General features: G+C 73.1%; 47 protein-coding genes, 4 tRNA genes and 1 pseudogene (1 of these 52 only partly in view). 30 read left to right on the top strand and 22 right to left on the bottom strand.

The window, feature by feature from the left end; translation table 11 throughout:
- The 6 genes from ACIP82_RS12905 to ACIP82_RS12880 all read right to left on the bottom strand — a co-directional run.
- On the bottom strand, positions 1-852 hold the 5' portion of the coding sequence (locus ACIP82_RS12905) for a germacradienol/geosmin synthase (RefSeq protein ID WP_400653378.1). The gene continues 1659 nt to the left of window position 1, outside the view; 852 of the gene's 2511 nt are visible here — the first part of the coding sequence; it begins with the start codon at positions 850-852; its stop codon lies off the left edge, out of view.
- A 308-nt stretch (positions 853-1160) separates the two neighbouring features.
- Positions 1161-2504 (bottom strand): hypothetical protein, encoded by a 1344-nt coding sequence (locus tag ACIP82_RS12900; protein WP_400653376.1) that lies wholly within the window; start codon positions 2502-2504, stop codon positions 1161-1163.
- The gene (locus tag ACIP82_RS12895; RefSeq protein ID WP_400653374.1) at positions 2501-4474 is read right to left on the bottom strand and encodes a hypothetical protein; all 1974 of its coding nucleotides are present in this window, start codon (positions 4472-4474) and stop codon (positions 2501-2503) included. The genes ACIP82_RS12900 and ACIP82_RS12895 overlap by 4 nt, the downstream gene beginning before the upstream one ends.
- Positions 4471-5244, bottom strand: a complete 774-nt coding sequence (locus ACIP82_RS12890; RefSeq protein WP_400653372.1) for a TIR domain-containing protein — start codon at positions 5242-5244, stop codon at positions 4471-4473. Before ACIP82_RS12890 ends, ACIP82_RS12895 begins: the two co-directional genes overlap by 4 nt.
- Positions 5245-5398: 154 nt before the next feature.
- Positions 5399-6751 (bottom strand): helix-turn-helix domain-containing protein, encoded by a 1353-nt coding sequence (locus ACIP82_RS12885; RefSeq protein ID WP_400653371.1) that lies wholly within the window; start codon positions 6749-6751, stop codon positions 5399-5401.
- 506 nt (positions 6752-7257) lie between these two features.
- Complete coding sequence (locus ACIP82_RS12880; RefSeq protein WP_363603956.1) at positions 7258-7452, bottom strand: hypothetical protein; 195 nt, start codon at positions 7450-7452, stop codon at positions 7258-7260.
- A 635-nt stretch (positions 7453-8087) separates the two neighbouring features.
- Between ACIP82_RS12880 and ACIP82_RS12875 the strand changes: the two genes are divergently transcribed.
- The 3 genes from ACIP82_RS12875 to ACIP82_RS12865 all read left to right on the top strand — a co-directional run bounded on the left by ACIP82_RS12875 (position 8088) and on the right by ACIP82_RS12865 (position 9995).
- Positions 8088-9035, top strand: coding sequence for a helix-turn-helix transcriptional regulator (locus ACIP82_RS12875; RefSeq protein WP_363603955.1), 948 nt, complete (start codon positions 8088-8090; stop codon positions 9033-9035).
- The gene (locus ACIP82_RS12870) at positions 8998-9132 is read left to right on the top strand and encodes a DUF397 domain-containing protein (protein ID WP_363603953.1); all 135 of its coding nucleotides are present in this window, start codon (positions 8998-9000) and stop codon (positions 9130-9132) included. The genes ACIP82_RS12875 and ACIP82_RS12870 overlap by 38 nt, the downstream gene beginning before the upstream one ends.
- A 266-nt stretch (positions 9133-9398) precedes the next feature.
- Positions 9399-9995: an HhH-GPD-type base excision DNA repair protein gene (locus ACIP82_RS12865; protein WP_363603952.1), complete on the top strand. Its 597-nt coding sequence runs from the start codon at positions 9399-9401 to the stop codon at positions 9993-9995.
- A gap of 71 nt (positions 9996-10066) precedes the next feature.
- Here ACIP82_RS12865 and ACIP82_RS12860 read toward each other — a convergent pair whose 3' ends face one another.
- Together ACIP82_RS12860 and ACIP82_RS12855 are read right to left on the bottom strand one after the other, a co-directional pair.
- A complete protein-coding gene (locus ACIP82_RS12860; RefSeq protein WP_363603951.1) occupies positions 10067-10279 on the bottom strand; it encodes a KTSC domain-containing protein in 213 nt (70 codons plus the stop codon).
- Positions 10280-10345: 66 nt separating this feature from the next.
- Positions 10346-11896 carry an MFS transporter gene (locus ACIP82_RS12855; protein ID WP_400653558.1) on the bottom strand — a complete coding sequence of 517 codons (1551 nt, stop codon included), beginning with the start codon at positions 11894-11896 and terminating at the stop codon, positions 10346-10348.
- 93 nt (positions 11897-11989) lie between these two features.
- Here ACIP82_RS12855 and ACIP82_RS12850 point away from each other — a divergent pair, with 93 nt between their 5' ends.
- Positions 11990-13015, top strand: a complete 1026-nt coding sequence (locus tag ACIP82_RS12850) for a helix-turn-helix transcriptional regulator (protein WP_400653368.1) — start codon at positions 11990-11992, stop codon at positions 13013-13015.
- Here ACIP82_RS12850 and ACIP82_RS12845 read toward each other — a convergent pair.
- A complete protein-coding gene (locus tag ACIP82_RS12845; protein WP_363603948.1) occupies positions 12993-13511 on the bottom strand; it encodes a YbhB/YbcL family Raf kinase inhibitor-like protein in 519 nt (172 codons plus the stop codon). The two genes, ACIP82_RS12850 and ACIP82_RS12845, sit on opposite strands and share 23 nt — an antisense overlap.
- 142 nt (positions 13512-13653) lie before the next feature.
- On the opposite strand from ACIP82_RS12845, the gene ACIP82_RS12840 reads away from it, so the two are divergent.
- From ACIP82_RS12840 to ACIP82_RS12830, 3 genes are all read left to right on the top strand, one after another.
- Complete coding sequence (locus tag ACIP82_RS12840) at positions 13654-14391, top strand: rhomboid family intramembrane serine protease (protein WP_363603947.1); 738 nt, start codon at positions 13654-13656, stop codon at positions 14389-14391.
- A 159-nt stretch (positions 14392-14550) separates the two neighbouring features.
- On the top strand, positions 14551-15717 hold the full coding sequence (locus ACIP82_RS12835; protein WP_400653365.1) for a hypothetical protein: 1167 nt from the start codon (positions 14551-14553) through the stop codon (positions 15715-15717).
- A gap of 91 nt (positions 15718-15808) precedes the next feature.
- Entirely contained in the window at positions 15809-16816 is a 1008-nt protein-coding gene (locus ACIP82_RS12830) for a hypothetical protein (protein WP_400653363.1), read from the top strand.
- 63 nt (positions 16817-16879) lie between these two features.
- Here the strand turns inward: ACIP82_RS12830 and ACIP82_RS12825 are convergent, their stop codons facing one another.
- Positions 16880-18496, bottom strand: coding sequence for a helicase HerA-like domain-containing protein (locus ACIP82_RS12825; protein WP_400653361.1), 1617 nt, complete (start codon positions 18494-18496; stop codon positions 16880-16882).
- 146 nt (positions 18497-18642) lie between these two features.
- Here ACIP82_RS12825 and ACIP82_RS12820 point away from each other — a divergent pair, with 146 nt between their 5' ends.
- Positions 18643-18939 (top strand): type II toxin-antitoxin system VapB family antitoxin, encoded by a 297-nt coding sequence (locus ACIP82_RS12820; protein ID WP_030061387.1) that lies wholly within the window; start codon positions 18643-18645, stop codon positions 18937-18939.
- Positions 18940-19202: 263 nt separating this feature from the next.
- Positions 19203-19874, top strand: coding sequence for a LytR C-terminal domain-containing protein (locus ACIP82_RS12815; RefSeq protein WP_363603939.1), 672 nt, complete (start codon positions 19203-19205; stop codon positions 19872-19874).
- Positions 19875-19965: 91 nt separating this feature from the next.
- Here ACIP82_RS12815 and upp read toward each other — a convergent pair whose 3' ends face one another.
- On the bottom strand, positions 19966-20601 hold the full coding sequence (gene upp / locus ACIP82_RS12810; protein ID WP_363603938.1) for a uracil phosphoribosyltransferase: 636 nt from the start codon (positions 20599-20601) through the stop codon (positions 19966-19968).
- A 184-nt stretch (positions 20602-20785) separates the two neighbouring features.
- Here upp and ACIP82_RS12805 point away from each other — a divergent pair, with 184 nt between their 5' ends.
- From ACIP82_RS12805 to ACIP82_RS12770, 8 genes are all read left to right on the top strand, one after another.
- Positions 20786-21022 carry a hypothetical protein gene (locus ACIP82_RS12805; RefSeq protein ID WP_363603936.1) on the top strand — a complete coding sequence of 79 codons (237 nt, stop codon included), beginning with the start codon at positions 20786-20788 and terminating at the stop codon, positions 21020-21022.
- A gap of 210 nt (positions 21023-21232) precedes the next feature.
- Complete coding sequence (locus ACIP82_RS12800) at positions 21233-21778, top strand: hypothetical protein (protein WP_400653357.1); 546 nt, start codon at positions 21233-21235, stop codon at positions 21776-21778.
- Between the two features lie 39 nt (positions 21779-21817).
- Complete coding sequence (locus ACIP82_RS12795; protein WP_400653355.1) at positions 21818-22411, top strand: nucleoside deaminase; 594 nt, start codon at positions 21818-21820, stop codon at positions 22409-22411.
- Positions 22412-22494: 83 nt separating this feature from the next.
- Positions 22495-22584 (top strand) — tRNA-Ser (locus ACIP82_RS12790).
- Positions 22585-23068: 484 nt separating this feature from the next.
- Entirely contained in the window at positions 23069-23233 is a 165-nt protein-coding gene (locus tag ACIP82_RS12785; protein WP_363603933.1) for a hypothetical protein, read from the top strand.
- A 79-nt stretch (positions 23234-23312) separates the two neighbouring features.
- Positions 23313-23606: a Dabb family protein gene (locus ACIP82_RS12780; protein WP_363603932.1), complete on the top strand. Its 294-nt coding sequence runs from the start codon at positions 23313-23315 to the stop codon at positions 23604-23606.
- 266 nt (positions 23607-23872) lie between these two features.
- On the top strand, positions 23873-24835 hold the full coding sequence (locus tag ACIP82_RS12775) for an RNA polymerase sigma factor SigF (protein WP_400653353.1): 963 nt from the start codon (positions 23873-23875) through the stop codon (positions 24833-24835).
- Between the two features lie 189 nt (positions 24836-25024).
- Positions 25025-25957, top strand: a complete 933-nt coding sequence (locus ACIP82_RS12770) for an RNA polymerase sigma factor SigF (RefSeq protein ID WP_400653351.1) — start codon at positions 25025-25027, stop codon at positions 25955-25957.
- A gap of 39 nt (positions 25958-25996) precedes the next feature.
- Here ACIP82_RS12770 and ACIP82_RS12765 read toward each other — a convergent pair whose 3' ends face one another.
- Positions 25997-26947 (bottom strand): tyrosine-protein phosphatase, encoded by a 951-nt coding sequence (locus ACIP82_RS12765; protein ID WP_363603929.1) that lies wholly within the window; start codon positions 26945-26947, stop codon positions 25997-25999.
- Between the two features lie 412 nt (positions 26948-27359).
- Between ACIP82_RS12765 and ACIP82_RS12760 the strand changes: the two genes are divergently transcribed.
- From ACIP82_RS12760 to ACIP82_RS12725, 8 genes and pseudogenes are all read left to right on the top strand, one after another.
- A complete protein-coding gene (locus ACIP82_RS12760; protein WP_400653348.1) occupies positions 27360-29720 on the top strand; it encodes a hypothetical protein in 2361 nt (786 codons plus the stop codon).
- A gap of 107 nt (positions 29721-29827) precedes the next feature.
- Complete coding sequence (gene pelF / locus ACIP82_RS12755; RefSeq protein ID WP_400653346.1) at positions 29828-31354, top strand: GT4 family glycosyltransferase PelF; 1527 nt, start codon at positions 29828-29830, stop codon at positions 31352-31354.
- Between the two features lie 150 nt (positions 31355-31504).
- Positions 31505-33031 carry a hypothetical protein gene (locus ACIP82_RS12750; RefSeq protein WP_363603923.1) on the top strand — a complete coding sequence of 509 codons (1527 nt, stop codon included), beginning with the start codon at positions 31505-31507 and terminating at the stop codon, positions 33029-33031.
- A gap of 139 nt (positions 33032-33170) precedes the next feature.
- Entirely contained in the window at positions 33171-34163 is a 993-nt protein-coding gene (locus tag ACIP82_RS12745) for an SDR family NAD(P)-dependent oxidoreductase (RefSeq protein WP_363603922.1), read from the top strand.
- 77 nt (positions 34164-34240) lie between these two features.
- A pseudogene (locus ACIP82_RS12740) lies at positions 34241-34948 on the top strand (NDP-sugar synthase); the annotation flags it as partial.
- A 134-nt stretch (positions 34949-35082) separates the two neighbouring features.
- A complete protein-coding gene (locus ACIP82_RS12735) occupies positions 35083-36000 on the top strand; it encodes an NAD(P)-dependent oxidoreductase (RefSeq protein ID WP_363603920.1) in 918 nt (305 codons plus the stop codon).
- Complete coding sequence (locus tag ACIP82_RS12730) at positions 35997-36692, top strand: spherulation-specific family 4 protein (protein ID WP_363603918.1); 696 nt, start codon at positions 35997-35999, stop codon at positions 36690-36692. The genes ACIP82_RS12735 and ACIP82_RS12730 overlap by 4 nt, the downstream gene beginning before the upstream one ends.
- 23 nt (positions 36693-36715) lie before the next feature.
- Positions 36716-37756, top strand: coding sequence for an endo alpha-1,4 polygalactosaminidase (locus ACIP82_RS12725; protein ID WP_400653342.1), 1041 nt, complete (start codon positions 36716-36718; stop codon positions 37754-37756).
- Between the two features lie 45 nt (positions 37757-37801).
- On the opposite strand, the gene ACIP82_RS12720 is transcribed toward ACIP82_RS12725, so the two are convergent.
- Positions 37802-38005, bottom strand: a complete 204-nt coding sequence (locus tag ACIP82_RS12720; RefSeq protein ID WP_400653340.1) for a hypothetical protein — start codon at positions 38003-38005, stop codon at positions 37802-37804.
- A 151-nt stretch (positions 38006-38156) separates the two neighbouring features.
- Here ACIP82_RS12720 and ACIP82_RS12715 point away from each other — a divergent pair, with 151 nt between their 5' ends.
- From ACIP82_RS12715 to ACIP82_RS12705, 3 genes are all read left to right on the top strand, one after another.
- Complete coding sequence (locus tag ACIP82_RS12715) at positions 38157-39122, top strand: aldo/keto reductase (RefSeq protein ID WP_400653338.1); 966 nt, start codon at positions 38157-38159, stop codon at positions 39120-39122.
- A 129-nt stretch (positions 39123-39251) separates the two neighbouring features.
- Positions 39252-39698, top strand: coding sequence for a type VII secretion target (locus ACIP82_RS12710; RefSeq protein WP_363603912.1), 447 nt, complete (start codon positions 39252-39254; stop codon positions 39696-39698).
- 11 nt (positions 39699-39709) lie between these two features.
- The gene (locus ACIP82_RS12705) at positions 39710-41917 is read left to right on the top strand and encodes a hypothetical protein (RefSeq protein ID WP_400653336.1); all 2208 of its coding nucleotides are present in this window, start codon (positions 39710-39712) and stop codon (positions 41915-41917) included.
- Positions 41918-41986: 69 nt separating this feature from the next.
- Here ACIP82_RS12705 and ACIP82_RS12700 read toward each other — a convergent pair whose 3' ends face one another.
- The 6 genes from ACIP82_RS12700 to ACIP82_RS12675 form a co-directional block, all read right to left on the bottom strand.
- The gene (locus ACIP82_RS12700; RefSeq protein WP_400653334.1) at positions 41987-42952 is read right to left on the bottom strand and encodes a C40 family peptidase; all 966 of its coding nucleotides are present in this window, start codon (positions 42950-42952) and stop codon (positions 41987-41989) included.
- Positions 42949-44208 carry an SPFH domain-containing protein gene (locus ACIP82_RS12695; RefSeq protein WP_400653332.1) on the bottom strand — a complete coding sequence of 420 codons (1260 nt, stop codon included), beginning with the start codon at positions 44206-44208 and terminating at the stop codon, positions 42949-42951. Before ACIP82_RS12695 ends, ACIP82_RS12700 begins: the two co-directional genes overlap by 4 nt.
- A gap of 184 nt (positions 44209-44392) precedes the next feature.
- Positions 44393-47443 (bottom strand): Ig-like domain-containing protein, encoded by a 3051-nt coding sequence (locus tag ACIP82_RS12690; RefSeq protein ID WP_400653330.1) that lies wholly within the window; start codon positions 47441-47443, stop codon positions 44393-44395.
- A 342-nt stretch (positions 47444-47785) separates the two neighbouring features.
- Positions 47786-47861, bottom strand: a tRNA-Arg gene (locus ACIP82_RS12685).
- A gap of 31 nt (positions 47862-47892) precedes the next feature.
- Positions 47893-47968 (bottom strand) — tRNA-Arg (locus ACIP82_RS12680).
- A gap of 144 nt (positions 47969-48112) precedes the next feature.
- Positions 48113-48203: transfer RNA gene (locus ACIP82_RS12675), tRNA-Ser, on the bottom strand.
- 176 nt (positions 48204-48379) lie between these two features.
- On the opposite strand from ACIP82_RS12675, the gene ACIP82_RS12670 reads away from it, so the two are divergent.
- Entirely contained in the window at positions 48380-52081 is a 3702-nt protein-coding gene (locus ACIP82_RS12670; protein WP_400653329.1) for a PAS domain-containing protein, read from the top strand.
- A 62-nt stretch (positions 52082-52143) separates the two neighbouring features.
- On the opposite strand, the gene ACIP82_RS12665 is transcribed toward ACIP82_RS12670, so the two are convergent.
- From ACIP82_RS12665 to ACIP82_RS12655, 3 genes are all read right to left on the bottom strand, one after another.
- On the bottom strand, positions 52144-53805 hold the full coding sequence (locus tag ACIP82_RS12665) for a long-chain fatty acid--CoA ligase (RefSeq protein ID WP_400653327.1): 1662 nt from the start codon (positions 53803-53805) through the stop codon (positions 52144-52146).
- A 182-nt stretch (positions 53806-53987) separates the two neighbouring features.
- The gene (locus tag ACIP82_RS12660) at positions 53988-54359 is read right to left on the bottom strand and encodes a DUF4259 domain-containing protein (protein ID WP_400653325.1); all 372 of its coding nucleotides are present in this window, start codon (positions 54357-54359) and stop codon (positions 53988-53990) included.
- A gap of 381 nt (positions 54360-54740) precedes the next feature.
- Positions 54741-55586 carry a DUF1906 domain-containing protein gene (locus ACIP82_RS12655; protein WP_400653324.1) on the bottom strand — a complete coding sequence of 282 codons (846 nt, stop codon included), beginning with the start codon at positions 55584-55586 and terminating at the stop codon, positions 54741-54743.
- A 185-nt stretch (positions 55587-55771) separates the two neighbouring features.
- On the opposite strand from ACIP82_RS12655, the gene ACIP82_RS12650 reads away from it, so the two are divergent.
- Positions 55772-56836: an EamA family transporter gene (locus ACIP82_RS12650; RefSeq protein ID WP_363603896.1), complete on the top strand. Its 1065-nt coding sequence runs from the start codon at positions 55772-55774 to the stop codon at positions 56834-56836.
- The last annotated feature ends 398 nt before the right edge of the window (positions 56837-57234 follow it).

Raw genomic sequence — 57234 nt, 5'->3', positions numbered from 1 at the left:
TTCGGTGAACACGGTGTTCTCGAACTGCTGCAGCCGCGAGGTGAGCAGGTCGTTGACGGCGTCCGCGGCCTCCTGCGTCGAGCAGCCCAGGAAGGTCTCCAGCACGAGGACGCCGTTGCTCAGCTCGCCCTCCTCCTCGACCTCCCGCTGGTAGGAGAAGAGGTCGTTGCGCAGGTGGACACCGTCCGAGAAGGCGTCCATCAGCACTCGCAGCGGCCGCGAGCCGGAGACCGTCTTCGGCACCTCCGCGTTCGCCGCGTACTCGATCAGCCCCGCTGACCAGGGCGCGCCGCCGACCTTGCGACGCATCTCGATGTACTCGACGGGGTTGGCGATCCGGCCCGCGTTGATGTTGGCGAGCTCCCAGAGCGACTCGTTGAGCAGGTTCCGGGTGCTCTCCGCGAACCGGACCCGCCAGTCCTCACCCATCGCGGGCACGGTCCGCCGCCACAGGTCGGCCAGGCCGGCCTCGACCGGGTTGGTGGGCTCGGGCACGGGGGTGGCCGGGTCGGCCGGCATGAACAGCGGCAGGCGGTCCAGGTATGCCTTGCCGCCCTCGCGGTCGTTGGTGCGCTTGAAGATCTCCAGGAAGTGGTCGTCGAAGAAGAACACCCACACGTACCAGTCGGTGACCAGCGACAGTGCCTCGGCCGAGGCGTCCGGGTGGGTGTAGGCGCAGAGCAGGCCGTAGTCGTGGGCGTCGAGGTCCGCCCGTGTCCAGATACCCGACCCTTCCAGCATCCCCATCTCCCGTGCCCACTCGCTGGAATGGGTGCGCGCCTCCTCCAGATGGGAGTTCAGGCGCGCCGGATGCGGCACGTAGAAGGAGGGCAGTTCGAACGGCTGAGTCACCGGGCGAGCCTTTCTGGACGTGTCGAGGAGGCCGACCGGCGCGACGAAGCCGGTACGTCCAGCCACGCTTCCGCCCATAAGTCCGCCACCCGGTCGGCTCAGCATTACCCCTGAGCAACGATCTTCACCGGACAACGGGAACAGTCATATGAGATCAACCCTTTTGATCGAACTCCTGCTCCAATTACTGGCCTTCTCTGGTTCACCTGTACGGATATCCGGCCCGGCACCGCGCAGGCGCCACCGGCCGGGGCACCACGGGAGGGGCGGGCGCCACCGCCCGCCCCGCCCGTGGTGCCTCCCCCGGCTCAGCCCTCCCCGCCGCGCTCCGCCCGGCCGGCCGGATCCGCCCGACCCGCCCCCGGCGAGGTGCCGTCGGCCGAGTCCCTCGTGAACACCTCCCAGGCCGCGGGCCGCTGTTCCTCCTCCCCTCCCACGTCCTCGGCAGCCGGCCGCACCGGCCCGGGCACAAACCACGACCCCGTCCAGGAGCCCGCCCCGGAGCCCGAACCCGTCCCCGGCTCCGGCCCCGGCTGCTCCGGCTCCGCCGCACCCCCCGCCGCACCCCCCGCCGGCCCGTCCCCCGGATCCCCCAGGCCCGCCCGGATCAGCGCGGCCTCCTCCGGCCGCCCGATCGCCTCGGTGAACAGCGCCACCCGGTGGGCGTAGACGGTCCGTTCGCCGTCCTCCTCCTTGAGCTTCACATCGTCCATCAGGTCGTTCAGCGGCCCCACCACCGACGGCCCCCGCCGCCCCCCGCCGTCCACGTCCGGATGGTGCAGCGCCGCCCCGGCTCCCGGCGCCGCCCCGTCGAGGAACGGCACCGGCTGCCGGACCGGCCGGACCACCAGGTGCTCGTACAACTCGTCCACCGCCTGGTTGTTGGCGACCGCCGACAACTGCGCCAACGGGCCGATCAGGTCCACCGCCCGCGTCACCTCCTCGTCGTTCCGGGCCAGCCACCACACCACCGCGCTGCCGGGCGACTTGAGCACGTCGTCACCGAGGTAGGCCCGCTTGTTCCGCTCGTACCGCCGCTCGTGCTCCCAGACCTCCTCGGCCTTGCGCACCTCGGAGAGCTTGCCGAGCCGGTCCCGGTCCGCCTCCGGCAGGCCGAGCCCGACCCGCCCGGCCATCGCCACCACCAGCCCGGAGGCGTCCGGGCTCTGCGTGCCGAGCACCCCGTCCAGCCGGTGCCGGACGAGGTCCAGCCGCGCCGGGTGCTCGTACTCGGTGACGGCACGGGCGCGGGCCAGGACGGTCTCGACGGCGAGGCTGCCCGGGTTGGCGTGGACCAGTCCGCTCCCGTTGTGCAGCGGCCGCCACCAGACCGTCGCCGAGAAGACGAAGTCGTAGTCCGGCACCCCGCTGGGCAACGCGACCCCCTCCACCCGGGCTTCCTGGTACGGAAGTTCGGCCGGAGCTTCCGGCGGAACCACCGCCGAGGGATACGGCGGAGGCGAGGGGACCACCCCCTCCCCCTCCGGACCGCGCACGGTCAACTGCGTGACCAGCAGGGCGATCACGGCCGCCGCCACGACCCACACCCACACGGGCCAGCCCAGCCCCCGCCCGACACCAACGGGCACCAACCCGGCCGCGGCGGCCAGGGCGGCGGTGCGGGCCTTGTTCCTGGAGTGCGTGGAGTTCACGGTGTCCTCTCCTCGGTGCGGCGCGCCCCGGACGCGCCGATCGGCTCAATGCCCTGCGCGAGATCGATCTTCTGCCAGAACCGGGCCGCCACTTCGGCCCGGCTCGGCTGCCCCTCCGTCCGGTCCGGGGCGTTCGCCCAGTCGTACGCGACCAGGTAGAGCCGACTGAGCCGGTCGGCCCACCCGTCGGCCGCGTCGACCAGCACACCCATCAGCCGCTCCCGTTCCTGCGGCGCCACCGACCGCATCGCCGACAGCCACCGCTCGACCGTCGGCCCCCACCGCTGCGCGGGGGCCACCGCCAGCACGCCCCGCCAGCCCCGCACCATCGCGGCCGCGGGCACCCACGACAGCGACGGATCGGCCAGTTCCAGGAAGAGCCCCGCATCCGGTGAGTCCGGCCGCCCCGCCTCCAGCCCGTCCCACAACCGGGCCAGCAGCTTCGCGTACAGCCGCGGATCCCGCCGGACCAGCTCGAACAGGGCCTCCCGGGCGTCGGGGGGTCCGCTCTCGGCAGTCCCGCGTGCGAGATGGTGCAACCGGACGAGTGCCTGGTCAGGGTGGGTCGGCGCCATCACGTCCAGGCAGATCCGCGCGAGGACCCGGACCAGGTTCGGATGCAGGCCCGAGGTGACCGACCAGTCGTAGATCCTCGCCCGGAAGGCCGAGCCGAACCGCTCATGTGCCAGCCCCCGGGCGAGCACCTCCATCGCTTCGGGCATCAGCCTGGTCTCCGCCGCCCACTGGTCAGCCAGTGTGTAGAGAGGTCCCAACGTGGCGACCCGCAGCGACTGTTCGGTGAACCGGGCGACCAGATTCCGCCGGTCGTCCGGGCCCAGCAGCCCCTGTCCCCGGACCGCATCCCCCACCCAGTTCCGGAAGGATTCCCGCAGATCGGGGTAGTACGTCCAGAAGTGGGAGCGGACCGCCGCGTCGTAGGCCAGCGAGTCGAACCGGACCCGTCCGTCGCGGTCGACCTCGACTCGCAGGGCGTTCAGCCGTTCGGTCAGATCGGTACGGTCGAGCCGGGGCCGCTCGTCGGGTGGATGCCTCAACGTGACCAGCAGGTCGTCGGCTTGCCGGAACACCACGTCGGCGGGCGCCCCGTTCAGCATCGCCGCGGTCAGCAGCAACGCCCGCTGGCGGCCCTCGCCGAGTGCGGCCACCTGCTCGGCCACCTCCTTGCTGCGGTCGCTGAGCGCTTCGGCCGCCTGCTTGGCCCAGGACTCGAAGTCGCCACCCGCCCCTCCCCCCGAGCGGGCCTGCGCCACCAGGTCGGCCAGCCGCTGCAGTTCCCGCATCGCGGAGCGCTCCAGCAACTCCGCGAGCACCGAGGCCCGCAGATCCGCCGGCGGGATGCCGATGCCCGCGTGCACCAAGTGACGGGCCAGCACCACATCCCCGCGCGGGCGCTCGATCGTCGCCATCAGCTGCCGGAAGTCCGGTCGGAGCAACTGCTCATGCCCGTAGGGCAGTACGACCACCAGTCGGGCTCCGCGCCGCTCCACCGTGTCCCAGTACGCGGACAGCAGCGGCTGGGCGTCCAGATACTCCTGCTCGGAGGCCCCGGAGAGATCGAACAGTAGCCGGTCTCCGGACGCCAACTCCGTCATGTCGTCCCGCTTGTCGGTCAGGGAGACCTCGCGGAACCGGTCGTCATCCCCACCCAGCCGGTGCAGCAGCATGACGGCGGCGGTCCTCCGCCCGCTACCGGGAGGCCCGGACAGCAGGACGGTCGTACCGGCCTTCTCCAGCCGCTCGGCCGCGACTCCGTAGCCTGGTGGAGGGACGAATCTCTGACTCAGCCAGCGTCGTTGCTCCCGGGCCATGCGCCGTGGATCGCTGCCGGTGCGGACCAGCCGATCCGCACCGGCGATCAGGTAGTGGAAGTGGTTATGCTGATCGCCGGGCCCGGTGTGCGTCGGCCCCTGGGCCTCGCCGATCCAGGTCCCGTCACCACCATCGGTCACCGCTGGCCGTCCTCGCCGTGGCGGCGTCCGCCGAACTGATGCCTGATGTCGCCGCCCTGCTCGACGTAGCTTCCGCCGTCCCCGTTGAACTGCACGCCCCCGTGCTGCACCTTGTTGTGCTGGTCCCCCGTTCCCGTGTGCAGCGGACCGCTCGCGTTGTTGACGAAGGTCCCCAGGTCACGGCCGGCGTTGCCGACGCCCCCGTCGTAGTCCCTCGCCTGCACCACGCTGCCGTCCACCCGGCCGGTCCGGACGCGGCTTTCCGGCTCCACCATCGTCTGGGCGATCTGCCGCTCCGCCTCGGCGAGTTGGGGAAGCGCCTCGGCCAGGTCGTCGCCGATCCTGGCGAGGTCGGCCTCCGCGTTGCGGGTGTCCAGCCGGCGGTACTGGCAGTCGGCCAACTCGCCCAGCTCGGCCGGGAGGTCGCGCCGGTTGAGGCGCGTCGCCCGGCCGATCAGGACCGGCACGACCAGCGCACCGCTCTCGAACGCCTCCACGATCTCCCGCCTGGTCCAGTCCTCCGGGTCGTCCAGCGCCCGTCGCCCGTCCGCCGTACGGGCGTCCGCCCAGTGCGCGCCGATGACGGCGATCAGCACGCTGCTGCGGCGGACGGCGGTCAGCAGTTCCTGCGGGAAGCGGCGGCCGACCTTGATGGACTTGCTGGCGCGGAACACCCGCTCGCTGCCGAAGCGGCGCGACAGCTCGCGCTCGATGAGGGTGGCGCCGGTGTCCTCGTCGGTGGTGCGGTAGTTCACGAAGATGTCGGGCATGAGGGATCACCTCTCCAGTGAGTGACGGCAGGGTCGGGCCCGGGGTGTGTCGAGGCTTCGACCGGCCTGTGGGTGAAACACCTGCGGATGGAGCGCTACCGGCAGGACGGCTGCGGACGGCGCGACTCGGGCAAGGCGCCTACGGGTGGAGCGCCTACGGGTGCAATGCCTTCGCGAGCGCGGGCTGGAGGTCGAGCACGGCCCGGTTGGCCCGGAACCGTGCCAGCTCACGGGCCAGCCGCTCCACGTCGGTCCTGATGGTGGCCGACCGGAGCGCGGGAACGAGCGGCAGCAGCTCCGCCGCCAGCGTGCAGGCGTGCTCGGCCTCCCCGGTGGCCGCGTGCGCGAGGGCGCGCCGGAGGCCGTACCGGGAGCGGCTGCGAACGGCGTGCGGGGGGATCCGCGTGTACTCGTGGTCGAGTACCTCGGCGGCCTGCGCGGGGCGGCCGAGGTCGTAGAGACACCAGCCGGTGACCATGGCTGCCGGGTCGACGAGGTTGGTCGTGCCGAGGACGGGCGCGACGGGTCCGTCCTCCGCCGCCGCCCTGGCCAGCAGTTCGCGCGCCCGGTCGAGGCTGCGCAGGCTGGCCGTGTGGTCGCCGGCCAGGGCGTGGCCCTGGGCCTCCCGTTGGGCGGCGAGGCCCCTGATTCTGGGCGGCAGGTGTCCGCCCTGGGCCTGGGCGACGAGTTGGACGGTCTGGTCGGCGTCGCCCGCGTAGAAGGTGACCAGCGCCCGGCGGACCAGCGCGTACGAGGCGAGGTCCCGGTCGCCACCGGCTTCGGCGAGTTCGACCGCGCGGGCGGTCCACCAGAGCGCGGACGGGTTGTCACCGCTCTCCTGGGCCATCCAGCCCGCGTACTCGGCGTACCGGGCGGCCAGTCCCAGCAGCCTCGGCCGGCTCGACGCGTCGGCCTGGACGGCGAGTTCGCGCAGGGTGTGCGTCTGCACGGTGAGGAGCGGCAGCAGCATGCCGGGGTCGGTGGTCTGGCCGAGCCTGCGCATCTGGTCGAACTGCGCGCGGAAGATTCCCACCGGGGAGCTGTCCCCCGACGGCTCCGCCCCCGCACCGGCCCCGACTCCGGCACCAGTACCACCGAGCACCGCAGCCGCCGCAGGCCCCGCCGCCCCGGCCGCAGTGGCAACCCCCGCTCCCAGCAGCGACGTTGCCCCCGCCGTCAGCAGTTGGCGCCGTCCGAGCCCCCCGGGCCAGCGGACGCCGTCGCGGCCGACCCGAAGCAGCCAGGCTTCGTCGTCGGTCGCGGCGCCGTCCACCCCCGTCCCGCGCTCGGGGGATTCGGACGGCACCAGTCTTTCCAGCTCGCCGCCGGCGGCGAGCTGGGCGTCACAACGGCGGGCCAGGTCGAACGGCGGCGTCTTGTGACCGCGTTCGATCTTGCTGAGATGGCCCTTGCTGTAACTGAGCAACTCCGCGAGCCGGGTGAGCGTCAGTCCGGCGGCGAGCCGCCGTCTGCGCAGTTCCGGACCGAACTCATTGGATGCGTGCATGCCAACCCCCTCTCTGGAACCGTCCGCCCGTGGTTCTGCGTCCTGGGCCGGAAGCGGTCTCCCCTCGCTTCCGCATGAATCTTGGCATGCGACTGAGGGGGGTGGACCGGGAATGGCGGCGTTTCCCGTTTCCTCTTTTCCAGGTGCCGATTTAGGGGCGTCTCGGCCTGAGGACAAAGGGAGTTAGCGACAAGTCCATTGAGAGGAGAGCCCAAAGCGCCCGGCGGAGGGATCACCCGGCGCGCGCGCCACCACCTGCGCCGAGGCTTGCGCCCGCGCACGCGCCTGCCACCAATTCACGCCCGGGGAGCCGCCCGGGAGCCGCCCGCCGAACCGGAGTTCAGGCACCTGCGGACGGCCACCTCGCGAACGCGGATGAACGAGCACCGACCCGGGTGAACGAGATCGGACCCGGGCGGACCAGGCGCACCCGGCGGAGCGAAACAGAAGGGCCGAAACAGAAAAGCCGGAGCGGAAAGGCGGACCGGTCCGGCGCGACGGGACACCTACCGCGCGTCGTCCTCCCCGCCGCGACGGCGGCTCCAGGCCGCCATCCAGTCCTGGCCCCAGGGAATGCCCACCATCAGCGCGGCCGCGTTCACCATCCACCAGACCAGGCGGCGCAGGCCCGGCTGGCCGGGGCCGACCAGGAGGGCCGCGACGGTGGAGATCCCGACGGAGGCTCCGACGACCAGCAGCACCGCCGCCACCTCCGCCCGGGCCGACGGCTCCGCGCCCGAACCCTCGGTCCGATCAGAGAGAAGGCGCGTTCGAGAGTGGCCTGGCGACGACGGAAGAGGTCCACGACTGTCACGGCGCTCGTCGGCCGTCATCCTGCCCAGCATGCTCATGGAGGAGACTCCTCGGGTTTCTCGGATCTTTCCGGGAAGGTCAGGACTTGGCGGCGGCCGGCTGCCGGCCGGCGGGCCGGAGTGGACCGAAGCGCCGCACGACGACGACGCCGGGCGACCGGCGGGCAGCCCCACCACTCACCATCCACGCCCACGGCGCGGCGCCCCCGTGACACCCGAACCACCCGGACCGCCCGGACCACTCACACCGCCCGGACCACCCCACACCCCGGCCCAAGACCAAGACCAAGACTGATTGTTCGTCATATCTACGCCACCCCCGTTCGTTGACGATCCACCCCGGATCCTCGACAGCCGGCCTTGTCTGCGGACATGCCATGTCACCCCGAAGGCGGTGCCCGTCACGCGGAAGCGGCAAAGTTTCGCCAATCCCTTGCGAATTGAGTGTCGTCCTGTGACCGTGTAATAACCAAGGGTTTCCGCAAGACCTTTCAGACACTCTTATGGCAGGGAGGTGGGCGCAGGTGGTACGCCGGAAGGCTGACACCGGCGATCGGCCGAGGACCTGGGGAGATGAACTCGCCTACTGGCGAAGCGCATCCGGTCTCCGCCAGGACGAACTGGCGAAGCTGATGAACATTCACCAGACACGCGTGTCCCAGTTCGAACTGGGCAAGTCGCCACCGACGCTCGAAGATGCCACAAGGTTCGACAACGCTTTGCACGCGGGCGGCCAACTGATCAGAAGCTATGAACTGGTCGCCCCCTACTTGCACGATTATCACCCGGACTGGTTCCAGGAGTTCGCGAAGTCCGAGGCCCAGGCGAGCGTGATTCGCGAGTTGCATACCGGCCGCGTCTCCGGACTGCTGCAAACCGAGAGCTACATGAGGGCCCTCTTCGCCGCCCACAACGAAAACCTGGGCACCGCGGAGATCGATGCGCTGGTGCAGGGGCGATTGGACCGACAGGAACGCCTTCTCCTGCCCCGCGACGCCCCGATACTCGTTTCGATCCAGGAACAGGCGACTCTGGAACGCGTGATCGGCGGCCCGGACGTCATGCTCGCACAACTGAATCATCTCCTGGCCAGAATGCGACGCCGCAATGTGGTCGTCCAGGTCCTTCCGTTCGACGCGGCCGCAAGCGCGCGAATGTCCGGGATGGTGCTGCTGGAGATGCCGTCCGGCCGCAGCCGCGTCTATTCCGAGAGCCTGACCCGGGGCCACTTCATCGACGAGCCCGAACAGGTTCGGAATTGGGCCGCCGACTACGATCGGATCAGGGCAGCGGCGCTGTCGGAAGCCGAGTCGGTCCGACTGATCCACCGCGTCATGAGAGGACTTCGCATCCATGTCCCAGGTGCCCGACCTGACGAACGCGACCTGGCGCAAGAGCAGCCACTCGGACGGAAACGGCGGCAACTGCGTCGAAGTGGCCCACGACTTCCCCCTCCTCGTCCCCGTGCGTGACAGCAAGGACCCCCACGGCCCCGCCCTCGCCTTCCCCTCCGATTCCTGGCGGGCCTTTCTCACCGGCCTCCACTCCGGCGACTTCGGCACGGTCTGAGCACGGCCCGAGCACGGTCCGAGTACCGCCCGCCAAATCTCCCGCCGAACCGCCCGACGAACCGCCCCCGAACCGCCCGACGGACCACTCCGGGCGGGTCTAGCACAGAGGATGGATCGTTCTGCAACGAACCAACCAGTTATTTCAAGGTGTTGCCAGGTAAGCCGAACCCCGCCCACGGGCGTGTTGACCCCCTCCTCTCCTCCGCCGTCCACCAGACTGGACGGCGACCACCCGCGTCTCCACACTCCGAGAAGGGCCTGCCCATGAACGTCACCGTGCGGCTCGCGCAGCAGCCTGAGGCCGACGAACTGCTCGGGCGCAGCCCACTCGCCGCGCTCGTGGGGATGCTGCTCGACCAGCAGGTCCCGATGGAATGGGCGTTCACCGGCCCGCTGACGATCGCTCAGCGACTCGGCCACGAAGACCTCGACGCGCACGAGATCGCCGTCTACAACCCCGAGGCCTTCGTCGCCCTCCTCTCCGACAAGCCCGCCGTGCACCGTTATCCGGCCGCGATGGCCAAGCGGGTGCAACAGCTCTGCCAGTTCCTGGTGGCGCAGTACGACGGCGACGCGGCCGGCGTCTGGCGGGGCGCGGCGACCGGCAAGGAACTGCTGAGCCGCCTCAACGCCCTTCCCGGGTTCGGGAAGCAGAAGTCGCAGATCTTCCTCGCGCTGCTCGGCAAGCAGTACGGCGTGACGCCGGACGGCTGGCGCGAGGCGGCGGGCGCGTACGGCGAGGAGGGTTCGTACCGCTCGGTGGCCGACATCACCGGCCCGGAGACCCTGGAGAAGGTGCGCGCCCACAAGCAGGAGGTGAAGCGCGTCGCCAAGGAGGCCAAGGCCAAAGCCACCGCCTGAGACCTCACCCCGCGCCTAATCGCGGACCCGGGCCCGTGCCCCGGATCCCAGGCCCGCCGCCCCTGAGCCCCTCATGACACCCGCCGGTACACGTACCGCCCCCGGATCGCCCGGTTGAAGTACCGCCCGTGGCTCTCCGCCGCCATCAACTCCCGGTGCACCCGGGCCGGCACGTCCGCGTACGTGTACACGTGCCCGCCGGTGAACTCCAGCTCCAGCGCCCGCGCGGACCGGTCGTAGCCGACCGAGAGCAGGAGCGACGAGTCCACCGGCGTACGGTTCATGGCCTTCCCAGTGTGTGCACGGGGGCCCCGGCCGCGCATCGCGACCGGGGCCCCCGAGCACCCGCCTCAGATCAGAACCGGCGTCTGCTCCACGTCCGCCGTCGGCTCGCCGGAGGCCGCCCCGGAGGCCGACTCGGACCCCGCCGCCGCACCCGCCGCGGCGCCCGCCCCGGAGGCCGCCGCGCCACCCGTCCGCTTCGGCAGCGCGAACATCAGCAGGAACACCACCGTCAGCACCCCCACGACCCACCACAGCGCATGGACGAACGCCCCGCTGAACGCCGTCCCCACCGCGTCCGGAGCCGGCGCCTCGTCCATCGCGCCGAAGAACGCCACCGAGACCAGCCCGAGCCCCAGCGCCAGCCCCAGCTGGTTGACGGTGTTGATCAGCCCGGACGCCGACCCGGCGTGCTCACGCGGCACCTCCGCCAGCACCGCGTCCGTGATCGGCGCGACGATCAGCCCCATCCCGAGGCCCATCACCACCAGCGGCAGCACCATCTGCCAGGCGGTGATGGCCGTCCCGTACCGCTCGGCCTCCCAGATGTACGTGACCACGCCGGCCGCCATCACCAGCGCGCCGCTCTGGAGTACCTTCCGCCCGAACCGCGGCACCAGCTTCTGCACGGACAGCCCGGCCGCCGTCGAGACCGCGATCGAGAACGGGATACCCGTGGTCCCGGCCTTCAACGGGCTCCAGCCGAGGCCGATCTGCATGTACAGGGTCCAGACCAGGAAGAAGATCCCGGTGACCACGCCGAAGGTCAGCTGCACCCCGATGCCGGCCGCGAAGCTCTTCACCCGGAACAGCGACAACTCGACCAGCGGCGAGCCGTCCCGCCGCGTCTTGACCCGCTCGTAGGCGACGAACAGCGCGAACACCGGCAGGCTCCCGGCCATCGAGAGGTGGCCCCAGAGCGGCCAGCCGGCCTCCCGGCCGTGCGTCAGCGGGTAGAGCAGCATCAGCAGGCCCACGCTGGCCAGTACGGTGCCGAGCAGGTCCAGCCGCAGCGCCTGCTCCGCCCGCGACTCCCCGATGAAGCGGCGGCCCAGCAGCAGCCCGGCCACCCCGACCGGCAGGTTGATCAGGAAGATCGGCCGCCAGCCGAGGCCGAACAGATCCCACTCCGTCAGCAGCGCGCCGATCAGCGGGCCGGAGACGGCGCCCAGGCCGACGATCGCGCCGAACAGGCCGAACACCTTGCCGCGCTCCTCCGCCGGGAAGGTCGCATGGATGATCGACAGCACCTGCGGCACCATCAGCGCGGCCGTCCCGCCCTGCAGGACCCGCGTCGCGACCAGCATCTCGGCGCCGGTCGCCAGACCGCAGAGCGCCGAGGCGATCGTGAAGCCGCCGATTCCGATCAGGAACAGCCGCTTGCGACCGTAGATGTCACCCAGCCGGCCGCCGGTGATCAGGCCGATCGCGAAGGCCAGGGCATACCCGCCGGTCACCCACTGGATGGCGCTGAAGGAGGCGCCGGTGTCCTCCTGGATGCTCGGTATCGCGACGTTCACGATGGTGACGTCCACCAGGTCCATGAAGGAGGCGGTCATCACGATCGCCAGGGCGATCCACCTCCGCCGGTCGACCGCCGCCGGGTCCTTCGTCCTCATTCGCTGCTCCTCGTTCTCGCTCTTCGGCACGTCGGCGACGATAGGGGGGATATAGGCCAGATCCTGACCCACTTGTCCGGCATCCTGGACGGTATGACCGACACCCCGGCGCGGCTGCTGAGCCTGCTCTCCCTCCTCCAGACCCCGCGCGAGTGGCCCGGCAGCGAGCTGGCCGAGCGCCTCCAGGTCAGCCCGCGGACGATCCGCCGGGACATCGACCGGCTGCGCGAGCTGGGCTACCCGGTGCAGGCCACGATGGGCGCCGTCGGCGGCTACCGGCTGGTCGCGGGGACGGCGATGCCGCCGCTGCTGCTGGACGACGAGGAGGCGGTGGCCATCGCGGTCGGGCTGCGGGCGGCGGCCGGGCACGCCGTGGCCGGGATCGAGGAGGCGTCGGTCCGTGCCCTGGGCAAGCTGCTCCAGGTCCTGCCGGGCCGGCTGCGGCAGCGGGTCGGCGCGCTGAACACGGCCACCGTGCCGCTGCTCAGCGGGGACGGGCCGACCGTCGAGCCGGAGGACCTCACCGTGCTCGCCAACGCCGTGACCAACCGGGAGCGGCTGCGCTTCGGCTACCGGGCCGGCGACGGTGCCGAGACCAGGCGCCAGGTGGAGCCCAACCGCCTGGTCTCGGCCGGACGGCGCTGGTACCTGGTGGGGTACGACCTGGACCGGGACGACTGGCGGCTCTTCCGGGTGGACCGGATCAGCGAACCGTTCGCGACCGGCGCCCGGATCACCCCGCGCGAACTGCCCGCCGAGGACGCGGCGGCCTATGTGGCGAGCAAGCTCCGCCGGCTCGCTCCGACGCACACCCTGGTGGCGACCCTGCACCTGCCCGCCGCCGAGGCAGGGCGCTGGTTGAACCGCCACGGCGACTGCGAGATCGAACCGATCGACGAGCACAGCTGTCGGCTCCGCTCCAGGGCGGACTCACTGGAGTGGCTGGCGATGCGGCTGCTGATGCTCGGCTGCGAGTTCGAGGTCCACGAGCCTCCGGAGATGTCCGCCCTTCTGCGCGAGCTGGCCGCCCGCGCCGCCCGCGCCGGACGGGCGGGCGACCAGGCGGGCGACCAAGCAGACGACCGGGCCGACAGCCTCAGACGCCGAACTCGGCCGTGATCACCGCGCGGGCCAGCGTGTGGAAGGTGATGTTGAAGCCGACCTGGGCCGGCGGGATGTCGGCGGCGACATCCAGCGCGTCCACGTCCAGGGCGTGCACGGCGAACGCGTACCGGTGCGCCGGCCCGGGCGGCGGGGCGGCGCCGTCGTACTTGTTGGCCGGGAAGTCGTTGCGGGCGTGGAAGGAGGCCTCGCCGGGCAGGTCGGCGTCCGAGGCACCGGCGCCGCGCGCCAGGCCGGCGGTGTCGGCGGGCAGGTTGAGCGCCAGCCAGTGCCACCAGCCGGAGCCGGTCGGGGCGTCCGGGTCGAAGCAGGTGACGGCGATGCTCCGGGTGCCCTCCGGCAGGCCCGACCAGGCCAGCTGCGGCGAGAGGTTGCCGCCGGAGTAGCGGAACTCCTCGGCCAGCTCGCCGCCTTCGGTGATGTCCTCACTGGTCAGTTCGAAGGACGGCACCTGCGGCAGGAACTCGTACGGCAGCGGCGGACGAACGCTCATGGATGATCACCTCTCGACAGGCTGGCTGTTGCTGAAGACCGGGCCGGGGGACCGGCCGAGGGCCGGGCCGAAGATCGGGCCGGATGACGCGCCTCACTTTAGGGGGTGCGGGCCGGATCGGGCTCGGCCTAGAGTCGGCACCATGGCCTCGGACGACCGCACCGGTTCCCCACTCCCCCTCGACCCCGCGCGCATGATCGCCGATGCGCGCCGGGCACTCTTCACGATGGTCGGCGTGATGGCCGTCGTCTGGGCATTGCAGCTGGTGAACTGGCTGGACGACTACGGCCTGAGCAGGGACTACGGCGTCATGCCGCAGCAGATCGACCGGCTGCCGAACGTGGTCACGGCGCCCTTCCTGCACTGGAACTGGGCCCATCTGGAGGCCAATTCGGGGCCGCTGTTCGTCTTCGGCTTTCTGGCGGCCTACCGGGGGGTCAAGAAGTTCCTCGGGCTGACCCTGCTGGTCGCGCTGACCAGTGAGCTGACGGCCTGGATCTTCGACAAGCCGAACTCCATCGGCGTCGGCGCGAGCGGCGTGGTCTTCGGGTACTTCGGCTACGTGGTGCTGCGCGGGCTCTTCGACCGCAACCTGATCGACACGCTGATCGGCCTGGTGCTGGGCGCCTCCTACGCCTACATGGTCACCGGCGCGCTGCCGGGCGTCGCTCCGGGGATCAGCTGGGCGGCCCACCTCGGCGGTCTGGTCGGCGGCTTCGCGGGCGCCTGGATCTTCCGGGACCGTGGCCCGAAGCCCGCCGACGGCAAGGCGGCCGCTCTCCCGACGCGGTCCGGCGCCGCCGGCAGCGGTGCTCCCACCAGCGGCGCCCCCGGTTCCAACGCCGCCCTGCTCAAGGAACTGGACGACCTCGGCCTCTGAACGCCGACCGCTCTCCTCGGGCCGCCCCCCTCGGGCTGCCACCCTCACGCCGCTGACCTCGGGCGACGCCGCCCGCGCCCGTCTCCGCCAGGTATAGACCAATCCACACCCGGCGGCTAGCGTGAGAGGGCACCCGTCCCCCTGCTCCGGAGCCGCACCGTGGAGTCGTCCGTCCTCGCCTTCGCCACCGACCTGCTCGACGAGGGCGCCGACACCTTCTTCGGCAACCTCACCGCCCGGGCCGGGGTGGGCGGCGTCACCCTCGCCTCCGTCTACCACGAGGCCAGGGACGTCTTCCCGCACAACCCGCACCGGGTGATCCGCTACCTGGAGCCGGGCGCCGCCTACTTCCGCCCCGACCCGGCGCGGTGGACCGGCCGACGGCTGCGGCCCGTCCCCTCCACCGCGATCGGCGACCGCGACCCCTTCGCCGAGGCCGCCGCCGAGGCGCGGCGCCGCGGGCTGAAGCTGCACGCCTGGACGGTGTTCTGCCACAACGACCGGCTCGGCTTCGAACACCCGGACTGCGCGCCCGCCAACGCCTTCGGCGACCGCCACCTCACCGAGCTCTGCCCGGCCAATCCGGAGGTCCGCGAGTACGCGGTGACCCTGGTCGCCGAACTGGCCCGCTACGGCGTGGACGCGATCCGGGCCGAGTCGCTGCACTTCCACGGGCTGCGCCACGGCTACCACCACGAGCGCTACTTCGAGGAGCTGGGCCCGGTCGCCGAGGCGCTGCTCGGCATCTGCTTCTGTGACCACTGCCGAGCCGCCGCCACCCGCGCCGGCGTGCCCGCCGACGAGGTGGCCGAGGCCGTCCGGGGCGAGTTGCGCCGCCGGCTGGCCGACGACGCCGCGGCCGCCGAGCCGGGTGCGCTGGACGAGCTGGCGGGCGGCGGCCTGGCCGCCTACGTCGACGCCTCCGCCGCGACCGTGACCTCGCTCGCCGCCGAGGCGGCCGAGGCCGCGGAGCGGTACGGCATGCGGCTGAGCTTCATGGACGGCGGCGGCCCCGGCAAGGGCTGGCTGTCGGGCATCGACCTGCCCACGCTCGCCAAGGCCGCCCACCAGATCGAGACGCTCGGCTACGCGAAGACCCCGGAGGCCGTCCGCGAGAAGATCGCCGCCTTCGCTCTGCACGGCGTCCGCCCGCAGGACATGGCGGTCATCCTCCGGCCGATGGCCTCGGACTGCGACGGCCCCGCCAACCTCGCCGCCAAGATCGCCGCCCTCCGTGAACTGGGGGTGCCGGAGGTCGAGTTCTACAACTACGGCCTGATGCGGCTCTCCTCGATGGACCGGATCGGCGCCGCTCTGGCCGGATAACGCCCCTGGTCAGCGCAATCCGCCCTGGCCATGTCAAGGTTGAGAATCTAGGCTCCCCCTCGTTGTGATCTTCCAACGAGGGGGAGCCCCCATGCCACCGTCGAACGGCCGGATCAGCCGCCGCACACTCATGACCGGAGCCGCGGGCACCGCCGGAGCAGCCCTGGCCGCCTCGGTCTCCACCGGCGAGGCTGCCGCCGCCTCGACCACCTCCGAAGCCACTGCCGCCGCAACCGCCGTCCCCGCGCCCAACCCGTACCCGCTCAAGCCACCGCACCAGATCGAGGCCGAGACGCTGATCGACCACCTGCGGCTGCGCCCCTGGAGCCACAACGCCAACCAGTACAAGACCGCGGGCGAGTTCGACGACGTCCACACCAGCGTAACCTGGGGCACGGCCGGCCATCCGGAGGAGTTCTCCAACCTCTCCCAATGCTCGTCCTTCCTCACCCTGGTGCTCCAGCGCGCCTACGGCGGCACCGTACCGGTCGACTCCCCCGACCGCCCGCTCCCCTGGCCGGCCGCCAACTACGGCTGGGCGACCCGGGAGTACTTCCAGCGCTACTTCCGGACGGACCGGCCCTTCCCGACCGCCGAGCTGTTCCAGCAGGGCTTCGCGAACGCGGCCGACATCCCGCACCTCACCGCCGTCACCAAGCCGGTCAACCTGCGCCCGGGCGACCTGGTCGCCCTCGACTACGACCCGGCCTCGACCACCACCCCGTACACCGGACACATCGTCATGATCCGGGAACGCAGGGGCACCTGGCCCGACCCGGTGGACGCACAGGTGGGCGCCGGCGTGGTCCCGTACATCTTCGAGATCATCGACTGCACCAGCGACCCGCACGGCAACCCGAAGCCGAGCGGCGCCACGGAGCTCTACCGCGCCTTCCCGGACACCCGGATCGAGGAGAGCGCCGACCCGAGCGGCCAGCCGGTCTGGGCGGAGCACAACGGCGCCGGCTACGGCCACATGATCTTCTACGCGGACGCCGCCACCAAGCTGTTCGCCGGCTACCGCTGGAGCGTCAACTCGTCGACGCCCCGCAGGATCGCCGACCGACCGATCTCGGCGGCCCGCGTCTACCTGGGCTGACCCGCACGGCCACCCACGCCCCGGCCGGGTCGAAGCCGCCGCGCACCCGTGCCGGACGGCCGGTCACCGCCGGCGTTTGGACGTCCCGAACAGGCTCCGCGAGATCTCCCGCCCGAGCTGCGTCCCGGCCGTGCGGGCAAAGGACTTGAGCGCCGGGCTGCTCAGCAGCGAGCCGAGCAGCCCGCCGCCCTCCGGCTCCGCCCCCTTGCGGGACGCCGGCCGCCCGGTCCGCCCGGCCCCCGGCTCCGGGGCCGGCACCGGCGCGGGTTCCGGCCGGGCCGCCCGGGCGGCCAGCTTCTCGTACGCCGACTCCCGGTCGATCGCGTCCTTGTAACGGCCCGTCAGTTCGGATCGGTCCACCAGCGCCTGCAGCGCGGCCGGTTCGACCGGGCCCATCAGCGACCGCGGCGCCCGCAGCCGGGTGGCCGCCACCGGTGTCGGCGCGCCCTTCTCGGAGAGCACGGTGACCACGGCCTCACCGGTACCGAGCGAGGTCAGCACCTCGCTCAGCTCGTACGCCGACCGGGGGAAGGTGGAGACGGTCGCCCTGAGCGCCTTGGCGTCGTCCGGTGTGAAGGCGCGCAGCGCGTGCTGCACCCGGTTGCCCAGCTGGGCGAGCACATCGGCCGGAACGTCCTTCGGCGTCTGGGTGACGAAGAAGATCCCCACCCCCTTCGAGCGGATCAGCCGCACGGCCTGGGTGATCGCCTCCAGGAAGGCCTTGGACGCGCCCTTGAAGAGCAGGTGCGCCTCGTCGAAGAAGAACACCAGTTTGGGCTTGTCCAGGTCCCCGACCTCGGGCAGTTCCTGGTAGAGGTCGGCGAGCAGCCACATCAGGAAGGTGGAGAAGAGCCGGGGCCGGTCCTGCACCGCGGGCAGCTCCAGCACCGAGACCACACCCCGCCCGTCCGGCGCGGTCCGCAGCAGTTCGGCGGTGTCGAACTCGGGCTCCCCGAAGAAGGCCCCGGCGCCCTCGTTCTCCAGCATGGTGAGCGAACGCAGGATCACCCCCGCCGTCGCCGCCGAGAGGCCGCCGATGCCCTTCAGCTCCTCCTTGCCCTCGGGCGAGGTCAGGAAGGTGATGACGGCGGTGAGGTCCTTGAGGTCGTCCAGCTCCAGCCCGCCGCGGTCGGCGTAGTGGAAGACCAGACCGAGCGAGGACTCCTGGGTCTCGTTCAGGTCCAGCACCTTGGCGAGCAGCAGCGGCCCGAAGCTGGTGACGGTGGCCCGGATCGGGATGCCCGCGCCCCGGCCGCCGAGCGAGAAGAACTCCGTCGGGCAGCCCCGCGCCGACCAGTTCTGGCCGACCTCGGCCGCGCGGGCGGCGGTGCGCGCGCTCGGCGTGCCGGGTGCGGCGACCCCGGAGACATCGCCCTTGACATCGGCGAGGAAGACCGGGACGCCCTGCTCGCTGAGCTGTTCCGCGATCAGCTGGAGGGTCTTGGTCTTTCCGGTGCCGGTGGCGCCCGCGACCAGCCCGTGCCGGTTGAGCACGCCGAGCGGGATCCGCACCTGGGCGTCCGGGTAGGCGGTGCCGTCCAGCAGCACCGCGCCGAGGTCGAGGGCCGGTCCGGCGAAGGCGTACCCGGCGGCGATCTCCCGGACGGCGGGCGGCACCACCGCCGGCGGGGCCGCGGCGGGCGGATTGGGGGCGGAGGACGGCGGCTCGGCGGTGGACATCGGGGCACACTCCCGGGCAGAACAGGGACGACGTTCGCGACATTTCCCATGAAACAGCCGCAATCGCCCGCTCGCAGCTCACACGGGAGCGCGTGGCGGCGCCACGGCTGCTGCGCCGGCCGCCGCCCTAACGGTAGGCTTTCCGTGTGATCTTCAAGCGCATCGGCAATGGGCGGCCGTACCCGGATCACGGCCGGACCAGCACCCGCCAGTGGGCGGACGTCGCCCCGCGTCCGGTGCGGCTGGACCAGCTGGTGACCACCAAGGGACAACTGGACCTGGAAACACTCCTGGCGGAGGACTCCACCTTCTACGGAGACCTCTTCGCCCACGTCGTGAAGTGGCACGGCGACCTCTACCTGGAGGACGGGCTGCACCGCGCCGTACGGGCCGCGCTGCAACAGCGGCAGGTACTGCACGCCCGCGTCCTCGAAATGGAGTGACGGGTCCCGCCCGCACAACCCCCGTACCGCCCTCCGGCCACCTCCGGAGGGCGGTCTACTCATACGCCGGTACCTCCTTTCGGGTACCGACGTACTCCAGATGATGATCGTTTAGTACCTTCGCAGGCGTACGGCACTAATCTGCTGACTACGGCCGCGACCCGCGGCGAACTCCCACCTTCCGGGCGGGATTCGCCCCCACGCGTCGGCCGGACCCGTCACTCGAACCCCGCCCCGGCACGAGGGGGAGACAAACCGTGAGCATGTTGACTCCCCAAGGCCTGAAGGGGAAGCAGTACCGCATCACCGGCAACGCCTATCCGCGGCTGGGCCGGCCGCCGAAGAAGAGCCGCAAGGTACTGGCCCTGATCGGTGCTCTGCTCGCGCTGGCCCTGATCGGCCTCGGCGGTGTCCAGCTCTGGGACATCTTCAGCGGCAAGGGCAGGAACGCCTCCGCCCAGGCCTGCGAAACCCCCTCCGGCAAGGCGCTGGCCGCACCGGCCCAGGACGCCTCCCCGGACGCGCCCGGCGCCTCCGCCGCACCGGCCGACCCGCACGCCATCCCGCAGCCCGCCACCGTCACGGTGAACGTCTACAACGCCACCGCCAAGGCCGGGCTGGCCGCCCGGACCGCCGAGGAGCTGAAGAAGCGCGGCTTCGCCATCGGCAAGGTCGGCAACGCGCCCGCCGAACTGGACAAGAAGGTGCCCGGCACCGCCCAGGTGATCGCCGGCCCGGCCGGGGTGGGCGCGTCCACCCTGCTCGGCTCACAGATCGCCGGCGCCACCACCACGGCCGACGCCCGGACCGACGCCACCGTGGACTTCGTGATCGGCGACAGCTACAACGCCCTGCTGGACGAGACCCAGGCCGCCGCCGCCCTGGCCCTCGCCACCAAGCCCACCCCGGCCCCCAGCACCACGGGCAGCTGCTGAGCCCCGGCCCGCACCCCGCGCTCGAACGGACGAGAGCCCCCCGGCCGGCCGGGGGGCTCTCGTGTGTCCGAGGACGAGGTGGAAGAGGTGCTCAGCCCGCGGTGCCGTACAGGCGGTCGCCCGCGTCGCCGAGGCCGGGAACGATGTAGCCGTTCTCGTTGAGCCGCTCGTCGACGGCGGCGGTGACGACGGTGACCGGCATCCCGGCCAGTTCCTTCTCCATCACCGCGACGCCCTCGGGGGCGGCCAGCAGCACGACGGCGGTGACATCGGTGGCGCCCCGCTCGATCAGCATCCGGATCGCCGCGACCAGCGTGCCGCCGGTGGCCAGCATCGGGTCGAGCACGTACACCTGGCGGCCGGAGAGGTCGTCCGGCATCCGGGTGGCGTAGGTGGAGGCCTCCAGGGTCTCCTCGTTGCGCACCATGCCGAGGAAACCCACCTCGGCGGTCGGCAGCAGCCGGGTCATCCCGTCCAGCATGCCCAGGCCGGCCCGGAGGATCGGCACCACCAGCGGGCGGGGGTAGCTCAGCCGGGTGCCGGTGGTGACCGCCACGGGCGTGGTGATCTCCACCTCGTCGGTGCGGACGTCCCGGGTGGCCTCGTACGCGAGGAGGGTCACCAGCTCGTCGGTGAGGCGACGGAAGGTCGGTGAGTCGGTGCGCTCGTCGCGCAGGGTGGAGAGCTTGTGGGCGACCAGGGGGTGGTCGACGAGGTGGATCCGCATGTCTCGACGATAGCCCGGGACCGGACACCCGTACGACACGCCGCGACCCGCCCGGATGACCCGGCGGCCGACCCGGTGCCCCGCCGGGCTCACTCAGTCATGACACGCCGTGACGCACCGAGAAGGTGAGGACGGAAAGGCCTCCTGTGGTATCAATCGGGCCGATTTGGGAATGTGACCTCTTATGACGAGCAACCCGAGGACCGGGGACGGCTCGGCGGACGAGCCCACGGGCCCGTCGGGCGGCCTCTCGGCCCCGCCCCCGGACCATCCGGAGACCGAGGCGGAACGCCGCAAGCGGCGGGCCGTGTTCCTGCGCGAACTCGCCGAGGCACGCGAGCTGCGCGAGCGGGTCCAGCCCCGGCGGACCAAGGAACGCCGCATGCGCGAAGCCATGCGGATGCGAACCTTCCGAATCTGACGGGCCCGACGGCCGTCCACCGGCTCCCGGCCGGCGCTTCCGACACGACCTGCAAAGACGCGCTGCAGAACACCCCCCGCAAAGGCGGGCTTTCTGTCACGATTCCGATGGGACGGTCCGAACAGCGGACCGCCTCTGGCGCGGGGGCGGCCAGATTCCGCGTTGCCCAAACGCGCCGACAGCCGAGACCGAGATCTGGGAGTGTCCCTGGTGGCGTACTTCGCTGCAGTGCTTGCTCGCACCGAGGACGGGTGGGATGTGAGCGAGACGGAGCTCGACGACGTCGAAACCCTGGCCGATCTGGCGGATCTCGCCCGCGCGGCCTCGCAGGGCGACGACAGCGTCCTGGTCTTCATCGAACAGGAGGATGCCTGGTTCGCCATCGTCCGGGTGGACGGTGAGGAGGATCCTCGAATCTTCGTGTCGGACGGCGCCGCGGCCGCCCGCAGTTCCTACGGCTCCGTCCTCACCGACGAGCTGGTCGACCAGGCCGGCGAGAGCGAGTTCGGCGACCTCGACAACCTGGTCGCCGAGCTGGAGGACGAGACGGAGGCGCAGGAGGAGGACGAGGAGGAGGCCGCCCTGCGGGGCGGCGTCCCGGTCGGCCCGCTCGGCGACGCCCACCTGCTCACCGAGTTCGGGCTCTCCTCCGACGAACTGCTGGCCCTCAGCGGCGAGGGCGCGGTGCCGGGCGACGCCCTGGAGGAGATCGCCGAGGCCCTCGGCTGCGGCGAGGTCCTGGAGGCGGTCCGGTAGCGGCCGGTGCCCATCGCCGGATGCCGGACACTGGATGCCATGCAGTCCGCCTCCGCCCCGCAGACAGACCCGCAGCCAGACCTCCAGCAGATAGCCCCGCGGATAGCCCCGCTGCCCGCCCCCGTCCGCCCCGACCCGGTCCGTGACCGCTGGGCGGCGCCGATGCGCCTCGCCATCGCCGAGGCCGCGCTGGCGCCGGCCACCGGGGACGTCCCGGTCGGGGCGCTCGTCCTGGGCCCGGACGGCGAGGTGATCGGACGCGGCCACAACGAGCGCGAGGCGGTCGGCGACCCGACCGCGCACGCCGAGGTGGTCGCGATCCGGCAGGCTGCCGAGAACCTGCGGACGGCCGCCCGCGCCACGCCCGGCGGACGGCGCGAGGGCGAGTGGCGGCTGACCGGCTGCACACTGGTCGTCACCCTGGAGCCCTGCACCATGTGCGCGGGCGCCATCGTGCTGTCCCGGATCGACCGGGTGGTCTACGGCGCCCTCGACGAGAAGGCCGGTGCGGCCGGCTCGCTCTTCGACGTGATGCGCGACCGCCGGCTCAACCACCGCCCCGAGGTGATCCGGGGCGTCCTCGCCGAGGAGTGCGGCGCGCAGCTGCGCGGGTTCTTCGACACCCACCGCTGACGCCCACCACTGACACCCGCCGTTGAACGGGCGCCCCGATACGGATTTCGTGACGGCGCCACCCGTCCGGTAGAGTTCCCCTCGGTAGCGTGTCCGAGCGGCCAAAGGAGCACGCCTCGAAAGCGTGTGTGGGGGCAACTCCACCGTGGGTTCGAATCCCACCGCTACCGCCAGCATCACGAAGGGCCCCGACCGGAGACGGTCGGGGCCCTTCGTCGTTCCACCGTTCGTTCCGCGCCACGCCGGTGCGCCGCGCCGACCGCCGGACATGGAAAAGCTCCGTACCCGGGGCCGATGACCACCAACGCCCGGCGAGTACGGAGCCTGGAGGGGGGAGCGGTTCGGGGGGATGACCGCTCCCCCGGGCGGAGTCCCACAACCGGGGCCGCGTCGGGGGGAGTCGCGGCGCCCGGTCCCACAGCGGGGAACTCCGGATCCACGTGCCGGGGGATTCCTGCCAGATCCTCGGCACATCACCCATCCTGCTTCACCACCCGCCTCCGGGCACCCGGAGAAAGGCCCCACTCACGGGGACCTTCGTCCCGCCGGGTGAACGCGTCGCACACTTGATGGGCCGTCCGGTGGATAAGCTGCCACTGCAGAGGGACGTTCGGGGACCGAATGGCGGCGACCCACGGCAGGGAGGAAGGTCATCAGATGGCGCAGGCGAAGAAAATCGGCATGGTTCTCCTGCTCATCTTCGTGCTCTACACGATCATCACCTCGCCGACCCGGGCCGCCGAGCTCGTGCAGCTGGGGTTCGAGGGGATCTCGAACGCGGCCAAGGCGGTCGGCACCTTCATGACCGGGCTGGTGAAGTAGCCGGGGTCGCTCGTTCGGCCCCGGGGGCACCGGCTACGGTGGGCGGGACCCTCAAACCCCGTCCGCTAGGAGCGGCATCGTGATCCGGCACCTGGTCCTGTTCAAGCTCAACGAAGGCGTCGGCAAGGACGACGAGCGCGCGGTCGCCGGCGCCAAGGCGTTCGAGGCGCTCGGCTCGGTCATCCCCGAGCTGCGCGAGTGGGAGTGCGGCTGGAACACCACCGACCGTGACATCGCCTACGACTACGCGATCAACAGCCTGGTCGAGGACCGCGAGACGCTGCAGTCCTACATCGCCCATCCGGCGCACCAGGCCGCGGCCGGCCAGTGGCGCGAGTTCGCCACCTGGGTGATCGCCGACATCGAGGTCTGATCCCGGAGCACCCCCCGGACGGCCTGCGGCGCCCTGCCCGAGACCCGGGCGGGGCGCCTCGCCCTGTCCGCGAACGCCCCTCCGGGCACCCTCCGCCGGGCCCGGCGCGGCGCCGGCCCGGCACCAACACACCTCAGCGCGGTGCTTGCCCGCCTGCGCCCGCCTTGTGATGCTATGACCGGTTTTGCCGGACATGGCGAGGTGGTGAAACGAGACGCGACACCCGCTCCGCAGGTCCCATCATTGTCGACTTCGGGAGGGGTGACGTGTCCGTGCGGACACCAGGGAGTGCGCCGGGCACCGGCACCGGACCATCCGCCGCGCAGCCACCTGCGCAACCGCCTGCGCAACCCCCCGCGCAGGCCGCCGTACGCCCGGCGGCACAGCCCGGGGACGAGGTGCTGGCCGCCGTCATCGGCCCGGCCGGCGAACTGCGGCCGGACGGCCTGCGCGGCCCCGGCGGCCGCCCCGTCGTGGACGTCCGGACCCTGACCCGGGTGCTGTTCGAGCGGCTCGCCGAGCTGCCCCCGGACACCCCCGAACGGGAGCGGGTCAGGGCCGCGCTGATCGAGGTCAACATCCCGCTGGTCCGCTACGCGGCCACCCGCTTCCGCAGCCGCAGCGAGCCGATGGAGGACGTGGTCCAGGTCGGCACGATCGGCCTGATCAACGCGATCGACCGGTTCGACCCGACCCGGGGGGTGCAGTTCCCGACCTACGCGCTGCCGACCATCCTCGGGGAGATCAAGCGGTACTTCCGGGACAACGTCCGCACCATGCACGTACCACGCCGGCTCCAGGAGCTCTGGGTGCAGGTCAGCGGGGCGATGGAGGAGCTGACGGTGGTCCACGGGCGGGCGCCCAAGGTGCCCGAGATCGCCGCCAGCCTGCGCATCCCGGAGGAGGACGTCCGGGCCTGCCTCGACGCCGGACGGGCGTACAACGCGGCCTCACTGGAGGCGGCGCAGGAGCACGAGGGCGGGCTCGCCCTGCTCGACCGGCTCGGCTACGAGGACTCGGCGCTGGCCGAGGTCGAGCACCGGGACATGGTCCGCCACCTGCTGGTCCAGCTGCCGGAGCGGGAGCGGCGGATCGTCATGCTGCGATTCTTCGCCAACCTGACGCAGTCGCAGATCAGTACCGAGCTGGGGATGTCCCAGATGCATGTCTCACGGCTGCTCTCACGCATCCTGACCCGGCTTCGGACCGGCAACTCCTGGGAGGAGTAGGCCCCGCAAACCCGCCGGAACCCGGCGAACCGACCGGCCGGATCAAGATTGCTGCGCGTTACCGAGGCGTGACATCTTGCGACGTTCGGGTTTGCCGTGGACCGTGTTCCGGTATGGAGGGGGAGGGCGTCGCCGGGAACCACCGCGCGACGGCACCCGTTCAACTGTCAGTCACGAGGGGGTGGGTGCATGTCCGGCGAACTGGGCACTGCGGAGATCCACGCTGGTCAGGCCAATGGCACGGCGGTCGCCGTCGACCGGATCCCGCTCCAGCGGGGCCCGGCCGCACCGCCCGGGACCGGCCCGGAGCCCGAGGCCGTTCCGGGAGCCGCGCCCGCTCCGGAGGCACCACCCGGCGCCGGGCTGGACACCCGGACGCTCTCCCGCTCGCTCTTCCTGCGGCTGGCCGCCCTGGAAGCCGGCAGCGAGGAGCACACGTACGTCCGCGACACCCTGATCGAGCTCAACCTGCCGCTGGTCCGGTACGCCTCGGCGCGTTTCCGCAGCCGCAACGAGCCGATGGAGGACATCGTCCAGGTCGGCACGATCGGCCTGATCAAGGCGATCGACCGGTTCGACCCGGAGCGCGGGGTGGAGTTCCCCACCTTCGCGATGCCCACCGTGGTCGGCGAGATCAAGCGCTTCTTCCGGGACACCAGCTGGTCGGTCCGGGTGCCGCGGCGGCTCCAGGAGCTGCGGCTGGCGCTCACCAAGGCCGGCGACGAGCTGGCCCAGCGGCTGGACCGCTCCCCCACCGTCGCCGAGCTGGCCGGCTGCCTCGGCGTCAGCGAGGAGGACGTGGTCGAGGGCCTGGCGGTGGGCAACGCGTACACCGCCAGCTCGCTGGACTCCAGCCCGGGCGAGGAGGACGGCGACGGCCCGCTGGCCGAGCGGCTCGGCTACGAGGACCTCGCCCTGGAGGGCGTGGAGTACCGGGAGTCGCTGAAGCCGCTGCTGGCCAAGCTGCCGCCGCGCGAGCGCCGGATCATCATGCTGCGGTTCTTCGGCAACCTCACCCAGTCTCAGATCGGCGAGGAGATCGGCATCTCCCAGATGCACGTCTCCAGGCTGCTGACCAAGACCCTCACCCAGCTGCGCGAGGGCCTGATCAGCGAGGGCTGAACCGACGGCCGGGCCGGGGCGGGCGGGCTCCCGGCCGGCCTACGGCTCCAGCAGGTTGGCGCGCAGGCCCGCCAGCACCTCGTCGTCCAGCCCCAGGCCGTCCTGCCAGAACTTGTCGAAGGTGACCCAGCCCGAGGCGACCTCCTCGAAGGCCGCCTCCAGGTAACAGCGCTCCGCCCGGAAGACCGGGAGCAGCAGCTCCGGCTCCCGCATCAGACCGCGGGTGCCGAAGCCGTCCACGACGGCCTCCACGATCGCGGCGGAGCGCTCGTTGGTCAGCAGGTAGTCGGCGAAGACCGTCTCGCGGTCCACCCCGAGAGCGGTGAGCAGGACGGCCGCCGTCCAGCCGGTGCGGTCCTTGCCGGCCGAGCAGTGGAACAGCAACGGCGGCCCGTCCGGCGCGGCCAGCAGGCGCAGCACGGTGGCGAAGCGCTCGCGGGCCACCGGGTCGGTGACGAACCAGCGGTAGAGGCCGGTCATCATGGCGGTGGCCCGGCCGTCGCCGAGCAGCGCGCGCTGTCTCTCCGGGCTGCGGTCGGCCAGGGCGTCGCGCAGCGCGACGTAGATGTCGAAGTGGGCGGCGAAGACCGGCAGATGGTGCAGGGTCACACCGTCCGGGGTGGTGCGCTCGACGGTGATCGGGGTGGCGGACAGCTCGGCGGCCGCGATCTCGGCGACCGGCAGGCCGGGGATGCGGTCCGGTCCGGCCTCGCGGACCTCGTCGAGGCTGCGCAGATCGACGACCTGGCGCAGGCCGAGCACCCCGAGCAGGCGGAGGTCCTCGTCGGTGAGCCGGTTGAGGCCGTCGCTGCGCAGGGCGACGCCGTGCCGCAACCGCCGGCCGTCGGCCGTCCGGTAGCCGCCGAGGTCACGGGCGTTGACGGCCCCGCGCAGGCCGAGGGTCCGGGCGGCCTCGGCCGCCCGCGCCGACGGCTGCGTCGTTTTCCCGGCGTGCTGGATTGCGGGGGTCTCGGTCTGCTGCTCGGTCACGCGACGGCCTCCATTGGATATTCGGGCTCCGGCATGGCACAAGCCGCCGGATATTGCATGAACCTGCCCACTGGAAGCGGCAGATGTGCAAGAGTGTCATGCGCGACGCCGCCAGTGCAGGGTGCCGCCGAACCGCCTCCGCCATACGATGCGTGACCAGCGGTAACACTCCGGCTCCGGTCTTTAATTTTCAATTCGTTATTTGCGCAACCAGTGCGGTTCCGGCCACAATCGGCGCCTCCATGGCATCGCCATGAACGTTGGTAACAGATTCGCTGCACTCCCGCCTTTTCGGTCCCAATCGGGGCGGAGTCTCCACCAGGATGGGCGCGGGCAGTCTGCTGCCCCGCGAACAGCGACAGGGCAGGCGAGTGCCGAGCAGCGGAGCGCTCTGCCCAGGGGAGGAACACACATGGGTCGAGCGACCCGAAGAGTTGCCGTCTGCGCGGCGGCCGTGCTGCTGGCCGGTGGCCTGCAGACGTCCCTCGCACACGGTGTCACCACGGCCCCCAGGATCGACCTCACGGTCCTGGTGATCGACGACGGCGGGCCCGCGACGGCGGCCATCGCCGCCGAGCTGAAGAGCCAGGGCACGCCCTACAAGCTCATCAACCTCAACGACGCCAACCGCCCGGTGATCGACGCCGCGTTCCTCAGCGACACCGTCAACGGGCAGCCGCGCGGGAAGTTCCAGGGCGTCGTGATGCCCAACGACAACCCGTTCGCGGCCGGGTCGGCCGAGATGGCGGCCCTCGCCACCTACGAGGCCGCCTTCGGCGTCCGCCAGGTCGACGCCTACACCTACGCCCGCCCGGACGTCGGTCTCAACTGGGCCCAGAACCCCGGCTACATGGGCAGCCTCGACGGCTTCCAGGCGGCGGTCACCACCGCCGGCACCGCCGGCCCGTTCGGCTACCTCAAGGGCGCCGTCCCGTTCGAGGACAACGACCCGGCGGTCAGCGAGAGCTACGGCTACCTGGCCACCCCGCTCGGCTCGCTGCCGGCCGGCGCGTCCTTCACGCCGCTGGTCGACGTGCCGATCCCGGGCTCCACCGCCCGCGGCTCGCTGGTCGGCGAGTACAGCCACGACGGCCGCAAGGAACTGGTCGTCACCTTCGTCTACAACCAGTACCAGCAGCAGTACCGGCTGCTGGCACGCGGCATAGTCGACTGGATAACCCAGGGCGTCCACCTCGGCTACGACCGCAACTACTTCGCGGCCCACGTGGACGACGTCTTCCTGGCCGACGACCGCTGGGACACCGTGCTCAAGTGCACCCCCGGTGACGTCACCTGCCCGCCCGGCACCCCCGAGACGGCCAACCCGATCCGGATGACGACCGCCGACGCGCAGCACGCCAAGCAGTGGCAGACCGACAACGACTTCACCATGGACATGGTGTTCAACGGCGGCGGCAGCGAGGACTGGAAGGCCGACCACAACACCACCACCGACCCGGTGGTGAACCAGATGATCGCCGACCAGACCAGCTACCGGTGGATCAACCACACCTACACGCACCCGTACCTGGGCTGCCTGCAGGACGTCTCGGTGGTGCCGTGGAAGTGCACCAAGAACGCCTCCGGCAGCACCGTCTGGGTCGACCAGGCCACCATCTCGTCCCAGGTCAAGAACAACATCGACTGGGCCGCGGCGCACAGCCTGGGCATCGATAAGACAGAGCTGGTCACCGGTGAGCACTCCGGCCTGCTGACCGCTCCCCAGGAGACCAGCGACAACCCGTACCTGGCGCCCGCGCTGGCCGCCAACGGCGTCAAGTGGACGGCCAGCGACGCCTCCCGCGAGTCCGCCCAGCGGGCCGTCGGCTCGTCCGTGCTGACCGTGCCGCGTTACCCGATGAACGTCTTCTACAACGCCGGCACGGCGAAGGAGCAGACGGACGAGTACAACTGGATCTACACCAGCACGGCGAACGGCGGCAGCGGCGTCTGCGAGAACAACGCCAACTCCACCTGCCTGCCCACGCCGCTGGACGTCAACACCGGCTACCAGTCGTACATCGTGCCGCTGGAGGCCCGGATCGACCTCGGCCACGTGCTGAGCAACGACCCGCGGCCGCACTTCGTCCACCAGTCGAACCTGTCCGAGGACCGGATCGTCTACCCGGTGCTGGAGAAGGTGCTCTCCACCTACCGTTCGCTGCACGCCGACAACGCGCCGATCGTGAACCTGCCGCAGCGCGAGATCGGCGCGGAGTTCCAGCGCCGCGCGGCCTGGAACACGGCCCTCGCCTCCGGCCAGGTCACCGCCTACCGGGTCGGCGAGACCGTCACGGTGGTCGCCCCGACCGGCGTCCAGGTCCAGGCCACCATGCCGGCCGGCACCACCCAGACGATGACCATCGGGTCGGCCGCGTTCGGCACCGCGTACGCCGGTACGCTGTCCGGCTGGGTGAAGCCCGGTCAGCTGCAGAGCAGTGTCACGCTCAAGCTGACCGCGGCCGGAACCCCGGCGGCCCCGGCCGTCGCCGCGCCGTCCGCCGCCGCCAAGGCGGTGCCGGCTCCGGCGCCGGCCGACAAGAAGGTGGTGCCCCAGGGCACCGTCGACGCCGTCCCGGCCGGCCCGGGCGACACCGCCCGGACCGACGCCCCGACGCTGGTCCCCGGCAGCGGGGCTCCGGTGGCGGGCAAGGGCGTCGTCACGAGCAGCAGCACCAACGGCAACGCCAAGGGCGGCGCCAAGGGCGGTCAGGCCTCCGGGGGGAAGGCCGAACCCGCCAGGAAGACCGCCGGCCAGCCCGGCACCCGCTAACAGGTGATACCGGTGGTGGGGGCGGGCCGTCCCCCGGCCCCACCACCGGCACCCGGACCGGCCACCCAGGCCGGACGCTTGACGCAAGGACAGGAGGGGGGACAAGCATGCGCGTCACCCTGCTCACCGAGGGAACGTATCCACACCAGCACGGCGGTGTGAGCGTCTGGTGCGACCAGCTCGTCCAGGGCATGCCGGACGTCGACTTCGACGTCATCGCCGTCACCGGCACCGGCCACGAACCGCTGGCCTGGGAGCTGCCCGCCAACGTACGGTCCGTCACGACCGCGCCGCTGTGGGGCCCGCCCTCCGAGGCGAGGGCGCCACGCGGCAAGGAGATGCGCCGTTTCCTCAACGCGTACGAGCGCTTCCTGCACTCCATCCTGGACCCGGTCTACACCACCCACTTCGGCACCGAGCTGTACGGCTTCGCCGACCTCGCCCGGCGCGGGCTGCTCAGCCCGGCGCTGCGCAGCGAGCGCGCCCTGCGCACCCTCCAGCACGTCTGGACCCGCGACTACCTCTCCACCGCCGTCTCCCGGCCCACCCTGCACGACGCGCTGAACGCCACCGACCTGCTGGAGCACGCGCTGCGCCCGCTCTCGGTCGAGCCGCCGCAGGACGGCGTCGCGCACGCCGCCAGCGGTGGCCTGGCCACGCTGCCGGGGCTGATCGCCTCACAGCAGTACGGCGTACCGTTTCTGCTCACCGAGCACGGCATCTACCTGCGCGAGCGCTACCTCGGCTACCGCACCGGCCCCTACCGCTGGCCGGTCAAGGCGCTGCTGCTCGGCTTCTACCGGATGCTCGCCGAGGAGAGCTACCGGCGGGCCGCGCTGGTCACCCCCGGCAACCGGTACAACCGGCGCTGGGAGGAGCGCGGCGGCACGCCGTCCGCCCACATCCGCACCGTGTACAACGGCGTGGACCCCGCCGCCTTCCCGCCGGCCGGGCCGGAGCCGGAGACGCCCACGCTCAGCTGGGCCGGCCGGGTCGACCCGATCAAGGACCTGGAGACCCTGATCCGGGCCTTCGCGATCGTCCGGCACGAGATACCCGAGGCGCGACTGCGCCTGTTCGGCGGCACGCCCAAGGGTGGCGAGGCGTACCGCGACACCTGCATAGCCCTGGCCGCCGAGCTCGGCATCGCCGACTCGGTGGCCTTCGAAGGCCGCGTCGCCGACATCACCGACGCGTACGCGGCGGGGAACGTGGTGATGCTCTCCAGCATCAGCGAGGGCTTCCCGTTCACCCTGATCGAGGCCATGTCCTGCGGCCGTTCCACCGTCTCGACCGACGTGGGCGGCGTGCGCGAGGCCGTCGGCGACACCGGTCTGGTCGTCCCGCCGCGCGAACCCGAACCGATGGCCGCCGCCGCCCTCGAACTGCTCCGCGACCCGGAACGCCGGGCCCGGCTGGGCGAGCAGGCCCGGCTGCGGGTGATCGAGCAGTTCACCCTCCGGCAGAACATCGACGGCTTCCGCGGCATCTACACCGAACTCCTCGGCACCGCCCGCTGGCTGCCGAACGGCGTGGTCGCGGTCGACGACGCCATCCCGGTCGACGACGGCGCACCCGCCGCGGACTGGGCGCACCCGCTGGCGGTTGCGCGGCGCAGCGAGGTGGGCGCATGAGCGCGCGCAGCAAGCGAATCATCAGTAGGTGCGTGTACCGCGCAGCGGCTGCCGAGCACAGCGAGGTGGGCACATGAGCGCGCGCAGCAAGCGAATCATCAGTAGGTGCGTGTACCGCGCAGCGGCTGCCGAGCACAGCGAGGTGGGCGCATGAGCGGTCCTCTTCGCCTGGTTCCGGACGAGGCCGGCCCCGAGTGGGCCGAGCAGACCGTCCAGTTGCGCACCCTGCCGCGCAAGCGCCGCCGGCCGGTGCTGCCTGAGCAGCGTCCCGAGCCCGAGGAGCAGCTGGAGCTCTCCCCGGACCCGCTGGACGAGCTCGCCGAGCGGCTCGCCGACGTCTGCGCCGATGCCGTCCACCCGTACGAGATCGCGGCCTTCCTGGAGTCCGACGGCCTCTCCGACGAGCAGGCCGGGCTGCTGTACGGCCGCCCCGACGCCTTCACCGTCGCCGAGGAGCTGTTCGAGAAGGTCCAGCGCCGCTACCCCGGTCCGAGTTCGGAGTTCGCCAACCCCTGGCGGGCCGACCCCTGGCGCTGTGTGGTGCGCGGCCTGGTGTTCGCCCTGCCGGGCCTCGGCTACCTGCTCGGCGCCAACCTGTTCGCGGCCACCCGGATGCGGTTCGGCCTGCCGTCGGGGATGCTCGCGCTCTCCGTCGCCACCCTGGTCAGCTGGTCCTGGAACCAGGCACTGGCGCACCGCTCGTACGCCTGGCTCGGCCGTGGCCGGCGCCGGGCGGCCGGGATCTGCCTGGCCGTCGGCGCGCCGCTGGGCGCGCTGATCGCGGCCACCGCCGGGTACGTGGTCGGCGGGCCGCTCGGCTCGCTCTGCTTCGCCGCCGGGCAGTCCGGCTATCTGGCCGCCGCCACCGTGCTGCTGGTGCTGGGCCGGGAGAAGTTCCTGCTGCTGGCGCTGGCGCCGTCCGCGCTGGGCGCCGGGGTGGTGCTCGCCGTGGACGTGCCGCAAGTGGTCCGGACCGTCGTCCTGCTGGCCTCGCTGGGGCTGGCGGCGGGGCTGGCCACCCGCGAGATCGTCCGCTGCCTGCGCAGCGAGCAGGACGCCACCGTGCTGAAGCTGCCGCTGCGGCACGAGCTGCCGCACCTGCTGTTCGGCCTGGCGGTCGGCACCCTCACGCTGATCGCCGGCCTGGGTGCCACCATTCACCAGGCCGTCCGCACCGGCGCGGCCGAGGGGGCGTCCGCCAGCCCGACCGGGCCGGCCATGATCGCGCTGACGCTCAGCCTCGGGCTCGCCGAGTGGCTGCTCTTCCGCTACCGGGCGATGGCCGTGGCCACGCTGCGCACCAGCCACACCGCCGGGGAGTTCACCCGCCGCACCGGCGGCGTGCTGCTCGGCTGCCTGTTCATCTACCTCACCACCGTGGCCGCGCTGGACGCAGCCGCCACCGTGCTCTGGCCCGGCGCCCCGGCGCTCGGTGTACCGGCGCTCGGTGCGCTGCTGCTGCTCGGCGGCTCACTCTGGCTGGCGCTGCTGCTGAACGCCTTCGGGCTCAGCTGGAGCACCGCCCTGATCTGTCTGGCCGCCGCGGGCGCCGAGTGCGCCGGGCTGCTGACCGGTGTGGATCCGACGCTCCTGCAGCTGTTCGGCTGCGGGGCGGCGGCCGTCGTCCTCACCGCCATCGCCGGGCCTGTGCTCGGCCGCACCACCAAGCACCGCTGAGACAGCACCGCCGAACGACAGCGCCGCTGGCCCCAGCACCGCTGAACACACACGACAGCCGAACCGAACAGCACCGAACACGGCCGAGCCGCCACGAACCCGCTCGGCCGTCCCCGAACCCAGAAAGCGAACTCCCAGCATGAGCAGCGTCGCCGTCACCGGAGCCGAGGGTTTCATCGGCTCCCACCTCGTCGAGACCCTCGTCGCCGACGGTCATCAGGTCCGCGCCATGGTGCAGTACAACTCCTTCTCGTCCTTCGGCTGGCTGGAGACCCTGTCCGAGGAGGTGCTGGACTCGGTCGAGATCGTCCTCGGCGACGTCCGGGACCCGGGCTCGGTCAACGGCCTGGTCAAGGGCACCGAAGCGGTCTACCACCTGGCCGCGCTGATCGCGATCCCGTACTCCTACCGGGCCCCGCACTCGTACATCGAGACCAACGTCACCGGCACCCTCAACGTGCTGGAGGCGGTGCGCCACCTGGAGATCCCCCGCCTGGTGCACACCTCCACCAGCGAGACCTACGGCACCGCGCAGACCGTGCCGATCACCGAGGACCACCCGATCAACACCCAGTCCCCGTACGCCGCCTCCAAGGCCGGCGGGGACCGGCTGGCCGACAGCTACCACGCCAGCTTCGAGACCCCGGTCGTCACGCTGCGCCCGTTCAACACCTTCGGCCCGCGCCAGTCGATGCGCGCCGTCATCCCGACCGTGATCGCCCAGCTGGCCGCCGGCGAGCGCGAGATCACCCTCGGCGACCTGCGCCCGACCCGCGACTTCACCTTTGTGAAGGACACCGCGAACGCCTTCCGCACGGTCGGCACCGCCCCCGCCGAGACCGTCGTCGGCAAGACCTTCAACGCCGGCACCGGCGGCGAGATCTCGGTCGGCGACCTGGTCGCCCTGGTCGGCAAGCTGATGGACGTCGACCTCACGGTGAAGGAGGACGAGCAGCGCATCCGCCCCGCCAACTCCGAGGTGATGCGCCTGGTCGCCGACGCCACCCGGCTGCGCGCCGCCACCGGCTGGGCTCCGCGGTTCTCCCTGGAGGAGGGCCTGGAGCAGACGATCGAGTTCTTCCGGGACCCGGCCAACCTGGCCCGCTACAAGACCGGTCTCTACAACGTCTGACCCCGCCGCGCTCCTCCCTCCCTGCCAGCACCGATTTCCAAGGCTCCTGTCGCACCATCATCCGTGGGGGAAACACCATGCACGCAGTGATCCTGGCCGGCGGTAAGGGCGTACGCCTTCGCCCCTACACCACCGCGCTCCCCAAGCCACTCGTCCCGATCGGCGACCAGCACGCGATCCTGGAGATCGTGATGCGCCAGCTCGCCGCCGCGGGCTTCAAGACCGTCACCCTCGCCATCGGCCACCTCGGCCACATCATCCGCGCCTACGTCGGCAACGGCTCGCAGTGGGGCCTGCGGGTCGGCTACGCCGTCGAGGACAGCCCGCTCGGCACCATGGGCCCGCTGCTCACCATGCAGGACCGGCTGCCCGAGCACTTCCTGGTGATGAACGGCGACATCCTCACCGACCTGGACTTCGCCGGGGTGCTCAGGCACCACGAGGCGTCCGGGGCTCCGCTCACCATCGCCACCTACGCCCGCCAGGTGAAGATCGACTTCGGTGTGCTGACCTCCGAGGCCGGCCGCATCACCGGGTTCCAGGAGAAGCCGAGCATCGACTACCGGGTCTCGATGGGCGTGTACGGCGTGTCCCGCTCGGCCCTGGCCTCGTACACCCCCGGCCTGCCACTGGGCTTCGACGAGCTGGTGCTGGACCTGCTGGCCACGCAGACCCCGCCGTCCGCCTACGAGTTCAGCGGCTACTGGCTGGACATCGGCCGCCCGGACGACTACGACCGGGCCAACGCGGAGTTCGCGGTCAACCGCTCGCTGCTGCTGCCCGGCGAGCCGGTCGAGGGCCTGTACGCCGTCCCCGGAAGCGGCTCGGAGCTGTCGATCCCGGCCGCCCGCACCGCGCCGGACGCCGTCGAACAGCCCGCGACCGCCGCCGCGGGCCCCGAGAACGACGGACGGGCCGCGTGAGAATCCTGCTGCTCGGCGCGGACGGCTTCCTCGGCCGCCACGCCGCCGCCGTCCTGCGGTCGCTGCCCGGTGCCACCGTGCTGACCGCCGGGCGGCGGCCCGACCACGACCTCCGGCTGGACCTCGCCACCGCCCGGACCGGCCCGCTCGGCGAGGAACTGGCCGCGCTGGCGCCCGACGCGGTGGTCAACTTCGCCGGCGCGGTGGCCGGCAGCGCCGTCACTCTCGCCGAGGTCAACGCGCGCGGCCCGGCCGTGCTCGCCGAGGCCCTGCGGCAGGGCGCCCCGGCGGCGCGCCTGGTGCACATCGGCTCGGCCGGCGAGTACGGCGTCTGCGCACCCGGGAGCTCGCTCGCCGAGGACGCCGACGCCCGCCCGGTCGGCGTGTACGGCGCCACCAAGCTGGCCGGCTCCCTCGCGGTGGCCGGTTCACCGCTGGACGCCGTGGTGCTGCGGGTGTTCAACCCGGTCGGCCCGGGAGCACCGGCGGGCTCGCTGCCCGGCCGGCTCGCCGCGGAACTGCGCCGGGCCGCCCCGGACGGGGCCGACGGGGTGGTGAAGGTCGGGGATCTCTCGGCCCACCGCGACTTCGTCGACGCCCGGGACATCGCCCGCGCGGTCGGTCTGGCGGTCACCGCCGAGGGTCCGCTGCCCCGGGTACTCAACCTCGCCTCCGGGCGGGCGAAGCCGGTCCGGGCGATCGCGGACGGCCTGGTCGCGGCGGCCGGCTTCACCGGCCGGATCGACGAGAGCGGCGCCGGCTCCGAGCGCTCGGCCGCCGTCTCGTGGCAGCAGGCCGATGTCTCGGCCGCCGCCCGGGCCCTCGGCTGGCAGCCGGAGACCGGCCTCGCCGACACCCTGCGCGACCTCTGGCTCGGCACCGCCGAGCCCGTCCCCGCCCCGGCCGTCGCATGACGGGCGGCAGCCACCTCGACGGCCGCCTGCTGGTGCCGCTGTACGTCCACCCCGCGGTGGACCCGGCGGCCTGGCAGGCGGTCGCCGCCGCCGACCCGGGCCGGATCGCCGCCGTCGTGCTCAACCTCGCCGACGGCCCGGGCGAGACCCCCGACAACGTCTTCGCCGAGGCCGCCGAGGAACTGCGCGCGGCCGGCCTGCCGCTGCTCGGCTACGCCGACACCGACTACGGCCGGAGGCCGCACGCGGCCGTGGTCGCCGACGTGCTGACCTACCGCCAGCGGCACGGGATCACCGGCGTCTACCTCGACCAGGTCGCCACCCACCCGGGCGCGCTGGCCCACTACCGGCGGCTGGCCACCGCGGCCCGGGCCGCCGGGTGCGGCACCGTGGTGTTCGGCCACGGCGACCACCCCGACCCCGGCTACGCCGAGGTCGGACTCGCCGACCTGCTGGTCACCTTCGAGGGCGACTGGGAGACGTACCGCTCGATGGCCCTGCCGGTGTGGACCGGCCGGCACGCGGCCGCCCGCTTCTGCCATCTCGTGTACGACGTGCCCGCCGAGCAGGCCCGGGACGCCGCCGCGCTGATCGCCGCCCGCCGGGCCGGCGTCGGCTGCGCCGTCCCGGGCGCCGGGGAGAACCCCTGGCGCACCCTGCCGTACGGCCTGACCGCCGCCGAACTGGCCTGACCCGAACCGGAGTTCGAGCACCCGTGACCCGCCGCACCCGGCCCCTGCCGGCCGCCATCGCCCTCGCCACCGCCCTGCTGGCGACCTCGTGCAGCTCAGGCTCGGACACCGGGGACGACCCCTCGGCCGATGCCACCGGCGCCCAGCCGCCCGCGGCCACCGCCACCCCCGACCCCGGGGCGTCGAGCGGCCCGGGCACCCCCGGCACCCCGGACGCGCCGTCCACCCCGGGCACCCCGCCCAGCACCGTCCCGAGCACCCCGACCACCGCCCCGGGCACCCCGGCCACCGGCACGCCGGGCACCCCCGGCGGCACCGCGCCGGGCACCACCACCCCGGGCGCCACCCCGCCCCAGCCCGCCGGCGCCCGCTGGCAGCCCGCGCCCGGCCTCGCCTGGCAGTGGCAACTCGGCGACGGCGTCGACCAGTCGGTGGACGTACCGGTCTACGACATCGACGGCTTCGAGAACGACGCCTCGGTGGTCGCCGCGCTGCACGCCAAGGGCCGCAAGGTGATCTGCTACATCAACGCCGGCTCCTGGGAGGACTTCCGCCCCGACTCCGCCGCCTTCGCCAAGGCCCTCCAGGGCTCCGGCAACGGCTGGAAGGGCGAGAAGTGGTTCGACATCCGGAAGATCGACCAGCTGAAGCCGCTGATGGCCGCCCGCTTCGACATGTGCAGGGCCAAGGGCTTCGACGCCATCGAGCCCGACACCATCGAGGCGTACAACCAGAAGAGCGGCTTCCCGCTGACCGCCGAGGACCAGCTCCGGTACAACCGCATGCTGGCCTCGCTCGCCCACGAGCGCGGGATGGCGATCGGCCTGAAGAACGACCTGGAGCAGATCCCGGCGCTGGTCGGCGAGTTCGACTTCGCGGTGAACGAGGAATGCGCCGAGTTCAACGAGTGCGACCGGCTCTCGCCCTTCATCCAGGCGGGCAAGGCGGTCTTCCATGTCGAGTACAAGCTCGGCACGGAGAAGTTCTGCGCCCGGACCAAGGGTCTGGGCTTCAGCTCGATGCAGAAGAAGCTCGAACTGGACGCCTGGCGACGGCCCTGCTGAGAGCCACGGACATGGCGGGCGCCGCCAGGCGGTCCACCGAGGGGGTTACTTGACCGCCAGCCAGATGACGGCACCCAGAACGGCCACCGCGACGACCGCGATCAGCGCGATCACACCGGTGCGGTTGCCACCGCCGCTGCTGCTGCCGTAGGTGGAGACGGAGCCCGGTGCCTGAGGTGCCGGGGTCTCGTCGACGAACGCCCGGAACATCTGGGTGCTGCCGGCGGGGTCGTAGTCGTTGTCAGCCATGGCACGGACTCTAACGAATCCGCGCGCCCGGCCGACACCCCGGACCCTCCTCCGGCCCTCACCACCCGCGAGTGCAACAACGGTGCGACAAGCGGGTGAAGCCTGTCCGGATCATGGAATGCGGGCCACCGTGATCGGGTTGACTCCGACCATGACCGAAAACCACAGTGACGCCGGGCGCAGTGTGCAGCTCGGCACCTCCGACCTCACCGTCCACCCGCTCTCCCTCGGCGGCAACGTCTTCGGCTGGACGGCCGACGAGGAGCAGTCCTTCGCCGTGCTCGACGCCTACGCCGCCGCCGGCGGCAACTTCGTCGACACCGCCGACGTCTACTCCTCCTGGGTGCCCGGCAACACCGGCGGCGAGTCCGAGACCATCATCGGCAACTGGCTGCGCAGCCGGGGCAACCGCGACGACATCGTGATCGCCACCAAGGTCGGCCTCCACCCCGAGGCGCTCGGCCTGGGCGCGGCCAACATCAAGTCCTCCGTCGAGGGTTCGCTGCGCCGTCTCGGTATCGAGCGCATCGACCTCTACTACACCCACCAGGACGACGACACCCCGGTCGAGGAGTTCGTCACCGCGCTGGACGAGCTGGTGAAGGAGGGCAAGGTCCGCGAAATCGGCGCCTCCAACATCGGCGCCGAACGGCTCGCCGAGGCGCTGGCCTTCTCCGAGCGCGAGGGCCTGGCCAAGTACGTCGCGGTCCAGCCGCACTACAACCTGGTTTCCCGCGCCACCTTCGAGGGCCCGCTCGCCGACGTGGTCGCGGAGCACGGCCTGGCCACCGTGCCGTACTACGCGCTCGCCTCCGGCTTCCTGACCGGCAAGTACCGCCTCGGCGGTGCCGGGGTGGCGAGCGCCCGCTCCGAGGGCGCCGCCCGCTACCTGGACGACCCGCGCGGCCCCAAGGTGCTGGAGGCGCTGGACACCGTCGCGGGCGAGCACGGCGTCGAGCCCGCCACGGTCGCCCTGGCCTGGCTGACCGCCCGCCCGACGGTCGCCGCCCCGATCGCCAGCGCCCGTACGGTCGAGCAGCTCCCGCCGCTGCTGGCCGCCGCCTCGCTGCGGCTCACCCCCGAGCAGACGGCTCTGCTGGACAGGGCCTCCGCCTGAGCGCACCGCAGGTCCCCGCACGCCCCGCAGGCTGCGAACACGCCCCCCGTACGGGTCCTGTTCGCAGCCTGCGGGCGTTTTCGCGCACGCGGACCAGCCGTTCACGGCCGGAACGCGCCATGATGAACCATGGTCCACGAACGACCGGGTACCGAGCAGGACTTCACCGACCACACGGCCACCTGGCGCCGGTCGGCCGGCCAACCCGTCCGGGGCGGCCTGTTCGACGGCGCGGACGGCACGACGTACCCGCGGCCGGGCCCCGGCACCACGGCCGGCCCGGAAGTGACCGTCACCCCGGCCGAGCTGAGAGCCCGGGCCGGCACCGTCGACGAGATCCACGCGTGCTTCTCCGCCGTCGACGACCGCGCCCAGGAGTGGACCACCACCGCGTACGGCACGCTCGGCGGCTGGCGGACCGGACCGGAGCTGCGGGCCCGCGCGATCCGCTGGGACAACCAGGTGGCGACGCTGGGAAACACGCTCCACGACATCGCCCGGCGGCTGCGCACCACCGCCGACGCCTACACGGCGACGGAGGACGCGACCGGGCGGAACCTCTCCGGCGAACGGTGACGGGGCCGACCATGCTGAGCTACGAAGCCGTGACCACGGCCCGACTCGACACGCTGAACGGAGCCGCCGAGGAGTGGCGGGCGCTGCGCGGCCGCTACCTCGGACTGAAGGACCGGCTGACCGGCGAGGTCGTGACCGCGCTGGCCGGCGGCTGGGAGGGCGAGGCCGCGACCGAGGCCAGGGCGCTGATCCGGCGGGCCGCCGAACAGATCGAGGCCGCCGCCCAGGAGTCCGCGGACCTCGCCGGCCTGCTGGCCGACGCCGCCGGGCAGTTCGGCGAGGCCCAGCGCCGGCTCAGGCGGCTCGCCGACGAGGACGCCCCCGCCGGCCATCTGAAGGTGGCGCCCGACGGGACGGTCACCGACGTCCACCCGCTCCTGCACGACGAGTCCGCCCGGCACCAGCCGGACTTCCGGACGGCCTTCCTGCCCGGGCGGAGGCAGGCGGTCGACGACCTGGCCCACCGCATCGAGGCGGCACTGCGGCAGGCCACCGAGGCCGACGAGGCCGCGGCCTGGGCCCTGCGCTCCGACCCGAACGGCGCGGCCGACGACTCCTTCAACACCAGCGGCTGCCGCAGCCTGGACGAGGCCCGGGCGGCCCGCGCGGACCTCGGCGAGGCCCTCGCCCTGGCCGGAAAGGGCGGCGCCCTCTCCACCGCGGAGCTGACCAGGCTGAACGCCCTGCTCGACCGGCGCGGGAGCGACCCCGCCTTCGCCGAGGAGTTCGCCGTCACGCTCGGCCCGCAGGGCACCCTGGACTTCTGGCGCGACGTCAACGACCCGGCGAAGGCCGGCGCGTACGGCGGCGGGCGCGGCGAGGCCGTCCGGCGCCTCCAGACCTCGCTGGGCACCACCCTCGGCACCGCGACCCAGAGCCGCGGCCGGGCCATTCGGGACTGGGAACACGAGATCATCAGGCTCGGACCACGGGTCCGGAACCGCCCGGGCGGCGGCCCCACACCCTACGGCTACCAGCTGATGAGCAGCCTGCTGCGCTCCGGGGCGTACGACTCCGACTTCCTCAACGCCTACGGCGAGAGCCTGCTCGCCTTCGAGCGCGGCTCCGGGATCGGCCCGCAGGCCATCTGGGCCCCGGACTCCACCCAGCCGACGTGGGACCACCTCGGCGAGGGCCGCGGCGGCGACGCGGTGGCCGGCTTCCTCACGGCCCTGGGCCGCAACCCGCAGGCCTCGACCCGCTTCCTCGACCCGGGCGACCCCCGTCGCGGTGACCACCTGGCCTACCTGCTGAACGGCCGCCACTGGCCGGAGGAGCTGGTCGCCGGCGCCCGCGCCACCGGCCACCACTCGCTCGGCCTGGCCGTCGAGGCGGCCGCCACCGGCGACCGCCCGGGCCGGGAGGACGCCGTCAGGCACCACACCGAGGCCCAGGCCCGGGTGATGCGCGACACCGTCGGTCTGCTGGACGCCGGCATCGGCCACGAGAGGCTCCCGGACGGCCTGCGGCGCCCGCTCGCCGACGCGCTGGCCGACTACGCCGCCGACACCCACGACATCCTCTCCGGCACCAACCGCGCCGCCAAGGACCACGCGGGCGGGAACACCGGCGGCGTCTGGACCGACCAGGAGACCGGCGGAACCAGGATGGCCACCGACAAGGGCTCGCTGATCCGGCTCCTGCGCGGCGTCGCCGACGACCCGGACGCCCACCAGACCGTCCGCCGGGCCGAGCTGACGCACGTGGCCCAGCAGCTCTCCCAGCTCCCGCCGACCACGGCCGAGAAGGAATGGAAGGGCCTGATGGCCAACTCCTCCGTCGCCCTCGGGGTCATCGACGCCGTCCAGGCCGACGCCATCCTCGACCAGCGCGACGACGACACCAAGGTCGAGGCCTGGAAGGCCAAGACCATGTACGCCGGGGTCGGCACCCCGCTCTCGCTCGTCCCCGTCCCCGGGATGGGCGAGGCCGCCCAGCGCCTCCTCGGCGCCGGGCTCACCCAGTGGCAGAGCAGCGCCACCGACGAGATCAACGCGGCCGCGGCCGGCCGGATCGAGCGGAACACCCTCACCGGCGGCGACGGCGGAAGCGGCCACGAGGGGATCAGCGCGATGGTCGAGACGTGGCAGACGGAACGACGGCGGCAAAGCCCCGACGCCCTCGACGTGGACTGGGACGAGCAGCAGATGCGGACGGTCTACGACACCGGCCGCTCGGACGCCGCCACCGCCCTCGGCCGCGGCGGCGAGAACAGCTAGGAGCATTCGCCGGGTCAGGCCCCGGCGGGGGCCCGGGCCGTGTCCCCGGAGGGCCCGGGCCGCGACGTCCTACGGACGCCCGAAGTGGGTCGGGTAGTAGCCCTGGCTCAGGCTGGAGATCCGCACCGTCGTCCCCGGCCTGGGCGCCTCGACGAACTTGCCGCCGCCCAGGTAGATCCCCACGTGGTGGATGCCGGAGGCCCGGCCGCTGTCCGACCAGAACACCAGATCGCCGCGGCGCAGCTGCCCGGCGCTGATCGGCGTGGTGGCCGCGTACTGGTCGTCGGCCACCCGCGGCAGGCTGATCCCGCTGCGCCGGTACGCCTGCTGGACCAGCCCCGAGCAGTCGTAACCGGACGGGCCGTTGCCACCCCAGACGTACGGCTTGCCGAGCTGGGCGAGCGCGTAGTCGATCGCGGTCTCCACGCTGCCGGAGGCGGGCGCGCTGTCGGCGGCGGGCCGGGTGGCGGGCTGGGCGGGAGCGGGGGCCGAACCGCCGCCGGACTGGCCGGTGCGGCTCAGGTAGACGTCGTGGTGGCTGGTCCAGCGCCACTCCCCGCTGCCGTTCTTGAACCAGTACTTGGAACCGTCCCAGCCCTGGGTGATACCCGAGGAGGAGGCCGAGCCGTTGGAGGCGGCGGCCCCGCCGGAGCCGCCCGAGCCGGCGGACTTGCCGGTGCGGCCGGCGTAGACCTCGTAGTGGCTGGTCCAGCGCCACTCGCCGTCGGCGTTCTTGAACCAGTACTTCGACCCGTCCCAGCCCTGCTTGCCGGCCGCGGCCTGCGCGGACCCGGCGCCGGCCGTCAGACCGACCACGCCGGCGCCGGCCAGCACGGTGGTGGCAAGGCAGGTATTTCGCACGGCGCGGTGTATTCGGCCGCCACCGCCCGCCGCGGGGCGGGCGGTGCGCGGCCGGGCCGCGCAGTTCGGGCAGGCGCAGCCCTCGATCGCGGGGATGCCGCCGAGGCTCTCCTCGAAGCCGATCAGTGCGGTGTCGGCGTCGAAGCCGGCTTCCGTGCCGGTGGCTATCCTCATGCCGGTCGTCCTTCCTTCCGCCCGGCCCGGGTGGCCGGGGACGGTACCGAGGCGGCCACTCCGGCCGGGGCGACGAAGGCGACCAGCAGCTGTTCCATCAGCGCGCTGCGGGCGGCCTCGTCCAGTTCGTGCGTGGTGGCGCGCTCCAGCCGGCGGACGGCGAGCGCCGCCGCCTCCACGGCGTCGTCCACCAGCACGGTGCGCAGGCCCGCGTCCAGGTCGGCCAGCCGGCGCCGGCGCATCGACTCGGCCACCTCGGGCGCGTAGTCCAGTGCCAGCGGCTGCACCGAGTAGACCTCCATGCCCGCCGGGGCGACCTCGGCGGCCAGCCCCCGGGTCAGCTCGTCGGCGAACCACTGGCCGTCGCGCAGCGCGGGCCCGGGCGCCGCGTTGCTGTCGCACGGCAGTGTGGACGCGGTACGGGTCAGCACCGCCTGCACCTGCTCGCGCAGGTAGCTCTCGTGGTCCTCGATCGCCAGCAGCACGCGGGCGGTGTCCTTGACCCGCCAGACGATCAGCAGCCGGACGACGATCGGTGTGCCGGTGCGGTCGACCACCTTGACCTGTTCGCTGCGCCAGTGCCGCAGCCGGACGTCCACCCGGCGGCGGCGCAGCAGCGGGTTCACCCAGACCAGGCCGGTCCGGCGGACGGTGCCCCGGTAGCGGCCCCAGCGGGTGAGCACCCGGGTCTCGCCGCCCGCGTTGGCCAGCAGCCCGGCGAGGGAGAGCACGATCAGCAGCCCGGCGGCGGTGACGGCCGCGATGGACTGGACGGTCACCTCGGCGTGGCCGTTCTCCCTCGCGGCGGTGCCGCGCAGGTCGGGCAGCGCGTCCCAGTAGGGGATGACACCGTCGCGCAGCAGAACCAGCAGGACGGCGGCCACGCCGACCAGCAGGGTCAGCAGGGCGATCCAGCCCGGCAGGGCGGCGGCGCTGTGCTCCCGCAGTGCCTGGTCGGCACGCGGGGGGCGGCGGGAGGCGGTGGCGGGGACCGCGCCGGCCGGGGTGGCCTCCAGGCTGTCCAGGTTCGCCGGGCCGGCCGTCTCCAGCGGGTCGCGCAGGTCGATCGGGGTACCCGTCGACGGGCCGGGGACGACCGCCAGCGGTGTGGTGGCCGGGCCGCTGTCGGCCGGGCCCGCGGTCCTGGCCGGCTTGACCAGCGGGCTGGCGCCGCTGGAGGAACGTTCCGGCAGCACCGGGGGGAGCGCCTTGGGCAGATTGTCGGGTCGCTGCGAAGAATCGCGGGTGACGTCCATGCACGGATCCTCGGGGTCGGTGTGTCGCGCAACGGGCGGCCCGGATCTGACGGGCAGTGCCAGAGTCAGGCTAAGTTCATACGTCATCAAATGCGACATTTGAGGTAGTGCGTGTCGACATTTCCTGACGAATCGTCCGAGGCTGACCTGACGCGCAGGCACATGGTCGGATGGTCGGATTGGTTCAACCTCGTTGCGCGCCGGGCCTCCGCGCGACGAACCGTCGCGTGATCAGGCCGGCCGCGGTGAGCAGTAAGAGGACACCGGCGAGCCCGCCGCGCCAGCCGCCCGATCCCGTCCGGCCGGACGCGTGCGACGCCTCGACGGGCGGCTCGTCCACGGGCTCCTCCACCACGGGCGCCACTGGCGACACGGGCGGCGATACGGCGGGCGGTGCAGCCGGCGGTGCAGCCGGCTGCCGGGAGGCCTCGGTGGGCGCGTTCCCGGCGCCGGACTCCAGGGTGACGGCGGCGGCCGGGGCGGCGCCCGCGGCCGGACCCGCGCTCGGGCTCGGGTCCGGTGCCGCGCTCCGGCCCACCGCCGCACTCGGCGAGACGGACACCGCGAGCGCGGGCGCCGCCGGGGCGGGGACGGACGCCGGGGGCAGCGCCGGACGGGGGTCCGGCACGGCCGCCGGTGGCACGGCGATCGGCAGCAGCCCCGGCAGGCCGGGCCCGCGGACAGGACCGGACGGAACCGGCCGGCCGGACGGGGCGGCCTGTTCCGGCGGTACGGCCGCGGCCGACGACGCCACGGGCGCCGGTACCGGACTCGCCGGCCCCGTGGGCCTGGCGACCGGTACGGACGGGGCCGGTCGGCCGGGAACCGGCGGCCGGGACGGGGAGAGGGACGGCGAGGGCCACGCCGTCCAGGACGGCACCGCTGTCGGTACCGACGTGGGTGCCCACGTGGGCGACGACGTGGGCACCGACGGCGACGGCGACGTCGGCTGGGACGGCGTCGGCACCGCCGCACCCGTACTCGCGGTCGCAGTCGCAGTCGCAGTCGCAGTCGCAGTCGCGACCAGGATCGGGACCGCGTCGGCCGCCGTTCCGTTCCCCGCCAGGTCGGTCGCCGTGACGACCAGCCGCTGCTCGCCGTCCGCCAGATCGCGGTCGGCCGTGCAGGTCCAGCTGCCGTCGACGGCGGCGGTCGCCCCGCAGGCCACGACCGGCTCGCCGGAGCCCGGGGCCGAGCCGCCCGCCCGGGCGGTGACGACGACCCTGGCCCCCGCCTCCGCCCGCCCGGCGAGCTTCGGCCGGGCTACCCGTACGGTCTCGCCGGCGGCCGGCGCGGTGAGCACCGGGCGGTCCGGCGCAACAGTGTCGACGACCAGCTCGGCGACGCGCCCCGCCGTCCGGTTCCCGGCCTGGTCCGCGGCGGACGGGGTGAGCCGGTGCCGCCCGTCCGGCAGGTTCTCCACCGGGAGGCAGGACCAGCCGCCGTCGGCCCGCACCGCCGTCGTGCACAGCTCGGTGTCCGCGTCGCCGGGCGCCCCGGCGGGCCGGTCGGCGACCGAGACGACGCTGCCCGGCTCCCCGGTGCCGGTCAGCTGGAGGCCCGGGTCGTTGGTGTACTCGGGGAGGGTGAGGACGGGCGCGCCGGGCGGCGCCGTCTTCACAGTGATCCGGACCGGCTCGCCGCGCAGCACCACGCCGCCGCGGGTGGTCTCGACCGGGGTGAGGCTGTGTGCGCCCGCGCTCAGCGCGCTGCCGGGCCTGCAGGACCAGTCGCCGCCCGGCCCCACCCGGGTGCCGCAGAGCACGGTGTCCCCGTCGCGGACCTCCACCGCCGCCCCGGCGACGGCACCCTCGCCGCGCATCCGCGGGCGCGCGTCGGAGACCACCGCGCCGTCGACCGGGTCGGCGATCTCAAGGCGGGCGGCGCCGACCGTCAGTCTGACCCGCTGGTCGGAGACCTGGCCGGAGTCGGCGTAGCCGTCGGCGCCCACCAGCTGGGTGGCGTCCCGGCCGAGCCGCAGCCGGGCCCAGGTCTCCCCCGAGGAGGCGTTGCCGGGGACGGTCCACTCCAGGACGGCGGTGCGCGCCCCGGCCGGGAGGTCGGTCTGCACCCGCTCGGTGGGGTCGAACCTCCCGTTGTGGTCGAAGTCGATCCAGCCGGCCAGGGTGGCGGGCGCGTCGCCGACCGCCACCGGGACGGTGAGCCGGTAGTAGCGGCCGATCGCGGCCTCGGCGGGAAAACCGACGGCCGGATCGGCGCCCGGGTACTCGCCGCGCCCGGGCCGGCGCCGGGACGACGCCGGGTCGGACCAGACGCCGCGCAGGCCCGCGCCGTGGTCGAGCTGGACGAGCGGTTCCCCGGCCGCCCCCGGGGCGGTCGCGGCGGCCCGCCGGGCGGGCCGGCCCGGCGTGGTGGTGGCGTCCGTCCCCAGGAAGAGGTCGGAGACCAGGTGGGAGGCGTTGCCGTAGCCCTGCGGCGCGGTGCCGACGCCTTCGTCCAGGGTGACGGTGTACGCCTGGGCCAGTGCCGCGGGGGCGGTGGTGCTGCCGGCCCGGGCGGTGGAGCGCTGCTCGACCCGGAAGACGGCGGTGCGGAAGGTGCCGGCCAGTTCCAGGCTGCCCTCGGCGGCGGATCCGGCCACGGCGTCGGTGCCGCCGTCGGCCCCGGCGGGCGCGAGGGTGTTGCCCCGCACCGTCCAGCCGGGCCAGTCGGTGCGGTCGACCAGGGTGGGCGAGCCCGGCGAGCCGTCGGTGAGGGTCAGCCGGGTGGCGGTGCTGGTGGTCCCGCCTTTCCCGGTGGCGATTCCGGCGAGTCCGCTGAGGTGCAGCCGGGGATTGCGGACCGGGCGCGAGAATGCGAGCCGGAGCGTTCCGACGGTGCGCCAGGAACCGTCCGTCCACGGACGGTCCTCGGCGATTCGGAACGTCTGCGCGGGATCTCCGGGCCGCAGTCCGTCGGCATAGAGCGCGCCGGTTTTTCCCGCTCCGGAACGGTCGGCCAATTCGCCCGGCCCGGCGGTGACGGCCACTCCCGGGGCGGCGGAGAAGTCGAACTGTACGGAGAGCCCGGAGGGAAGGACCGCGCGCTGTTCTCCCGACCAGGCGTCCGGGGACTGCTGGGCGGCGGAGGGCGCCGGGTTCCCGGCGACGAGCAGTCCGGCGGCCAGTGCGGAGGAGGCCCCGGCCGACGCCAGTCGTAGGCGCCGCGCCCGGCGGGTGCGCCGGTCCGGGGCCGGGGCGGGCGGGGCTGCGATGCGGGGAAGCTGTCGGCCCATCCGGCTCTCCCTTCGGTGTCGGCTGCCAGGGTGGCCGGGCAGTCTGGGCACAAGATCTGACAAAACGGAATCATGATCCTGGGCCGGTAATACTGCGACACCTGCACTCTTGGCCGCGTCCTACCCGTTTGGCGGTCATCCGACCGGCAGGACAGGATGTACCCGAAAGGAATGCATTTCATCCATTAAGCGGGGTATCGGGCCGGAGCCCCAGAAGCCCAACCGGGCGCCGCCGTCCGGCAGCCGGCCCCGGTCCCCGGGCCGGGCGCACAGGACCCGGGCACCCGCGGGCCGGGCGCACACGACGAAGAAGCCCCCGGCCGGTGGCCGGGGGCTTCTCGATGGTGCGCTCAGCAGGATTCGAACCTGCAACCTCTTGATCCGTAGTCAAGTGCTCTATCCGTTGAGCTATGAGCGCAAGAACCGGGCGAACCCGATCTTGCGGGGATTGGTGCGCTCAGCAGGATTCGAACCTGCAACCTCTTGATCCGTAGTCAAGTGCTCTATCCGTTGAGCTATGAGCGCTCGCCCTGGTGAACGTGCCATCGGGGCGTTGCGGGGACAACATTACATGACCTGCGACGCGGGGCGAAATCGATTGATCCGGACGCCCCGCGGAGCCATGCGAAGAGCCCCGCCGACATGATCGTCGACGGGGCTCCCATGAGGCGGAGGCTGAGGGATTTGAACCCTCGATGGGCTTTAAGACCCAAACCGCATTAGCAGTGCGGCGCCATAGACCGGACTAGGCGAAGCCTCCCCACATGGACCGCGCCCGCATGGCGGACTCGTTCCGTGTGCCTGTGATGATGCCACAACCCGAGGGTCCGGCACCAACCGCCGCCAACGTTACTAGGCGGGTCGTCCCCGCCGCAAAGAAGAATGAGATACTGCCGTCTCCGGAGGAGCTGCCCTGAGCCGAGGAGACCTGTCGACGTGAGCAGCAGGCCGATCCGAGGCGCTGCTCGCCTCGCCGCCATACTCGACGCCCTGCCAGACGCGTTGCTGCTGGTGAACAGCAACGGCACCGTTGTCGACGCCAACAACGCGGCGGTCCACGCACTCCAGACCCCCGGCACCTCGCTGGTCGGCATGGGCGTGCTGGACCTCCTGCCCGAGTTCGACCCCAGCCGGATCCCCGGCTCGATGCGGCCGGCGCCCCGCGAGGACGACGCCCTCGACCGGCCGGTCCGGATGACCGCCCGCCGCACCGACGGCACGACCTTCCCGGTCGAGGTCTCCGGCAACGACTTCGCCGACGACGGCGCCGGGGACAGCCGCGGCTACGCGCTCACCCCGCTCGTCCCGTACGACCCGTACCGCGAGCGCTCCTCCGCGAGCGACCTGCTCCTGCTGCTGGTCCGCGACCTCTCCAGCCGCCTCGGCGTCGAGGCGGAGCTGCGCCGCCAGCACAAGCAGACCGAGATGATCCTGCGGGCCGCCGCCGAGGGCGTGCTCGGCGTGGACCTCGAAGGCCGCTGCGTCCTGGTCAACCCGGCCGCCGCGCACATCCTGGAGTACCGGGCGAGCGAGCTGGGCGGGCGCGAGCTGCACCCGCTGATCCAGCACTCCCGGGCCGACGGCACGCCGCTGACGCTGGAGGAGTCCGCACTGCTGGACACCCTGACCTCCGGGCGCAAGCACCGGGTGCGCGGCACCGTGCTGTGGCGCAAGGACGGCCGGCCGGTCACCGTCGACCTCACCACCGCCCCCGTCCGGGACGGCGACCAGCTGGTCGGCGCGGTGATGACCTTCACCGACCGCAGCCGTGAGCTGGCCCTGGTCGCCCGCAACGAGCACCTCACCGCCGTCCTGGAGGGCGAGCTGGGCGGCGCCCTGACCGCGCTGCACCGGCGGATCGACGCGCTGGCCACCGACCCGGCCGGCCAGCTCTGGCCCGAGGCCAACTGGACACTGCGCCGGCTCGCCGACGAGTGCCGCCGGTTCGGCAAGCTGATCGACGGCGTGCTCGCCCACCAGCGTTCCGAGGCCGGCGGCGACGGCGGGTCCGGCGCACCCGGCTCCGCCGAGGACGGCCGGGCCGGCGACGGCAAGGGCGGGAAGAAGACCGCCGAGCGGGTGCCGGTCGCCCTGGACAAGGTCGTCCGGCGGGCCGTCGAGCAGGCGGGCGAGCTGGTCGGCGCGGGCCGGGTCCGGTTCTCCGTGCACGCGGCCGCCGTCGAGGTGATCGCCGACGAGCAGCGGCTCGCCCAGGCGCTGGCCCACCTGGTCGCCGACGTCAGCGGGGTCGGACTCTCGCTGGACGCCACCCCCGAGACCTCCTCCCCCGGCCTGGCCGCCCCCGGCGCGCCCGCGCTGCCCCCCGGCGGCGGAGACGCGCCCATGGTGGTGCTCGCGGCCGCCCAGCGCGGCGAGGTCGCCCGGGTGGAGATCCGCGGCCCCGGACGCGGCGGCAGCCCCGTCCACCTGCCGATAGCCCGGGCCGTGGTCGAGCGCCACGGCGGTGTGCTCCAGCCGCACGAGCTGCCCGGCAAGGCCGGCACCACCTATGTGGTCGAGCTGCCGCTGGACCCGGCCGCGGCCAAGGCCGCCGCCGAGCGCGCGGGCGCCGAGGGGCGCTCGGACCGCCCCAAGGAGAGCGACAGCGCCGTGCTGCCCGACCTGCCGGGCATCCCGCAGCTGCCCACCGCGCAGGGGGCCGAGGACGACGCCGAGGCGGCGCCCGGCGAGAAGGCGCCCCGCCCGGACCAGGGCCAGGGGAAGGGGAAGGACCGGGAGCAGAGCCCCGACGAGAAGTCCGCCGAGAAGTCCGCCGAGGAGCCCGCGGCCGAACGGCGCGGACGCCGTGGCCGGGCCGCGGCCGAGGAGGCCGCGCCCCCGGCCGTACCGGCCGACCCCGACCAGTGGCCGAACGCCCCGGCGCGGGTCGAGCGGGCCGTTCCCGAGCAGTGGAACGGCACCGGCAACGACCCCGCGTACGGCCGGCAGGGCCTGGGCGGCCCGGACACCGCGCAGCGCGACCCATGGGGCAAGGACGACGGCCGGGCCGGTACGGCGTACGCGGTGCCGGTCGGCGGCGAGCAGCCGGGCGGCCGGGGCGGCCAGGCCGCGCCGACGGGCCCGCGCGGCCCGTTCGTGCTCGGGCCGGGCACCGGGTCCGCTCCGGAGCCCGCCACGAGCACGCCGGCGGGTGGGACCGAGACCCCCGCCGAGGCCTTCGGCGACCGCGGCGCGGCCGCCGGCCGGGAGGCCGGCCCGAGCACGGGCCGGCCGTCCGGTCAGGCCCCGGCCGAGCCGGAGTCCAAGCCCTCCGGGCGGCGCCGGGCGCTGCCCGCCAACGAGGAGTCCGCCGACGGATTCGCCCTGCCGGGCGTCCCCGACACCGGCTTCCCGGTCTACCCCGGTCTGGAGCACGCCCTCCCGGCCGGGCCCGCGCCCACGCCCGCACCGAGCGAACCGACCGGCGCCGCGCCGACCGGCCGTCGGCGCCGGCTGGCCGTCCCGCCCGGCCCGGGCCCGGACGCCCGGGTCACCTCCGGCACCTCCGGCACGTCCGCCGAGCTGGAGCCCGCCCGGCCCGCGCTGCCCGCCCCCGGCGGGAACGGCTCCGGTGGCGACGGCCCCGGCGCGCCGGACCGGACCGACGGCCCGCGGCCGGTCGGCACCGGCCTCGCCGAGCTCGCGCCGCCGCGCCCGCTCGGCGCTCCGGGCGAGGCCGGCACGCCCGGCGGCCCGGGTGAGGCGTTCCCGCCGGCCGCGCTGCCCCCGGCCGCCCTGCCGTCGTCCGCCGTCACACCGTCCGCCGGGCCGGTCCCGACCGGCGGCGCGCCGCAGCCGCCCGCCGCGCCGGAGGCCCGGCCGGCACCGCGTCCGATGGCCGAGCTGCCGGCCGCCGGCCAGGACTCGGTCGAGCACCCGTCGATGGCGACCCCCGCCGGGGACGGCGGCCCGCGCCGGCTGCTGGTCTGGCCCGAGCCCGACCCGGCCACCAAGCAGGCCCTCCAGAAACGCGGCTACCGCCCGGTGATCGTCCGCTCCCGCGAGGAGGTGGACGCCCAGGTCTCCGGCTTCCCCGCCGCGCTCTTCGTCGACCCGCTGACCGGCCCGATCACCCGGACCGCGCTGCAGTCGCTGCGCACCGCCGCGCTGAACAGCCGGGTCCCGGTGCTGGTCACCGCCGGCCTCGGCCAGGCCACCCGGGATGCCGCGTACGGCGCCGACCCGGCCGTCCTGCTGCGCGCCCTCGCCCCCCGCGACGGGGAGAACCACGCCCCGCGGGTCCTGCTGGTCGAGGGCGATCCGGACATCGCCGCCGCCATGATCAGCAGCCTGGAGCGGCGCGGCATGCACGTCGAGCACGCGGTGGACGAGAACGACGCCGTCGCCCGGGCGAGCAGCGTCCAGCCGAACCTGGTGGTGATGGACCTGTTCCAGATCCGCCGCCGCCGAATCGGTCTGCTGGACTGGCTGCGCACCAACGACCGGCTGCACCGCACCCCGCTGGTGGTCTACACCTCGGTCGACCTCGACCCGCGTGAGCTGCCCCGGCTGCGCACCGGCGAGACGGTGCTGTTCCTCGCCGAGCGCTCGACCAGCGCGGACGTGCAGTCGCGGATCGTCGACCTGCTCGGACGGATCGGTGCCATGGGCGAGACGGGCGTCGCGGCCGCCGGCTGACCCGGACGACGCGAGAGGGCCGGCCACCCGCCGTGGGTGGCCGGCCCTCGTCGCGCCCCGGTCTACTCCTTGCCGAGGAGCGTGACGTCCAGTTCGTCGGCCGCGTAGCTGGCGCGGATCACCTTCTTGTCGAACTTGCCGACCGAGGTCTTCGGCACCGCGTCGACGATCACCCAGCGCTCCGGCAGCTGCCAGGAGGCGATCCGCCCGGCCAGGAAGGCGCGCAGTTCCTTCAGCCCGACCGTGGCGCCCGGGCGCAGCACGACGGTGGCCAGCGGGCGCTCGCCCCACTTCTCGTCCGGGACGGCGACCACCGCGGCCTCGGCGACCTCCGGGTGGGCCATCAGCTGGTTCTCCAGGTCCTGCGAGGAGATCCACTCGCCACCGGACTTGATCACGTCCTTGGCGCGGTCGGTGAGGGTGAGGTAGCCGTCGGCGGTGATGGTGCCGACGTCACCGGTGCGCAGCCAGCCGTCCTCGGAGAACTTGTCGTCCGGACGCTGCGGGTCGTGGCCCGCGCCGCCGTAGTACGCCCCGGCGATCCACGGTCCGCGCACCTCCAGCTCGCCGGCCGAGACGCCGTCGTGCGGCATCCGCTCGCCGCCCGGGCCGATCAGCCGGGCCTCGACGGAGGCCGGGAAGATGCCCTGGGTGACGCGGTACGGCCACTCCTCCTCCGGGGTGAGGCCCCCCGGAGGCTGGGCGAAGGAGCCGAGCGGCGAGGTCTCGGTCATGCCCCAGGCGTGCAGGACCCGGATGCCGTGGCGCTCCTCGAAGCCCCGCATCAGCGACGGCGGGCAGGCGCTGCCGCCGATGACCACCATGCGCAGGCTGGAGGTGTCGTGGTCGCCCGCGTCGAGCTCGTCCAGCAGACCGCTCCAGATGGTGGGCACGGCCGCGCTGACGGTGGGTCGCACCCGGGCGATCATCTCCGCCATCGGCTTCGGCTGGAGGAAACGGTCCGGCATGAGCAGGCCGGCGCCGGACATGAACGCGGCGTGCGGGATGCCCCAGGCGTTGACGTGGAACATCGGGACGACCGGCAGCGCGATGTCGCGCGGGGTGAAGGCGAAGTTGTCCCCGGTGTTGACCTGGAGACAGTGCAGGTAGACCGACCGGTGGCTGTAGAGCACGCCCTTCGGGTCCCCGGTGGTGCCGGAGGTGTAGCAGAGCACGGCGGCCTGGCGCTCGTCGATGTCGCTCTGCCAGGGGTACTCGGCGGGCCGGTCGGCGATCAGCTCCTCGTAGTCGTGCACGGTGCCCGCGAAGCCGTCCAGGACGGACCGGTCGCCGGGGCCGCTGACCACGATGTGCCGGAGCGTCGGGTCGAGGTCCGGGAGGACGGCGGCGAGCAGCGGGAGCACGCTGCCGTTGACGATGATCACGCGGTCGGCGGCGTGGTTGACGATGAACGACAACTGGTGTGCCGGCAGCCGCAGGTTGAGCGTGTGCAGCACCGCGCCCATCGCCGGCACCGCGAGGTAGGCCTCCAGGTGCTCGGCGTTGTTCCACATCAGCGTCGCGACCCGGTCGTCCCCGGTCACCCCGAGCTCGTCCCGCAGCGCGTGCGCGAGCCGGGCGGCCCGCGCCCCGACCTCGGCGTACGTCCGGACCACCGGCCCCGTGCCGTCCCAGGTGGTGACGGTCGACCGCCCGTGGATGGTGGCCCCGTGCTCGAGGATCCTGGCGACGGTGAGCGGTACGTCCTGCATCGTGCTGAACACGGGTCCTCCTTGACCGGGCGGCACTACGGCTGCGACTGCGCGGCTACCGGGGGCTACTGGGCGGTAAGGCGCGCGGACGAGCCCGATTGTGCCTCTCGGCAGGGCGGATGTCAGTAGCCCGGGCCCGTTGCACGGATCACGGATTCGTCCCTGTTCCCGGCCCCGGGGATCGGCCCCGGGGATCAGCCCCGGGAGCGGGCGAGGGCCGCGAGGTTGTCGAAGGTGCGGAGGAGGACGGCGCGGCGTTCCTCCTTGTGGCCGGGTGACGGGTCCAGGTCGTCTATGGAGCGCTCCCAGACGGACAGGAAGGTCTCCTTCCAGGCCTCGACGACGTCGGCCGGGGGAAGTTCGGCACCGACGTAGTGCTGGGAGGCGATCAGGTGGAGCAGTTCGAGGTTGCAGGGGACGGCCACGCCCCAGTACTCGTCGGGCTCCAGCTCGACCTGGTCACCGGCCATGGCCTGCTCGATCTCGCCGATGAGGCGCGCGGTGACCCCGGAGAGGTGGTCGGCCGCCGTGTCGTTGTCGAAGTTGCCGCTGTCCCAGGTACCCATGTGGTCCTCCTCGGTTCCCGCTTCCCTGGACAGAGGTTGTAGCACTCACGGCTGACAATGGCGGTCGGCGCCGGTCCCGGACGGGCCCGCGCGCGATACTGCATGGCATAAGCGACAGCCACGACGACCGCCAGGTGAAGCGGGAGCCGGCCAGGTTCCGGGTGCCGTGTCCCAACTGTTCGAACGGGGTGCAGACCCGGGCCCGGATGGGGATCCGGGGAGACCGGACGGGGACCGGCCACATCCCGGAGACCTGCCGGGACTGTGCCGGACGGGGCTGGTCGCCGCTCGGGAGCGGCGAGTGGCGGCGGCGCCCGGCCGCAGGCTGAGCCCGGGTGGGCGCCGCCGGGCGGCTCCGCGGGGGGCCGGGGAACCGCCCCGTCAGCCCGCGAGGGGGGTGTCGACGTGGTTGCGGTCGACGGTGAGCGTCGCGCCGCCGTAGGTCTCCTCGATGTTGCCGTGGTACTGGTGCACGCGCTGGTGGTCGGTCCAGAGTTCGGCGCCGAGGGGACCGCCCCCGACGGTGTCGGCGCGGTCGTCCCAGCGGGCGTACCAGAGCGAGTCGGGCAGCGGGGAGCTGCCGGCCCGCGCGGCGGCGGCGAGGTCGGCGATGCCTGAGTCGAGGCTGGAGTAGAAGCCGGAGCGGTAGCCGGCCGCGTGCAGGGTCTGGGTCCAGCCGAGGGTGAAGTCGACGACGGCCTGACCGCAGCCCGGGTCCCGCGCCGGGTACGCCTCGATGTCGAGGAAGACCGGGCTGCCCTCGCCCAGCCCGACGGTGCTCAGGCCGCGGACCGCCTCGGCCGCCTCGTCCCGGCCCTGCTGCACGGCCCGGTTCGGGTCGATCCGCCGGGGCTTGCGGCTGAGTCCGCTGCACGGCGCCTGCAGCCCCACGTGGACGGGGATGAACCGCCAGCCCATCGCCCGTACCTGGCGGACCCAGTCGGCGGTGAGCCTCGGCTGGTCGCAGCCGCGCTGGCCGCCGCTGGTGTAGATGCCGACCGCGCCGTACGGGGAGGTGCCCCGCCAGGCCCGGAGGGTGTCGAGCGGGGGTGCGGTGCAGGCGTCGAAGGCGGCGCCGGTGTAGAGGTCGCGGGCCCGGAGGGCGGGCGGGCCGGCCCAATCGGGCAGCACGGTGGCCCGGATCCGGGGGACGGCGGCGGCGGCCAGGACGGTCGTGTCGGCGTTCACGCCCGCTCCGTCGGTGGCGAGCAGCAGGGCAAGGGACACGACGACAAGGGCCGCGGAACGGAGATAGCGCACCCCGCCTTGATACTGACGGACCGTCGAACGGTTGCCACTGCCGCGCCGCCCGTGCCGCCGAAGCTCACCCTTTCGGGCGCACCCGTCCGCATCCGTCCGGATTCAGGTAACGAGCTTGCCCCTTCATCACTCCTTACGGCAAACTCGCCAGCATGCCCACGCCCAACCCCAGCGAAACCGTCGCCCCGACGCCGGCCGCCGCCGTCGCCGAGGCCCTTGCCATGCCGCCCGCCCCCAAGGGCGAGCCCGCCGGCGAGCGCGGTAGCTGGCGACGAGGCGGGGCGCCCGGCGCCGAACCGCCCCCAGGCACCCGACCCGGCCGGACCGACCGGCGGTTCTCGAAGCTGATGCGGCGCCCGGAGCGAATCCCGGCGCCGCTCTTCTGTCTGGCCGCGATGTTCCTGGTGCAGCTCGGCATCGCGCTGTCCAAGCCGCTGTTCGGCCCGCTCGGGGTCAGCGGTACGACCTTCCTGCGGCTGAGCTTCGCTGCGGTCATCCTGCTGATCGCCACCCGGCCCCGGCTGCGCGGGCGCCGTCCGCGCGACCTCGCGGCGGCCGGCCTGCTCGGGATGGCGTCCGCCGGGATGACGCTGCTCTTCGCCGGGGCGATCGACCGGCTGCCGATGGGCACCGCCGCGACCATCGAGTTCCTCGGCCCGCTCGCGGTCGCGCTGGTCTTCGCCCGCCGCGCCAGTCACCTGCTCTGGGCGCTGCTGGCAGCCGGCGGGGTGGTGCTGCTGACGCTGCTCGGCGAGGGCGACGGCGGCTCGTCGCTCGACCCGGTCGGCCTGCTGTACGCCTTCGGCGCGGCCGCCTGCTACGCCGCGTACATCCTGTTCACGGACAAGGTCGGCGCCGCGTTCCAGGGTTTCCAGGGCCTGGCGGTGTCGATGACGGTCGGCGCGCTGACGCTGGCACCGTTCGGACTCGGCCAGGCCTGGGACGGGCTGACCGCCCCCGGCGCCTCACCGCTGATGCTGCTGCTCGCGGTGGCCGGGGTGTCGCTGCTGCTGCCGGTGATCCCGTACGCGCTGGAGATGACGGCACTGCGACGGATGCCGCAACGGGTGTTCAGCGTGCTGGTGAGCCTGGAGCCGGCGGTCAGCGCCCTGGTCGGCCTCGTGGTGCTGGGCCAGTTGCTCGGCGCACCGCAGCTGGCCGGGATCGGGTGCGTGGTGGCCGCGAGTGTGGGCGCCACGCTGACTGGGCGGCGGTAGCGAACCAGTACCGGCCGGTGGTGAGCCCGGTCGGCCGGCGGGTTCGCGACTCGCCGCCGACCGGGTGTGTCCGGCCCCGGGGATCGGCGGAGAAGCCCTGGGGCCTGTCGTCGGACTCCGTCGTCCGCCCGGAGGGCGGGCGTGGCGGCGTTGGGGTGCGTGCATCGCAAGGCGGAGGAGGAAGCCACTGCGGTGGGGGTACCTCCCGGCCGAAGGCTGGGGGAGTGCGTGCCCTGGGGGCACCTCCCGGCCGAAGGCTGGGGGAGCGTCGACGCGCAGACGGGAGTCTGACGACAGGCCCTAAGCTTGTCGTTTTACCTCCGGTGATCATCTTCTGTGGCGTTCGGGTTATCGCCTGTCTGTTCGCTATTGGTTGGTGACCAGGGCGAGTCCGACGT

It is taken from the genome of Kitasatospora sp. NPDC088548, assembly GCF_044753005.1.
Taxonomy (GTDB): Bacteria; Actinomycetota; Actinomycetes; order Streptomycetales; family Streptomycetaceae; genus Kitasatospora.
The sequence above is the reverse complement of the archived record's forward strand: the minus strand, read 5'-3'. Positions and strand labels throughout refer to the sequence as shown.

What these genes read in the sequence shown, in the direction of transcription:
- ACIP82_RS12700 (WP_400653334.1), bottom strand. Translation starts at nt 42,952, where the DNA reads ATGAGGATAGCCACCGGCACGGAAGCCGGCTTCGACGCCGACACCGCA.
- ACIP82_RS12770 (WP_400653351.1), top strand. Translation starts at nt 25,025, where the DNA reads ATGTCCGGCGAACTGGGCACTGCGGAGATCCACGCTGGTCAGGCCAAT.
- ACIP82_RS12745 (WP_363603922.1), top strand. Translation starts at nt 33,171, where the DNA reads ATGAGCAGCGTCGCCGTCACCGGAGCCGAGGGTTTCATCGGCTCCCAC.
- ACIP82_RS12890 (WP_400653372.1), bottom strand. Translation starts at nt 5,244, where the DNA reads ATGCCCGACATCTTCGTGAACTACCGCACCACCGACGAGGACACCGGC.
- ACIP82_RS12855 (WP_400653558.1), bottom strand. Translation starts at nt 11,896, where the DNA reads ATGAGGACGAAGGACCCGGCGGCGGTCGACCGGCGGAGGTGGATCGCC.
- upp (WP_363603938.1), bottom strand. Translation starts at nt 20,601, where the DNA reads ATGCGGATCCACCTCGTCGACCACCCCCTGGTCGCCCACAAGCTCTCC.
- ACIP82_RS12850 (WP_400653368.1), top strand. Translation starts at nt 11,990, where the DNA reads ATGACCGACACCCCGGCGCGGCTGCTGAGCCTGCTCTCCCTCCTCCAG.
- ACIP82_RS12760 (WP_400653348.1), top strand. Translation starts at nt 27,360, where the DNA reads ATGGGTCGAGCGACCCGAAGAGTTGCCGTCTGCGCGGCGGCCGTGCTG.
- ACIP82_RS12720 (WP_400653340.1), bottom strand. Translation starts at nt 38,005, where the DNA reads ATGGCTGACAACGACTACGACCCCGCCGGCAGCACCCAGATGTTCCGG.
- ACIP82_RS12705 (WP_400653336.1), top strand. Translation starts at nt 39,710, where the DNA reads ATGCTGAGCTACGAAGCCGTGACCACGGCCCGACTCGACACGCTGAAC.
- ACIP82_RS12840 (WP_363603947.1), top strand. Translation starts at nt 13,654, where the DNA reads ATGGCCTCGGACGACCGCACCGGTTCCCCACTCCCCCTCGACCCCGCG.
- ACIP82_RS12815 (WP_363603939.1), top strand. Translation starts at nt 19,203, where the DNA reads ATGTTGACTCCCCAAGGCCTGAAGGGGAAGCAGTACCGCATCACCGGC.
- ACIP82_RS12715 (WP_400653338.1), top strand. Translation starts at nt 38,157, where the DNA reads ATGACCGAAAACCACAGTGACGCCGGGCGCAGTGTGCAGCTCGGCACC.
- ACIP82_RS12860 (WP_363603951.1), bottom strand. Translation starts at nt 10,279, where the DNA reads ATGAACCGTACGCCGGTGGACTCGTCGCTCCTGCTCTCGGTCGGCTAC.
- ACIP82_RS12795 (WP_400653355.1), top strand. Translation starts at nt 21,818, where the DNA reads ATGCAGTCCGCCTCCGCCCCGCAGACAGACCCGCAGCCAGACCTCCAG.
- ACIP82_RS12830 (WP_400653363.1), top strand. Translation starts at nt 15,809, where the DNA reads ATGCCACCGTCGAACGGCCGGATCAGCCGCCGCACACTCATGACCGGA.
- ACIP82_RS12690 (WP_400653330.1), bottom strand. Translation starts at nt 47,443, where the DNA reads ATGGGCCGACAGCTTCCCCGCATCGCAGCCCCGCCCGCCCCGGCCCCG.
- ACIP82_RS12650 (WP_363603896.1), top strand. Translation starts at nt 55,772, where the DNA reads ATGCCCACGCCCAACCCCAGCGAAACCGTCGCCCCGACGCCGGCCGCC.
- ACIP82_RS12660 (WP_400653325.1), bottom strand. Translation starts at nt 54,359, where the DNA reads ATGGGTACCTGGGACAGCGGCAACTTCGACAACGACACGGCGGCCGAC.
- ACIP82_RS12730 (WP_363603918.1), top strand. Translation starts at nt 35,997, where the DNA reads ATGACGGGCGGCAGCCACCTCGACGGCCGCCTGCTGGTGCCGCTGTAC.
- ACIP82_RS12865 (WP_363603952.1), top strand. Translation starts at nt 9,399, where the DNA reads ATGAACGTCACCGTGCGGCTCGCGCAGCAGCCTGAGGCCGACGAACTG.
- ACIP82_RS12785 (WP_363603933.1), top strand. Translation starts at nt 23,069, where the DNA reads ATGGCGCAGGCGAAGAAAATCGGCATGGTTCTCCTGCTCATCTTCGTG.
- ACIP82_RS12825 (WP_400653361.1), bottom strand. Translation starts at nt 18,496, where the DNA reads ATGTCCACCGCCGAGCCGCCGTCCTCCGCCCCCAATCCGCCCGCCGCG.
- pelF (WP_400653346.1), top strand. Translation starts at nt 29,828, where the DNA reads ATGCGCGTCACCCTGCTCACCGAGGGAACGTATCCACACCAGCACGGC.
- ACIP82_RS12710 (WP_363603912.1), top strand. Translation starts at nt 39,252, where the DNA reads ATGGTCCACGAACGACCGGGTACCGAGCAGGACTTCACCGACCACACG.
- ACIP82_RS12750 (WP_363603923.1), top strand. Translation starts at nt 31,505, where the DNA reads ATGAGCGGTCCTCTTCGCCTGGTTCCGGACGAGGCCGGCCCCGAGTGG.
- ACIP82_RS12885 (WP_400653371.1), bottom strand. Translation starts at nt 6,751, where the DNA reads ATGCACGCATCCAATGAGTTCGGTCCGGAACTGCGCAGACGGCGGCTC.
- ACIP82_RS12845 (WP_363603948.1), bottom strand. Translation starts at nt 13,511, where the DNA reads ATGAGCGTTCGTCCGCCGCTGCCGTACGAGTTCCTGCCGCAGGTGCCG.
- ACIP82_RS12805 (WP_363603936.1), top strand. Translation starts at nt 20,786, where the DNA reads ATGACGAGCAACCCGAGGACCGGGGACGGCTCGGCGGACGAGCCCACG.
- ACIP82_RS12695 (WP_400653332.1), bottom strand. Translation starts at nt 44,208, where the DNA reads ATGGACGTCACCCGCGATTCTTCGCAGCGACCCGACAATCTGCCCAAG.